The sequence below is a fragment of the Psychromonas sp. B3M02 genome, assembly GCF_003318165.1.
Classification (GTDB): domain Bacteria; phylum Pseudomonadota; class Gammaproteobacteria; order Enterobacterales; family Psychromonadaceae; genus Psychromonas.
Window position 1 is genome coordinate 1 of the sequence record NZ_QOCB01000023.1, and the last position, 57,671, is coordinate 57,671.

48 protein-coding genes (1 of these 48 running past the window's edge) are annotated in these 57,671 nt (G+C 38.8%); 8 read left to right on the forward strand and 40 right to left on the reverse strand.

Features of this window, described 5'->3' with window-relative positions; translation table 11 throughout:
- Positions 1-262 precede the first annotated feature (262 nt).
- Positions 263-1,912, reverse strand: coding sequence for a glycoside hydrolase family 32 protein (locus tag DS885_RS03030; RefSeq protein WP_113817930.1), 1,650 nt, complete (start codon positions 1,910-1,912; stop codon positions 263-265).
- Positions 1,913-2,043: 131 nt separating this feature from the next.
- Entirely contained in the window at positions 2,044-3,033 is a 990-nt protein-coding gene (locus tag DS885_RS03035; protein WP_113817931.1) for a LacI family DNA-binding transcriptional regulator, read from the reverse strand.
- A gap of 204 nt (positions 3,034-3,237) precedes the next feature.
- Between DS885_RS03035 and DS885_RS03040 the strand changes: the two genes are divergently transcribed.
- Both DS885_RS03040 and DS885_RS03045 read left to right on the forward strand, forming a co-directional pair.
- Positions 3,238-4,671, forward strand: a complete 1,434-nt coding sequence (locus DS885_RS03040) for a sucrose-specific PTS transporter subunit IIBC (protein ID WP_113817932.1) — start codon at positions 3,238-3,240, stop codon at positions 4,669-4,671.
- A gap of 52 nt (positions 4,672-4,723) precedes the next feature.
- Positions 4,724-5,644, forward strand: coding sequence for an aminoimidazole riboside kinase (locus DS885_RS03045; protein ID WP_113817933.1), 921 nt, complete (start codon positions 4,724-4,726; stop codon positions 5,642-5,644).
- A gap of 50 nt (positions 5,645-5,694) precedes the next feature.
- On the opposite strand, the gene ampD is transcribed toward DS885_RS03045, so the two are convergent.
- From ampD to guaB, 3 genes are all read right to left on the reverse strand, one after another.
- Positions 5,695-6,228 carry a 1,6-anhydro-N-acetylmuramyl-L-alanine amidase AmpD gene (ampD, locus tag DS885_RS03050; protein ID WP_113817996.1) on the reverse strand — a complete coding sequence of 178 codons (534 nt, stop codon included), beginning with the start codon at positions 6,226-6,228 and terminating at the stop codon, positions 5,695-5,697.
- Between the two features lie 115 nt (positions 6,229-6,343).
- Complete coding sequence (gene guaA, locus DS885_RS03055) at positions 6,344-7,924, reverse strand: glutamine-hydrolyzing GMP synthase (RefSeq protein WP_113817934.1); 1,581 nt, start codon at positions 7,922-7,924, stop codon at positions 6,344-6,346.
- Between the two features lie 164 nt (positions 7,925-8,088).
- Complete coding sequence (gene guaB, locus DS885_RS03060; protein ID WP_113817935.1) at positions 8,089-9,555, reverse strand: IMP dehydrogenase; 1,467 nt, start codon at positions 9,553-9,555, stop codon at positions 8,089-8,091.
- Positions 9,556-9,733: 178 nt separating this feature from the next.
- On the opposite strand from guaB, the gene xseA reads away from it, so the two are divergent.
- Positions 9,734-11,062, forward strand: a complete 1,329-nt coding sequence (xseA, locus tag DS885_RS03065; RefSeq protein WP_113817936.1) for an exodeoxyribonuclease VII large subunit — start codon at positions 9,734-9,736, stop codon at positions 11,060-11,062.
- 96 nt (positions 11,063-11,158) lie between these two features.
- On the opposite strand, the gene DS885_RS03070 is transcribed toward xseA, so the two are convergent.
- The 4 genes from DS885_RS03070 to frsA form a co-directional block, all read right to left on the reverse strand.
- Entirely contained in the window at positions 11,159-12,406 is a 1,248-nt protein-coding gene (locus DS885_RS03070; protein WP_113817937.1) for a glutamate-5-semialdehyde dehydrogenase, read from the reverse strand.
- A 38-nt stretch (positions 12,407-12,444) separates the two neighbouring features.
- Positions 12,445-13,554 carry a glutamate 5-kinase gene (gene proB, locus DS885_RS03075; RefSeq protein ID WP_113817938.1) on the reverse strand — a complete coding sequence of 370 codons (1,110 nt, stop codon included), beginning with the start codon at positions 13,552-13,554 and terminating at the stop codon, positions 12,445-12,447.
- A 318-nt stretch (positions 13,555-13,872) separates the two neighbouring features.
- Entirely contained in the window at positions 13,873-14,244 is a 372-nt protein-coding gene (crl, locus tag DS885_RS03080) for a sigma factor-binding protein Crl (RefSeq protein ID WP_113817939.1), read from the reverse strand.
- A gap of 55 nt (positions 14,245-14,299) precedes the next feature.
- On the reverse strand, positions 14,300-15,559 hold the full coding sequence (gene frsA, locus DS885_RS03085; RefSeq protein WP_113817940.1) for an esterase FrsA: 1,260 nt from the start codon (positions 15,557-15,559) through the stop codon (positions 14,300-14,302).
- A 496-nt stretch (positions 15,560-16,055) separates the two neighbouring features.
- Between frsA and DS885_RS03090 the strand changes: the two genes are divergently transcribed.
- On the forward strand, positions 16,056-16,949 hold the full coding sequence (locus DS885_RS03090; RefSeq protein ID WP_113817941.1) for a GGDEF domain-containing protein: 894 nt from the start codon (positions 16,056-16,058) through the stop codon (positions 16,947-16,949).
- On the opposite strand, the gene tilS is transcribed toward DS885_RS03090, so the two are convergent.
- From tilS to rpsB, 17 genes are all read right to left on the reverse strand, one after another.
- Positions 16,929-18,269, reverse strand: a complete 1,341-nt coding sequence (tilS, locus tag DS885_RS03095) for a tRNA lysidine(34) synthetase TilS (RefSeq protein ID WP_113817942.1) — start codon at positions 18,267-18,269, stop codon at positions 16,929-16,931. The genes DS885_RS03090 and tilS overlap by 21 nt on opposite strands.
- 9 nt (positions 18,270-18,278) lie before the next feature.
- Positions 18,279-21,806 carry a DNA polymerase III subunit alpha gene (dnaE, locus tag DS885_RS03100; protein ID WP_113817943.1) on the reverse strand — a complete coding sequence of 1,176 codons (3,528 nt, stop codon included), beginning with the start codon at positions 21,804-21,806 and terminating at the stop codon, positions 18,279-18,281.
- 6 nt (positions 21,807-21,812) lie between these two features.
- Entirely contained in the window at positions 21,813-22,424 is a 612-nt protein-coding gene (rnhB, locus tag DS885_RS03105) for a ribonuclease HII (RefSeq protein ID WP_113817944.1), read from the reverse strand.
- A gap of 30 nt (positions 22,425-22,454) precedes the next feature.
- On the reverse strand, positions 22,455-23,594 hold the full coding sequence (gene lpxB, locus DS885_RS03110) for a lipid-A-disaccharide synthase (RefSeq protein ID WP_113817945.1): 1,140 nt from the start codon (positions 23,592-23,594) through the stop codon (positions 22,455-22,457).
- Positions 23,595-23,730: 136 nt separating this feature from the next.
- On the reverse strand, positions 23,731-24,519 hold the full coding sequence (gene lpxA, locus DS885_RS03115; RefSeq protein WP_113817946.1) for an acyl-ACP--UDP-N-acetylglucosamine O-acyltransferase: 789 nt from the start codon (positions 24,517-24,519) through the stop codon (positions 23,731-23,733).
- The gene (gene fabZ, locus DS885_RS03120; protein WP_113817947.1) at positions 24,519-24,971 is read right to left on the reverse strand and encodes a 3-hydroxyacyl-ACP dehydratase FabZ; all 453 of its coding nucleotides are present in this window, start codon (positions 24,969-24,971) and stop codon (positions 24,519-24,521) included. The genes lpxA and fabZ overlap by 1 nt, the downstream gene beginning before the upstream one ends.
- Before the next feature lie 10 nt (positions 24,972-24,981).
- Complete coding sequence (gene lpxD, locus DS885_RS03125) at positions 24,982-26,004, reverse strand: UDP-3-O-(3-hydroxymyristoyl)glucosamine N-acyltransferase (RefSeq protein ID WP_113817948.1); 1,023 nt, start codon at positions 26,002-26,004, stop codon at positions 24,982-24,984.
- A gap of 7 nt (positions 26,005-26,011) precedes the next feature.
- Positions 26,012-26,521, reverse strand: a complete 510-nt coding sequence (locus DS885_RS03130; protein ID WP_113817949.1) for an OmpH family outer membrane protein — start codon at positions 26,519-26,521, stop codon at positions 26,012-26,014.
- 91 nt (positions 26,522-26,612) lie between these two features.
- Positions 26,613-29,036 carry an outer membrane protein assembly factor BamA gene (gene bamA, locus DS885_RS03135; protein ID WP_113817950.1) on the reverse strand — a complete coding sequence of 808 codons (2,424 nt, stop codon included), beginning with the start codon at positions 29,034-29,036 and terminating at the stop codon, positions 26,613-26,615.
- A 118-nt stretch (positions 29,037-29,154) separates the two neighbouring features.
- A complete protein-coding gene (rseP, locus tag DS885_RS03140) occupies positions 29,155-30,528 on the reverse strand; it encodes a sigma E protease regulator RseP (protein ID WP_113817951.1) in 1,374 nt (457 codons plus the stop codon).
- Complete coding sequence (gene ispC, locus DS885_RS03145) at positions 30,522-31,718, reverse strand: 1-deoxy-D-xylulose-5-phosphate reductoisomerase (RefSeq protein ID WP_113817997.1); 1,197 nt, start codon at positions 31,716-31,718, stop codon at positions 30,522-30,524. The genes rseP and ispC overlap by 7 nt, the downstream gene beginning before the upstream one ends.
- A 2-nt stretch (positions 31,719-31,720) precedes the next feature.
- Positions 31,721-32,572, reverse strand: a complete 852-nt coding sequence (locus DS885_RS03150; RefSeq protein WP_113817952.1) for a phosphatidate cytidylyltransferase — start codon at positions 32,570-32,572, stop codon at positions 31,721-31,723.
- Between the two features lie 50 nt (positions 32,573-32,622).
- Positions 32,623-33,366 (reverse strand): polyprenyl diphosphate synthase, encoded by a 744-nt coding sequence (gene uppS / locus DS885_RS03155; protein ID WP_113817953.1) that lies wholly within the window; start codon positions 33,364-33,366, stop codon positions 32,623-32,625.
- Between the two features lie 66 nt (positions 33,367-33,432).
- Positions 33,433-33,990 carry a ribosome recycling factor gene (frr, locus tag DS885_RS03160; RefSeq protein ID WP_113817954.1) on the reverse strand — a complete coding sequence of 186 codons (558 nt, stop codon included), beginning with the start codon at positions 33,988-33,990 and terminating at the stop codon, positions 33,433-33,435.
- 49 nt (positions 33,991-34,039) lie between these two features.
- Positions 34,040-34,780, reverse strand: coding sequence for a UMP kinase (gene pyrH, locus DS885_RS03165; RefSeq protein WP_113817955.1), 741 nt, complete (start codon positions 34,778-34,780; stop codon positions 34,040-34,042).
- 194 nt (positions 34,781-34,974) lie between these two features.
- Positions 34,975-35,844, reverse strand: a complete 870-nt coding sequence (gene tsf / locus DS885_RS03170; protein ID WP_113817956.1) for a translation elongation factor Ts — start codon at positions 35,842-35,844, stop codon at positions 34,975-34,977.
- Positions 35,845-35,943: 99 nt separating this feature from the next.
- The gene (gene rpsB, locus DS885_RS03175) at positions 35,944-36,675 is read right to left on the reverse strand and encodes a 30S ribosomal protein S2 (protein ID WP_113817957.1); all 732 of its coding nucleotides are present in this window, start codon (positions 36,673-36,675) and stop codon (positions 35,944-35,946) included.
- Positions 36,676-37,074: 399 nt separating this feature from the next.
- Between rpsB and map the strand changes: the two genes are divergently transcribed.
- Positions 37,075-37,863, forward strand: coding sequence for a type I methionyl aminopeptidase (gene map, locus DS885_RS03180; RefSeq protein ID WP_113817958.1), 789 nt, complete (start codon positions 37,075-37,077; stop codon positions 37,861-37,863).
- Positions 37,864-37,921: 58 nt separating this feature from the next.
- Positions 37,922-40,531: a [protein-PII] uridylyltransferase gene (gene glnD, locus DS885_RS03185; protein WP_113817959.1), complete on the forward strand. Its 2,610-nt coding sequence runs from the start codon at positions 37,922-37,924 to the stop codon at positions 40,529-40,531.
- 93 nt (positions 40,532-40,624) lie between these two features.
- Here the strand turns inward: glnD and DS885_RS03190 are convergent, their stop codons facing one another.
- The 6 genes from DS885_RS03190 to DS885_RS03215 form a co-directional block, all read right to left on the reverse strand.
- A complete protein-coding gene (locus tag DS885_RS03190) occupies positions 40,625-41,677 on the reverse strand; it encodes an ABC transporter ATP-binding protein (protein WP_113817960.1) in 1,053 nt (350 codons plus the stop codon).
- Complete coding sequence (locus tag DS885_RS03195; RefSeq protein WP_113817961.1) at positions 41,677-43,311, reverse strand: ABC transporter permease; 1,635 nt, start codon at positions 43,309-43,311, stop codon at positions 41,677-41,679. Before DS885_RS03195 ends, DS885_RS03190 begins: the two co-directional genes overlap by 1 nt.
- Positions 43,301-44,260, reverse strand: a complete 960-nt coding sequence (locus DS885_RS03200) for a Fe(3+) ABC transporter substrate-binding protein (RefSeq protein WP_258546833.1) — start codon at positions 44,258-44,260, stop codon at positions 43,301-43,303. Before DS885_RS03200 ends, DS885_RS03195 begins: the two co-directional genes overlap by 11 nt.
- Positions 44,261-44,459: 199 nt before the next feature.
- Positions 44,460-45,875 carry a sigma-54-dependent transcriptional regulator gene (locus DS885_RS03205; protein WP_113817962.1) on the reverse strand — a complete coding sequence of 472 codons (1,416 nt, stop codon included), beginning with the start codon at positions 45,873-45,875 and terminating at the stop codon, positions 44,460-44,462.
- Positions 45,876-45,877: 2 nt separating this feature from the next.
- Complete coding sequence (locus DS885_RS03210; protein WP_113817963.1) at positions 45,878-46,960, reverse strand: sensor histidine kinase; 1,083 nt, start codon at positions 46,958-46,960, stop codon at positions 45,878-45,880.
- A gap of 222 nt (positions 46,961-47,182) precedes the next feature.
- Entirely contained in the window at positions 47,183-48,634 is a 1,452-nt protein-coding gene (locus DS885_RS03215; RefSeq protein ID WP_113817964.1) for a sigma-54 dependent transcriptional regulator, read from the reverse strand.
- 358 nt (positions 48,635-48,992) lie between these two features.
- Here DS885_RS03215 and fliS point away from each other — a divergent pair, with 358 nt between their 5' ends.
- Both fliS and DS885_RS03225 read left to right on the forward strand, forming a co-directional pair.
- The gene (fliS, locus tag DS885_RS03220) at positions 48,993-49,388 is read left to right on the forward strand and encodes a flagellar export chaperone FliS (RefSeq protein ID WP_113817965.1); all 396 of its coding nucleotides are present in this window, start codon (positions 48,993-48,995) and stop codon (positions 49,386-49,388) included.
- 20 nt (positions 49,389-49,408) lie between these two features.
- A complete protein-coding gene (locus tag DS885_RS03225) occupies positions 49,409-49,708 on the forward strand; it encodes a hypothetical protein (RefSeq protein WP_113817966.1) in 300 nt (99 codons plus the stop codon).
- Between the two features lie 37 nt (positions 49,709-49,745).
- On the opposite strand, the gene fliD is transcribed toward DS885_RS03225, so the two are convergent.
- From fliD to ihfB, 8 genes are all read right to left on the reverse strand, one after another.
- Complete coding sequence (gene fliD / locus DS885_RS03230; RefSeq protein ID WP_113817967.1) at positions 49,746-51,806, reverse strand: flagellar filament capping protein FliD; 2,061 nt, start codon at positions 51,804-51,806, stop codon at positions 49,746-49,748.
- 179 nt (positions 51,807-51,985) lie between these two features.
- On the reverse strand, positions 51,986-52,366 hold the full coding sequence (locus tag DS885_RS03235) for a flagellar protein FlaG (protein WP_113817968.1): 381 nt from the start codon (positions 52,364-52,366) through the stop codon (positions 51,986-51,988).
- A gap of 92 nt (positions 52,367-52,458) precedes the next feature.
- Complete coding sequence (locus DS885_RS03240; protein ID WP_113817969.1) at positions 52,459-54,126, reverse strand: flagellin N-terminal helical domain-containing protein; 1,668 nt, start codon at positions 54,124-54,126, stop codon at positions 52,459-52,461.
- Positions 54,127-54,424: 298 nt separating this feature from the next.
- Complete coding sequence (locus tag DS885_RS03245; RefSeq protein ID WP_113817970.1) at positions 54,425-55,111, reverse strand: MaoC family dehydratase; 687 nt, start codon at positions 55,109-55,111, stop codon at positions 54,425-54,427.
- Between the two features lie 28 nt (positions 55,112-55,139).
- A complete protein-coding gene (pyrF, locus tag DS885_RS03250) occupies positions 55,140-55,844 on the reverse strand; it encodes an orotidine-5'-phosphate decarboxylase (protein ID WP_113817971.1) in 705 nt (234 codons plus the stop codon).
- Positions 55,845-55,892: 48 nt separating this feature from the next.
- On the reverse strand, positions 55,893-57,065 hold the full coding sequence (gene lapB, locus DS885_RS03255) for a lipopolysaccharide assembly protein LapB (RefSeq protein ID WP_113817972.1): 1,173 nt from the start codon (positions 57,063-57,065) through the stop codon (positions 55,893-55,895).
- Positions 57,066-57,071: 6 nt separating this feature from the next.
- On the reverse strand, positions 57,072-57,359 hold the full coding sequence (locus DS885_RS03260) for a LapA family protein (RefSeq protein WP_113817973.1): 288 nt from the start codon (positions 57,357-57,359) through the stop codon (positions 57,072-57,074).
- A 184-nt stretch (positions 57,360-57,543) separates the two neighbouring features.
- On the reverse strand, positions 57,544-57,671 hold the final stretch of the coding sequence (gene ihfB / locus DS885_RS03265; protein ID WP_113817974.1) for an integration host factor subunit beta. The gene runs 160 nt beyond the window's last position; the window shows 128 of its 288 coding nt (coding positions 161-288); its start codon lies beyond the right edge, outside the window — the gene reads right to left on this strand; the stop codon is at positions 57,544-57,546.

Here is a 57,671-nt window from a genome sequence, read left to right on the forward strand (position 1 = left end):
GTCTAGATTTTTATCTTTTTTAATGCCCCTGAAATTAAGGCGGTTATTGAGTTAAAGCCTTCATGTATGCGTTTAATAGACTCTAAAAACATTTTATATATGTATGATTTAATGACCATTTAATCAAATGCTTATTCATCAAATTATGAGCGATGCGATTAGTGGATAGAGTAGCTAAAGACTTTAAGTAAAGCTGAAATAAGGGGAAAGGAAACAGGGTAGATAAAATATTTATTCACCTGTTTCCACTAAGAGATGATCTTCAGAAGTTTAAGAATGGCTGCGATGCAGCAACCAATAACCAACAACTTTCAATATCGACATTACCTTGAGTTTTAATAACCGTTGCATGTTCTGGCGTAAAAACACGTGCAGACATAACAGCTCGGCCATCATCAATGAATATTTCTAATGATGAGTTATCTGAGAGAATTTGTATTTTTACTTGATCTAAACCCGGTAAAGCGAACTCTCTTAATGTGTCTCCTTCACGAATTAACGTATTTGATCTATCTAACTCTAAAACTTGCTTTTCAGCATTTAAACGTATCTCACAGCAACTAGACTCTGAACAATACAAAGATAAGCAACTTCCCCACTCTAATGTAGCAATTAATTCAAAGGATTTACTCTTTAGATCAATGCTTTTTTGATGCGGCTCAATGCTCACTTTAGTTTCACGTAAAGAACTTAGCTCTGCTAGCGGTAATTGTATTAATCGGTCATTGTGGTATGACAATTCACGTAAAGCAGTTAATTGATGTACCCATCCATTATCACAACTTTCATGATTAACTTCATCTGGTAACCCCATCCAACCACACATAATCCTTCTGCCATCTTTAGACTCTAGAGTTTGTGGAGCATAGAAATCAAAACCATGATCTAAGGTTTGAGGATCACTCATAATCACTCTATTATCATTATCAAAAAATGCTTTTAAGATGCAATTATGATGCTTGACAGTATTGCTTGCATAAGGTGATTTGATACCTTGCGGGCAGATCACTATGAACTCCTGATTATTTAGCTTGAAAAAATCAGGGCACTCCCACATGTAACCAAAATCCCCTAATTCATCACCACACAGACTAACAAAAGACCAATTTTTTAAATCTAATGATTCATAAATTGCTAAACGACCAACCTCGTCTTCCCTTTGCGCACCTAATAACATCAACCATTTGTTATTATAAAAAATAACTTTAGGGTCTCTACAATGAGGAGTGACATTGGGCGGAAGCTCTGTAATAACCGGTCCATGTTTTATAAAATCAGTAGTGTTCGAAGAAGAAGCTATACATTGCATTGTTTGTCTAACTCTATCTTCACCAATACGTACATTTCCAGTATAAAAAAGTAGTAGCTCTTGCTCATAACTTAATGCGTGCCCAGAAAAGACTCCATGGCTATCAAAGTAATCAGAGGGCATCAAAACTAATGATTTCCAATGCCAATTGACTAAATCTAAACTACTTAAATGAACCCAGTGCTTATCTTTATGCTCGCATCCATAAGGGTAAAGTTGATAAAAAAGATGGTATTCGCCTTGGTGATAAATAAAACCGTTAGGATCGTTTAGTAGCCCCTGAGGAGGAGAAATATGCCATTTTGGACGATGAGGGCAATCAACAGGTGTAAGGTAATTACTTGCCATTTTTAATTGTTGTTGAGAAATTAATCTGCCTATCTCTAGCAACTGCTGCTTAATAGAGTCTGAATCGTCTCCACCCGTTGCAGAGGAAGGTATTAAAAACGTGATCTGCTTCAGACAAGGGTTGTAGCTTTCTATTGCAGCGTCTTCTTTTAATAAATCCTGATCTTTAATCTCTAAAATAATACGCGAATCAGGATTCAAAATACGAGATATATTTTCAACACCTCCGCATTGCTCAAGCATCGCTAACAACATAACAACCTCACTTAATTGGGAACGTTTGCAAAATGTAACGAGAAATAAGATACTTTGCAAGTGTTCTCACATAAAAGCGTCTAAGGATTGTTACAGAAAATAATATATTCTCAACGTTTAAGCTTATTTGCTTAACAACTACTTCGAGAAACATCTTCGAAACTCAAGACCAATTTACTTACTTCAGAACTTTTATTTTCTATTAATTCAAGTAGCATTTGAGCCGATTTTTGACCCGATAATTGAAAGCCGTAATTGAAAGTAGATAAACTAGGGGTGCAGACTTTACCAAGCTCATCATTACCAACACCTAACACTTTAATGTTAACACCAGGTTTTAGATTCGCTTCGCTTATTGCCTTCATAGCACCAATGGCAATCCTATCTGTCGCACAAAATAAACCATCAAGTTGAGGCCACTTTATGAGTAGGTCTTTTGTCTGTTGATATCCAGACTCGATTGTAAACTCACCACGACTATGAAATAAAGGTAACTTTTCGTTTGACCTTATTAGCGCCTGTTGTAACCCTTGGAAACGATCATTATCAACCGCTATATCTTGGCTATTCACTCCAATAAACCCAATCTCTTTAGCCCCTGCATTTAATAACCGAATACCCGCATTGAAGCCGACTCGTAAGTCATCATGGATGACACTAGGTATATTATAAAGAGACCCATCTTGACCGATTAAAACAACGGGTACTACAGATGCCTGAATCGCTTCTACTAATGATGAGTCTAAATGAGTGGCAAAATGTAAAATACCTTCTACACGTCTTTGGTTAAACCGCGTTATGTATTCAATTTCCTTATCATTATTCTGTTCGCTATTCGCTAATAATAAATGTTTTCCGGCCTTTTCAAAAACACTTGCCATACCTTCTAACCCTAAGGAAACAGCGTTTGATGAAATTCTTGGAGCAATGACGCCTATCAGGTGTGTTTTTTGTGACTTTAAATCTCGAGCAACTTGATTGGCCATATAACCACATTCATCAATTGCTTTTAACACTTTAGCTTTTGTGCTTTTTTTTACACCGTACTCATTATTAATAACCCGAGATACAGTGGATTTTGATACGCCAGCTAATTTAGCAACAGCATGCAACCCAGACATATTTTCCCTTAAAATATTTATAATTTACAAACGAATCATACCAAACATCCTAAAATCAACCAATATAAGCATAATCATATGCTTATACTCGCAACAATGGTCGAAGTCACACTTCTTCATAAACAAACTTGTAAATAGAGTTAAATTGCAGAAAAATCCAATTACTGCAAACGTTCCCAATAAAACCTATTTCAGGAGTAAATTATGAATTATCCGCAAGTTGCTATCAAATTAGTCAAGATGTTGGGGGGAAAAGAAAACATAAAAGCATTAGCTCACTGTGCAACTCGTTTACGCCTAGCTGTTGAAGATGAATCAAAAATTGATGAAAATGCGATCGACTCACTTGAAGGTGTTAAAGGTCAATTTAAAGTAGCGGGTCAATACCAAGTCATTTTTGGTTCTGGGATAGTTAATCAAGTGTACTCGGAGATGGCTAAGATAACTGGCATGAGTGATATGAGTACCAAAGATGTAGCTGCATCTGGTGCTACAAAACAAAACATAGTACAACAAGCAGTTAAAGGCTTATCAGATATATTTGTTCCTATTATCCCTGCTATTGTAGCAGGTGGTTTATTGATGGGTATATTCAATATACTAGTAGCCCCCGGTTTATTTATCGAAGGGAAGTCTCTCGTTGACGCTTACCCAGGCATCACAGATCTAGCAAACTTAATCAATACCTTTGCAAATGCTCCTTTTGTTTTTTTACCTATTTTGATTGCTTTTTCAGCCAGTAAAAAATTTGGAGGGAACCCCTTCTTAGCTGCTGCATTAGGCATGTTAATGGTACATCCAGATCTATTAAATGGTTGGGGGTTTAGTGGTGCAGCCATTTCAGGGAATATACCTGTGTGGGATATTCTTGGCTATGAAATTGAAAAAGTAGGCTATCAAGGTTCAGTACTGCCTGTTCTAGTGGCTACTTATATCCTTGCTAAAATAGAAATAGGATTAAGAAAGTTTATTCCATCAGTATTAGATAATTTATTAACTCCCCTCTTAGCAATTTTTATCACTGGCATACTAACTTTCACTGTCGTTGGTCCATTCACTCGTGATATCGGCTTTTTATTAGGCGATGGATTAAATTGGTTATATGACTCTGCTGGCTTTATTGGTGGTGCATTATTTGGTTTTATTTATGCTCCTTTTGTAATCACAGGCATGCATCACAGCTTTATTGCCATAGAGATCCAACTACTCGCTGATATTGCGGTGACAGGTGGATCTTTCATTTTCCCAATCGCTGCAATGGCTAATATTGCTCAAGGCGGTGCAGCTTTAGCAGTAGGCTTTACAACTAAGGATATCAAACTAAAAGGTATTGCAATTCCATCAGGCATTACTGCATTACTAGGGATAACAGAGCCAGCAATGTTCGGTGTTAATTTAAAATTACGTTACCCATTCATTGCCGCTATTTGTGGTGCAGCTACAGCAAGTGCATTTATTACACTGTTTAATGTTAAAGCAAGTGCTCTAGGTGCAGCTGGAATACCTGGTATTATTTCTATCAGAACAGGTGATGTAACTCCATATATCATTGGCATGCTTATCGCTTTTATTACTACTTTTGTGCTTACCCTGTTGCTTGGCTCTAGAGCTAAATCTAAACAGTTAAAATCAGCATAACAAATACAAAGCCAATTGATAGATTGGCTTTTGTTAAATATAAGAGGTATTTATGAATAAAGTTTGGGTTAGCGGTGATGCTGTTGTGGATTTAATTCCTGAAGGTTTAGATACATACTTAAAATGTCCTGGAGGCGCACCAGCTAATGTAGCAGTTGCTATTTCACGTCTCGGAGGAGAAAGCGCTTTTTTTGGTCGGATTGGTCATGACCCAATCGGGAGATTCATGCTTGAAACTTTATCCGAAGAATCGGTTGATACTACCAACATCACAATCGATACCAAACAACGAACATCCACAGTGGTTGTTGACTTAGATGAACTAGGTGAACGCACCTTCACTTTTATGGTTAAGCCTAGTGCAGATCAATTTATGCAAGCTTCAGATATTCCTAAGTTTGAAACGAATCAATGGTTACATATTTGCTCTATTGCACTCGCTAATGAGCCGAGTCGAAGTAGTACATTTTTAGCAATAAAAAAGATGAAAGAAGAAGGGGGATATATTAGTTTTGATCCTAATTTAAGAGATGAAGTATGGTCAAAGCCAGAAGAAATAAAAGAAGTGGTGTTAAATGCAGTAAAGCTTGCTGATGTCGTTAAATTTTCCGATGATGAACTATTATTTTTAACTGATAGTCACGATTTAAATGAGGCTTTATTAAAGATTAAAGCCTATAAAAATACACTAGTATTAGTTACTCAAGGGGCTAAAGGAGCGCTAGTAATTAACGGAAATGAACAACAACTAATTAAGGGGAAAGCAGCGGTGCCTGTTGATACAACGGGAGCTGGCGATGCATTTGTAGGTGGTCTACTTCGTTACTTATCTGCCAGTAACAATTGGTTTGCTCAAAACGAAATACTAACAGCGGTAAAATGGGCCAATGCATGTGGAGCTTTGGCAGTCACTAAAAAAGGCGCAATGACTGCATTACCTAATATGCAACAATTAACCCATTACCTGAAATAATAAGCTTCTAAATCAACTCATAAGCGAGTTCTTTGCCTATGAGTTGAAACTTACTTTAATAATTTGAAATAATATTGCCAATCAAATTCACTACCTGGATCAGTTTTTCTCCCTGGTGCAATATCACTATGCGCAACAATTCTCTCTTGGGTAATAAGTGGATATTTTTGCTGTATCTGCTCTGTCACTTGCGCTAATGAACGATATTGAGCCTCAGTATAACTGGTGCAATCAGTCCCTTCTAACTCAATACCAATGGAAAAATCATTACAACCATCCACCCCATCAAAACTAGACACGCCAGCATGCCAAGCACGTTTATCAAATGGCACGTATTGCTCTACTTTGCCATCACGACGAATAACACAATGAGCAGAGACTTCTAGGCCTTCTAAGCAACTAAAACTAGGATGTGCTTTACAATCTAACTCGCCAGTAAAAAGGTTTTTAACATGTTCCGTACCAAACTGTCCTTCAGGCAGACTAATACAATGAATCACTAATAAACTAATATCGGTATTGTCAGGGCGTTCGTTAAAGAAAGGGCTTTCAATAAATTCAGCATCTTGTAATAAGCCAGTCATATCAATCACAGGGTTTCCTTTAATTTTGACAAAATAAACCTACAAAAAAGGTGGCTAATAAGCCACCTTTTCATCAATTAATTACACATCAGTTCATGTAGTTAATCAGGAATGATTATTCCCATTCGATGGTTGCAGGTGGTTTACCTGACACATCGTACACAACTCGTGAGATACCATCAATTTCATTAATGATGCGGTTAGAAACATGACCGATTAACTCATAAGGTAAATGCGACCAACGTGCGGTCATGAAATCGATAGTTTCAACACAACGTAGTGAAACAACCCAATCATATTTACGACAATCGCCCATCACACCGACTGAACGAACCGGTAGGAATACTACAAATGCTTGGCTTACTTTATGGTATAACTCAGCTTTGTGTAATTCTTCAATGAAGATAGCATCTGCACGACGTAATAGATCACAGTACTCTTTCTTCACTTCACCTAAAACACGCACACCTAGACCAGGCCCAGGGAATGGGTGACGATAAAGCATGCCATACGGTAAACCTAGTTCTAAACCAATTTTACGTACTTCATCTTTAAATAATTCACGTAATGGCTCTACCAGACCCATTGCCATATCATCCGGTAATCCACCTACGTTATGGTGAGATTTAATGACGTGTGCTTTACCGTTTTTAGAAGCTGCAGATTCAATAACATCAGGGTAAATAGTGCCTTGAGCTAACCATTTTGCATTTGATAATTTCTTAGACTCTTCATCGAAAATTTCAACAAAGACACGACCAATAATTTTACGCTTCGCTTCTGGATCGCTTTCACCCGCCATTTGCTCTAAGAAACGGTGCTCCGCATTAACATGAACAATGTTTAGACCAAATTTTTCGCCAAACATCTCCATCACTTGCGCGCCTTCGTTTAAACGCAATAAACCGTTATCAACAAATACACAAGTTAGCTTATCGCCAATCGCACGCTGTAAAAGCATTGCTACTACAGATGAATCAACACCACCAGATAAACCTAAGATAACTTCATCATCGCCTACTTGTTCTTTCATACGAACTACTGCATCGTCAATGATTGATGCAGGCGTCCAAAGTGTTTCACAGCCACAAATATCCACAACGAAGTTGCGAAGCATTGCTTCACCTTGAGTTGTGTGAGTTACTTCTGGGTGGAATTGAACACCGTAAAAACGTTTCTCTTCATTCGCAATAGCAGCGTATTTACAAGTAGCAGTATTAGCAACAGTAGTAAAGTCAGCTGGAATAGCTGACACTTTATCACCATGACTCATCCATACGTCTAATAACGTTTTACCTTGTTCAGATATAGCATCTTGGATTGACTTAAAGAAGGCAGATTCCGCTTGTACTTCTACCTGCGCATAACCAAATTCACCTTCACCTTCGCCTTTGATTACAGCGCCGCCTAATTGGTGAGACATAGTCTGCATACCGTAACAGATACCTAATACTGGGACACCAGCAGTAAATACATATTCAGGTGCGCGAGGAGAGCCTTCAGCGATAACGCTTTCAGGGCCACCAGCAAGGATAATACCGTTTGGATTAAACTCTTTGATGTCTTGTTCATCAACATCCCAGCTCCATAGTTCACAGTAAACACCAATTTCACGAATACGGCGTGCAATTAGCTGTGTGTATTGAGAGCCAAAGTCTAATATTAGAATACGTTGGTCATGAATGTTCTTACTCATTATGCTGTCCTAATTTTTTGTTTCTAAAAATGAATAAAAGACGATATAAATCGTCTTTTAAGAAATTATGTGTTGAAGCATAACTAGGCACTTAATAACCCTTTATTATTTATAAACTTAAATAATAAAGGCGTTGAGCCTAGTTCCCTCACTAAACCGTCAGATTAACCACCAGTACGGTAGTTAGGCGCTTCTTTAGAAATAGCAACGTCATGTACGTGGCTCTCACCCATACCTGCACTGGTAATTTTAACGAACATTGCTTTTGTATTCATCTCTTTAATCGTCGCACAGCCTGTTAGACCCATTGATGAACGTACGCCACCCATTTGCTGATGAATAATCTCTTTTACTTTACCTTTATAAGCAACACGGCCTTCAATACCTTCTGGTACTAGCTTGTCTGCTGCGTTATCCGATTGGAAGTAACGATCTGAAGAACCTTGAGACATAGCGCCAAGTGACCCCATACCACGGTATGATTTGTAAGAACGACCTTGGTATAAAATGATTTCACCCGGAGATTCTTCTGTACCAGCAAACATGCTGCCCATCATTACACATGATGCACCCGCTGCTAGCGCTTTAGCAATATCACCAGAGAAACGAATGCCACCATCAGCAATAACTGGGATACCAGTACCTTGTAATGCATCAACCGCATCAGAGATAGCAGTAATTTGCGGTACACCAACGCCTGTTACAATACGTGTTGTACAGATTGAACCTGGGCCGATACCTACTTTAACCGCACTACAACCAGCAGCAACCAATGCTTTTGCACCTTCACCAGTAGCGATGTTACCACCGATAATTTCTAGATTAGGATAAGCAGCACGTGTCGCTTTAATGCGATCCAATACCCCTTGAGAATGACCATGAGATGAATCAATTAATAACACATCAACACCCGCTTCTACTAACGCATCAACACGCTCTTCATTACCAGCACCAGCACCAACAGCAGCACCTACTCGTAAACGACCTAGTTCGTCTTTACATGCATTTGGTTTTTGTTCTGCTTTACGGAAATCTTTAACCGTGATCATGCCTTTAAGTTTAAAGTTATCATCAGTTAATAGCACTTTCTCGATACGGTGCTTATGCATTAATGCTTCAATTTCATCGCGTGGTGTATTTGATTTAGCCGTTACTAGTTCTGGCTTCGGCGTCATGACTTCAGCAGCGGGACGGTTCATATCCGTTTCGAATAGTACGTCACGACCAGTAATAATACCGACTAGTTCACCTGAGTCTTCAACAACAGGGTAACCAGCAAAGCCGTGTTTTGCTGTTAATTCTTTGATTTCACCTAATGTAGTAGAAGGAGAAACAGTAATTGGGGTAGCTACAACGCCACTTTCATGAATTTTAACTAAACGAACTTGTTCAGCCTGTAATTCGATAGACATGTTTTTATGGATAAAACCCATGCCGCCTTCTTGCGCTAAAGCGATCGCAAAACGTGCTTCAGTTACAGTATCCATTGCAGCAGAAACGACAGGAATATTTAACGAGATGTTTTCTGTTAATTGTGTTGTTAGGTCAGCAGTGTTTGGTAGTACAGTCGAATGAGCTGGTACTAATAATACATCGTCAAATGTTAACGCATCTTTTGCTATTCTTAGCATTGCAATATCTCACTTATAGTTGGGAGTATTTTAGGGTTACCCAAGTCTAGCTTGGGTAGGATATTGCGGTGGGATTTTAATCGTAATCAAGAATAAGTACAACACTATTTATGTTTTTATACTGAGTTTTTACTGTGTTAATATTTAGTCCCTGATTTCTTTGGTAAAAACTCCTGCTATGGCGACTCAAAACAAAAATATTTACAGCGTAAGTTCACTAAATCGTGCAGCTAAAGCCTTATTAGAGACTGGTTTGGGCGTTATTTGGCTCTCAGGTGAAATATCTAATCTGACCATAGCGGTATCGGGTCATTGGTATTTCACCTTAAAAGACCATAGTGCACAAATTAAATGTGCCATGTTTCGCGGTAATAATAGCCGAACTGGGTTTACTCCTAAACATGGTCAACAGGTATTAGTGCGCGCCAAATTAAGTCTTTATGAAGCGCGTGGTGATTACCAGTTAATTGTTGAAACTATGGCTCCGGAAGGTGATGGTTTATTAAAACAACAATTTGAAGAGTTAAAATGCCAATTAGCTGCGCAGGGCTTATTTTCAGAATCGCTGAAAAAACCTTTACCAGAGATAATTAAACGAGTCGGTATTGTTACCTCTTCAACGGGCGCTGCACTGCATGACATACTCAGCGTATTAAAGCGTCGTGATCCTCGTTTGCAGGTGATCATCTACCCTAGCCAAGTACAAGGGCAAGGCAGTGCCTTTTCTGTTGCTTCTCAAATAGCCTTAGCCAATGCGCGTAATGAGTGTGATGTATTAATTGTCGGTCGCGGCGGCGGCTCATTAGAAGATCTATGGTGTTTCAATGAACCTGATGTGGCTTACGCCATCTACCATAGTCAATTACCAGTGATCAGTGCTGTTGGTCATGAGATTGATATTACCATCAGTGACTTTGTGGCCGACCTTCGTGCAGCAACACCTTCTGCAGCGGCTGAATTGGTTAGCCAACATAAGACCTTTGTTTCTTCACAGCTGACCACATTAGTGAATCGTTTAAAACAAGCTATGTTGAATACCATGCAACATAAAACCCACCAGCAGTTATTATTAAAGCAGACGCTATTACAGCATGATCCTAAACATAAACTGCAACAGCAAACACAACACCTAGATGAATTAAGCTTGCGTTTACAACATGCGATGCAACAAACGATGCAACAACAAACGACTATCAGCTCGCAGTTAAAAAACAGATTACAACAATCTAGTCCAGTACATTACATCGCAATGGCTCAACATAAGCAGCAACAATTAAAGCGTCAGTTAACTCAAGCGATGGCCGCACAACTTAATCAATCAGAGCAACATTTACATCACCAAATACAACAGTTAAATGCTTACAGTCCTTTAGCTACCTTAGCCCGAGGATATGCCATTGTGAAAGATGATTCAGATAAGGTGTGTACAGACCCAACAAACTTAAAAACCGGTGATAAGGTACAAGTGACATTAGATAAAGGTCAGTTTAACGCCGAGGTGCTTTAATTCTCGCTTTAGAGAAAAATAAATTTAAAAATAAAAGACAAATAAAAAGGGCTTGTTACCAGCGGTAACAAGCCCTTTACTAATGAAGATTAAACCTTACGAACGAATTAAATGGTCACTAATACCAACCCATTTGTAGGTGGTTAATTCAGGTAACCCCATTGGACCACGCGCATGTAGCTTCTGTGTCGATACCGCAACTTCAGCACCCAAACCAAATTGGCTACCATCAGTGAAACGGGTGCTGGTATTAACATACACAGCAGCAGCATCTACTGCACTGATAAACTTATTTGCGATAGTAAAATCGTTAGTCAAAATGCCTTCAGAGTGCGCAGAACTATGCTCACGAATGTGTGCTAATGCTTCGCTTAAATTTTCGACTACTTTTACACCTAAGTTCAGGGATAACCACTCTTTAGAGAAGTCACCTTCTTGTGCTGCAACCGCATCATCACCTAAAATTGCTTTCGCTTTCTCTTCAGCCACTAATGTCACACCTAATGGTGATAAGTGCGCGGCCACTTTTGGTAAGAACGTTTCTGCAATATCAGCTTCCACTAATAATGTATCTAATGCATTACAAACACTTGGACGTTGCACTTTAGCATTTTCAATAATGGCTAAGGCTTTCTCAACATCCGCGGTTTTTTCAGCGAATAGATGACAAATACCAATTCCGCCAATAATAACTGGGATCGTACTGTTCTCTTTACAGAAGTTTTGTAAACCAGAGTTACCACGTGGAATGATCATATCCACGTATTTATCGAGTTTTAATAACTCACCGACTAAAGCACGGTCTGTATTCTCAATGTACTGTACTGCCGTTTTTGGTAAACCTACTTTTTCTAATGCAGACTGGATGCATTTTACTAACACTAGGTTAGAGTTAATGGTTTCTTTACCACCACGTAAGATACTTGCATTACCCGTTTTTAAACTCAGTGCTGCAATATCAATGGTTACATTAGGACGCGCTTCATAAATAACACCTAATACCCCTACTGGAACACGACGTTTAGATAGTGTTAAGCCGTTCTCTAGAATTTTTCCATCAAATTCTTCACCCACCGGATCAGCTAACCCAATCACACTACGTAAATCACTAATTACACCCGCTAAGCGAGGTTCATCTAATAATAAGCGATCTAATAATGCATCTGTAAGACCAGCAGCTTTACCTGCTTCGATATCTTTTTTATTTGCAGCAACTATCTCTGCCACATTCGCTTCTAATTCAATTGCAATCGCTTCTAGCGCTGCGTTTTTTGTCGTCGTATCAGTGATTGCCAACTCGTAACTTGCATCTTTTGCTTGTTGACCTAATTGTTGTAAACTCATTTCTACTCCTTTTGCAGACCCACAGCGAGAGGGTCTAATTATAAAATAACTAGGTCGTCGCGATGAATAACGACGGAACCATGTTCATAACCTAATATTTTTTCAATTTCATCTGAGTGCTGACCTTTGATCTTATCAATATCGACGCTTTTATAGCGTACGATACCACGTGCTATCTCTTTACCTTTTTGATTACAAACGGATACTACGTATCCACGTAAAAATTGAGACTCAACGGACTGTATACCTTTAGCCAGTAAACTACTTCCGCCGTTTAAGATGGCGTGTTCAGCGCCTAGGTCCACCACTATCGTACCCGCAGATCGCGACCCTGCGAATATCCAGTTTTTTCTTGCTTCTAAACGATTGTTTTCAGATACAAAACGCGTCCCAACGGAAATATCATTGGCCGCATCTAAAATAACATTTTTACGTTGCCCTGAAGCGATCACCACTTCAATACCAGCACGATTAGCAACGGTTGCAGATTCAATCTTAGTGGCCATGCCACCGGTTCCTAAACCACCGACACTGCCGCCAGCTAGATTATGAATCGCCTCTGTTATTTCATTTACCTCTGTAATTAATTGTGCCTCGGGATTATTACGTGGGTCAGCGGTAAATAGACCACTCTGATCGGTTAATAAGATCAGTTGATCCGCATCTGCTAATAACGCAACAAGTGCCGATAGGTTATCGTTATCTCCGACTTTAATTTCTCGGGTTGCAACGGCGTCATTCTCATTAATCAATGGAATGATACGGTGCTTTAATAACGTATGTAGGGTATCCCTTGCATTAAGAAAACGCCCTTTATCACCTAAATCAGCACGGGTTAATAGCATTTGGCCGACATGTAAACCGTATATCTTGAATAGGTTTTCCCACTCTCTCACTAATTGCCCTTGTCCTACCGCTGCTAACATCTGTTTATTAGCAATTGTTGGTGCTATATCGGGCATATTGAGATGTTCTTTACCTGCTGCGATTGCGCCTGACGTCACCACTATAATGGGGTGACCCTGTTGATGTAAAATCGCACATTGACGGACAATCTCAAGCATTTGTGCTCGGTCTAACTTACTTGTACCACTGGTTAAAACACTGGTTCCCAATTTAACTACAATTGTTTTTTTATTCGCATTCATCGGTTTATGCTTCATGTAAAAAATAAAAAAGGCTCTAGGTATCTGATACGCATCACTTTAAAAAGTTGCCTAGATGTTGTGCAGCAACATAACTTAATACACAGTCATTAAGTGCATAACAATGTTATTGATCACTATCATAACCGACAAAAAGTAAATTAACTCAAACAAATGGATTGCTTAAAAAGTGTGTTTGCTATCAATTTCGTTTAATCATTATTGAGCTTAAAAAAACAGCAACTCGATGAGTTGCCGTTGCTAGTATACCATTATTGCAGAAATGAAATGCGCAAAAATAAATACAAGATAAAAGGAAGGTTAGCGAGGTGTTAATTGATAGCCTGTTTCAACATCGATTAACTCGCTTAATTTATCAATGAATAGTTGAAAAGCTTGGTCTAACTGCTGCATCTGCTTTTTAGTGATCTTAGTCTCTTCCCATTCACCTTTTAGATTATAAAGGCCATTAAAGCGTTGGTAGGTAAATTCAGTATCTTCTCTATTAACCACTAACCACCAGCCTAAAAAGGTTCTTTCTTCTGGTTCTTTTTTGATATCAATGCATATCTCTAAACAGTCAAAAAAAAATGTTGATTCATCGGATTGTAACTGACGAAAGTAAGGGCCGATTTCATTAAATAACTTAAATAAGCGACCACGTGATGGCCCTTTTGCTAGGGTCTGAGACATATTCTAACGCTCCTTGAATGACATACAGTTAATTTAACTGCGGTTAATATACCACTTACTCTTGTAAATGTTTTGCTAACCATTGTGCAGAATACTGTAAAGTTATCAAATAAGAGTCAAATATGGGAGACTTATCAATAATTTTTGCTTCACTTTCGTAGCTAATTCTCGCCATCAGTTTGAGATCTTGTTCACTACACATCAAATCATCACTATGGCCAATGCTTAGGCATGGGGTTTTCACTTTTTTACGCCCTAGCAGTCCCTGCTTAATTAATGAAAATGGCACACAGTGTTGATACAGATAACTGGCATCTGATTTCTGCAATTGCATACGACTTGCTAAACAATCTAGGGTCATCACAGGTAACTGCTTAAAACGATTAATATCATCAAATACACTGGCCACGGCAGCACCAACACTAACCACAGCTTTGGCGCGGTGTGGTTCCACATAAGCTAAACGATTTAACGCATTTGCGCCCATTCTCATTCCCATTAAGGCTACACGGGATTGATCGACCCAAGGGATATCAGCAACATGCTGTAATACAGCTTGGTGTAATAGTGATGTGTCTTGGGTCAGTTTTAAGTGATTTGAAAAACCTACTCCAGGCATATCCACAGTTAACATGGCAATACCAGCCGGTTTTAAGTAACGTTCAAATAACGGTAGAAAATCACACTGCAGTGTATCAATGCCAGCACTAACAATGACCACAGGATGAATCACATCATCATTTGGAAGGTGTAAAAAAGTTGTTACCTGCTTACCTTGAAAAGGCACCTGTATCTCTTTTAACAGGGCATGCCTGTTATGCATAAAAGATTGTCGGTAATTAGTTACCGCCAACGTTTGTGCTTGGATACTATTTTCATCACCTTTTAAATGCGGGTAACTAGCGACACTATAAAGTTGTGATGCTAGATAGTAATGTTGTTGCGCTTGTTGCGTATCACCATCCTGACTATATTGATTGGCTTGCTTTTGATAAGTCATCGCTTTTTTTGACCACTCATAACTCCAATTACCGGAGCGAAAACCTATCACTGTATCTAACAAATTAGAGTCAGTTCTTGGATTAGTGGATGCACTGATTTTGGCTAAGACTTCATAACAGTCGATGATATCTATTCCTTGCCATGACCACTGCAATAATTTGAGTAGACGATACCAACCTACCGATTGCTGACCATCTAAGGTGGATTGATGTTGTCTTTGGTGTTTTTTAGATCCACTGTTCGCAATTAATGATGAGGTTTCACGAACATTGTTTTTTTCAGAAAAGAGCACTTCAGATAAGTTTTTAGACATAAGCTTCCCATTAAAAACAGGCATTGATTGAGTAAAGAATAACATGTTCTAAGTAAGCAACAATGCTTAATACAAACCACACTAATTAACTGATCTATTTTACTTGTTAAAATAACTTATTGCTTCGTTGTAATTTTCGTAAATAGTGCGGCTATTAAAGAATTAACATCTTTTCGTTAATGCTCCGATAGGCTATTAACGAAGTTGATCGTCGAAAGGCTTAAATTACGCCTTAAACTAAGTCATTTTTCCTGCACAAAATTTAGATCACTTATTTTAATGTCATTGGTATAACTAAAAATTAGCCAGTATTTCCCATAGCAGCATTTCAGCTAGAATAAAAAAATTTACCAATAAATCAATTACTTTTAATCATCTTCACTTTAAAAAACAAAAAATCAATAAATGGCACGGATTTCGCTTTATTAACAACATATCGATTCAATTTAATCAAACGTCAAATTAATGCCGCTAATGCGCAATCAAAGGAAATTATATGGAAAGCATCCCTAATAAAGAATACAGCTATAACGGTACTAAATCACCGATATTCACTGTTTTTTCCAATGAGCCATTATTAAGCACAAAAGATAAATTATTTACCCTTGAGACTTTGCAAAAAAGCTTAGACTTGAAAGAGATAATGGAAAATTTTGCCTCTTTAGTGGCAAGTTTTATCCGCCCTTTTAATATTCGCTTTCAGTCTGCTTTTGGTTTTTTTAGTTTATCAAAATCACTGCCGAGTAATTTTACTCGTAACTTTAACTTAGATTCAGCGGATCACTCACCAAGATTAGGCACTATGACCTATCAAAGTGAAACACCTATTACCGCTACTGAAGATAAGTTATTAGCGGAGTTACATCAGTTACTGCAACCAACGTTAAAACATGCGCTACGATTTTCTGAATTAAGCTCTATGGTGTATAAAGATCACCTCACTAATATCGGTAACCGAGCTTATTATGAAGAGACTATTTTTCATGCCATTGAACAAAGCAACCGTACTAATCTAGGTTTATCTTTAATGGTGCTTGATATTAATAAATTCAAACCGATTAATGATACATACGGACACACTAAAGGTGACCAAGTATTAAATGCCTTCGCACAAGTGCTAACTAAAAGTATTCGTACTTCTGATTTTGTATTTCGTTTAGGTGGTGATGAGTTTGTTGTTATCCTACAACCTTCCGCACCTTGCTCTGTGAGTAAAGTGCAGCAACGTATTTTGCAAGAGATAGACAAGAATAGCTTACTTAAGGAGCTTGATTTCTCAGCAAGCTACGGCTTTAGCCATTGGGAAATTGGAACAACGGCTTCTCAACTATTTGATCAAGCCGACCAGCACTTATACCAGAACAAAGCGTTAGATAGAGCGCAACGATAAGTTTAACTTAGGTAATTGCCTAGTAGGAGATGGCTGACAATGCCATACTCCTAAGGCTTGTACTAATTGGCCATCAATAAAAATAAATACCACTTGTTCTCTTTGCCATGTTGGCACTTTAGATTCCTGTAGCAGCTTTTTAATCGAACGTGATTTAGATCTACCTTCAACTAAACAGGTTAACTTAGGGTCTAGGTGCTGTCGAAAGCAACAACTGATTGTATGCTGCTTAGCCAAGGCAGCATCCACCATAGAAAAGTCTACTGCCAGTTTATCTGGGCTAACCCATAACAAAGGCTCTCCAGACCAAGTCACAGGAGAATCGGGAATGATTAAAGGCTTTACTGGCACAATATAAAGTTCACCTTGATAGCGCTGAATTGTATTGCTCGCTAATTGCAAACAGGGTTGTTTCCCTTGCTCAGCGAGTGCGACTTCTTGCCATAAAACGGTTAACTGTTTGCTACTTGGGTAGTCCAAACCATTGAACTTTAACCAATAGCGCAATAAATTATTGCGACGAGCTTGAGATAAATCAACCAATGCAGCGATCGACAAAGTTTGTGTGCCTAATCGCACACACATCGATTGTTGGAGATCTTGTGCGGCTACTTCATCAACTAAACCTTGTTGCTCCTGACACAAACGAGCAGTGCGTGAAGCAGAGCTTGCAATAGCAGGCCAACGCTCAGTTAATAATGGCGTTATTTGGTGACGGATAAAATTACGATCAAAGTCGGTATCTTGATTACTCTCATCCTCTACCCACTTCAACCCTGCTGTTTCAGCATAATCAATAATTTGCTTGCGAGAAAAGTTTAACAATGGACGCACTAAGTGACCATTGTGGAAAGGTTGAATGGCTCGAATGCCCTGTAACCCAGTACTGCCAGATCCTCTTTTTAATGCCAGTAATAAGGTTTCTAATTGATCATCTTGATGATGTCCGGTTAATAGGATGTCATCGGCTTGCAGGTGTTGAGAAAAACATTGATAACGCGCTTCACGTGCTAAGGCTTCTAAACTATTACGGCTAGTTTTTTGAATATTAACAATCGAACGTAAGAGTTTAACGTTTAAAGAAGCGCAATACACTTCACAAAAATCAGCCCACTGTTCTGCATGTGGACTTAAACCATGGTTCACATTATGTGCTAATACTTGGTAATGGGGATAGTCTCGTTGAAACTGCACTAACAATCTCAATAAAACCACTGAGTCCACTCCCCCACTTAAGGCAACCACCAGTCTTGGTTGAGCAGAACTTTCAACAAGCTCTGCTAACAGATTTAATAACGCTTGATTAAACTCACTTTGCATTGATCTGCCTTAGTCAAAATGTAAGGTAACATTCTCTTCACCTATCAATCGTCCCAGTTCAAATAACAGATCATCATTGGGCGTAATTGACCATTCAATACCTAACTCCACTTCCACCTGTGCCTGATGGTTTTGGTAATTAATAAATACTGGGCACAAGCCACCCGCCGCAGGCGATAATACTTGTTTCAAACGCGCTTTAAATTCAGCTAATGACTGTTTCTGTAATACGTTAGAAGAGATCGATAACTGTAATTTACTGGCAAAGCGTTCACGAGCTTGGTCAATGCTCATTACTTCACGGGCATTCATTTTCAAACCACCATTGAAGTAATCTTCACTGACTTGTCCTTGCAATACCACAATATTATCTGTGACCAACAAAGCTTCGTGTTGCTCTAACAAGTCAGCAAAGATAGTCACATCCATACGTGCACTTTTATCATCTAAGGTCAAAATACCCATGCGTTTACCAGCTTTAGTGACCATCACACGCATTGCCAGTACTAATCCACAAACACGACTATTTTGGCCTCGGCCATTCACCGTTAATGAGCCTAATTTAACACAGTTAATCGCACGTAAATCTGGCTCATATTGATTAATTGGGTGACCCGTCAGATACAAACCTAGCGTATCTTTTTCACCTTTTAACCATTGTTTCTCAGGCCATTTTTCCACTACAGAGAATTTATTCTCAATCTCATCATGGTCAGTGGTTAACACACCAAATAGATCGCTTTGCCCAAATGACTCTGCTTTTTTATGCTGAGCTGCAGCACTTAATGCATCAGCTAAGTTTTCCATTAACGCCGCACGATGTGGCCCTAGATTATCTAATGCACCGGCTAGGATTAACTTTTCAATAATACGTTTACCACAGCGTTTTAAATCAACGCGGTTACAAAAATCAAACAGGTCTTTAAACTTACCACCTTCTGTACGCGCTTCAATAATCGCGTCAATAGGGCCTTCACCCACTCCTTTAATTGCACCAATACCGTAAATAATGCGTAACTCTTTATCTACGTTAAATTTAAACAAACCTTCATTAACGTCTGGTGGGCACAGTGTTAAGCCCATGTTTTGACACTCATCTACCAGGATAACGACTTTGTCAGTGTTATCCATATCTGCCGACATTACCGCTGCCATAAAGTAAGACGGGTAGAAGGTTTTCATCCATAGCGTTTGATAAGAGACTAAGGCATAAGCAGCGGAGTGAGATTTGTTAAAACCGTAACCCGCAAATTTTTCTACCAAGTCAAAGATCTTAATAGCCAATTCGCCATCAATACCGTTTGCTATGGCACCAGATTCAAAGGTTGCACGCTGTTTTTCCATCTCTTCTGGCTTTTTCTTACCCATGGCACGACGTAACATATCAGCGCCACCTAGCGTATAACCAGAGAGTACCTGTGCAATCTGCATTACCTGTTCTTGGTATAAGATAATACCGTAGGTTGGCGAGAGAATATCTTTCAGTGATTCGTGTTGCCACTTTTCATCAGGATAAGACACCACTTCACGACCATGCTTACGCTCAATAAAGTTATCTACCATACCTGATTGTAATGGACCGGGTCTGAATAAGGCTACCAGTGCAATCATGTCTTCAAAACAGTCAGGTTGAAGACGACGGATCAAATCTTTCATACCACGAGATTCCAGCTGAAATACCGCCGTGGTCTCATAGCGCTTTAATAACTCAAAACAAGCAGGTTCAGTGAGGTCTATTTTTTCAATAAAAATAGGCTCCTCTCCGCGCTCATGTTTATGTGCATTAGCCATATCTAATGCCCATTGCACAATGGTCAGGGTTCTTAAGCCTAAGAAATCGAATTTAACTAATCCGGCGGTTTCTACATCATTTTTATCAAACTGCGTAACAGGGTTATGACCTTCATCATCACAGTATAAAGGCGCAAAATCAGTGATCGTGGTCGGAGAGATAACCACACCACCAGCATGTTTACCTGCATTACGGATCGTCCCCTCTAGAATACGACACATATCGATTAAGGCACGAACATCTTCACTGCCATCATAACGCTCTTGTAAACGAGGCTCTTCCTCAAATGCTTTAGTTAGCGTCATACCCGGTGTTGGTGGAACCAACTTTGAAATACTATCAACAAAACCATAGGCATGACCTAGTACACGACCAACGTCACGAATAACCGCTTTCGCCGCCATAGTACCAAAGGTAATGATTTGCGATACTGCATCACGACCATACAATTCTGCTACGTGGTCAATCACTTCATCACGACGATCCATACAAAAGTCGATATCGAAATCGGGCATGGAAACACGCTCAGGATTCAAAAATCGTTCGAAAAGCAGCTCTAACTCTAATGGGTCTAAGTCGGTAATTTTTAATGCGTAAGCCACTAATGAGCCAGCACCTGAACCACGGCCAGGTCCAACAGGAATATTGTTATCTTTACTCCACTGAATGAACTCCATTACGATCAAGAAGTAACCTGGGAATCCCATTTTATTGATAACCCCTAACTCAACTTCAAGTCGTTCGTCGTAGGGTTTTCTAATCTCAGCAAAGTTTTCACTGTTTTTATCAAATAGGAAATCTAGGCGCTCTTCTAAACCTTCTCTAGAAACTTTACAAAAGAACTCATCGATCTCTAAATCGCCGGTTGGAAAATCTGGCAGGAAGTATTCACCTAAGCGTAATGTAACATTACAACGTTTGGCTATTTCTACACTGTTTTTTAAGGCTTCTGGTATATCAGAAAAGAGTTCGCACATCTCCTCTTCACTACGTAAGTATTGCTCAGGGCTATAGTCTTTTGGACGTTTTTCATCACCAAGCGCATAACCTTGGTTGATACACACCCGTATATCATGGGCATCGAATAATGCTTTATCGGCAAATACCACTTCATTGGTTGCCACTACGGGTAACTGCTGTTCAGCAGCTAAATCAAGGGCTAAGTGTAGGTAGTTTTCTTCATCAACGCGATTGGTACGAATTAACTCTAAATAGTAACGATCTGGGAAATGCGTTTTATAGAAAGCAGTGATTTCAGCGACTGCCGCTTTATTGCCTTTGAGCAGCATTTTACCTAAGTCACCATCTTTAGCACCGGACAGTATAATGACGCCTTGCTGGTGCTCTATTAACCACTCTTGTTCAATGACAGCCCGGCCATTGATATGACCGCGTAAATAAGCCTTTGAAATTAGCTCAGTGACATTTTTATAACCTACTGCATCCATTGCTAATGCGGTTAAACGAAATTGTTGGCCACCTAATAATTCGCTTTGCACCCAAAAGTCAGCACCAATGATCGGCTTTACACCTGCACCATGCGCCGCACCATAAAATTTAACGAGACCACAAAAGTTAGTTTGATCAGTAATTGCTAAGGCAGGCATATTCATCGCCGCTGTTTTAGCTACTAATGGTTTAACCTTAGTTAAACCATCCACCATTGAAAAATCACTGTGAACTCGAAGATGGACAAATTTAGGATCCGCGTTAACAACCGCAGTTTGTTGATTACTTTCAGGCATAAAACTCTACTTTGATGTGGCAGTTAAAATAGCTTTAACAGGTTTAAAGCTTTGACGGTACTCAGCAATTACACCATGTGTTTGCAATGCTTCAAAATGAGCTTTGGTTGGATAACCTTTATGTTTAGCAAACCCGTAGGCTGGGTAACGTTTATCCAACTCTACCATTTCACGGTCACGTGTTACCTTTGCAATAATAGAAGCGGCACTTATCTCTGCCACACGTAAATCACCCTTGACGACTGCTTCACTTGGCATTGGCAATTGAGGGCAACGATTACCATCGATAAACACATAACCAGGTTGAATCGATAACCCTTGCACAGCACGTTGCATAGCTAGCATAGTGGCATGTAGTATATTGAGCTCATCTATTTCTATTGGTGAAGCGCGTCCAATACTGACTGATAATGCATTTTCATTAATTTGATCAAACAATAAAGCTAATTTCTTTTCACTCAATTTTTTAGAATCAGTCAATCCAACAATAGGTTTATTAGGATCTAAAATAACCGCAGCTGTGACCACATCACCAACCAGAGGACCACGCCCAACTTCATCTACCCCGGCAATATTCGGCAAATCAGGATAGGTAATTTCAGGAAACTCTGTTTTCATTTTTAATCTTCTCTATTGGTAAACTATCAATTAACGATTTAATAAATTAATCACAGCATTAGCTGCTTGTGTATCTGCATCACAACGGATTTGTTGATGTAATTCCGTGAAAGTATCTATCATTTGTTGCCCATCATGTTCAATTAAACGGGTTAATTCAGCAACAATCTTATCCACGGTACAATCATCTTGGCTTAACTCTTTGACCACCTCTTTATCGGCAATCAAATTTGGTAGTGAAGTATACTTCACTTTGACTAAGGCTTTTGCAATCATATAGGTCAATGGCGATACTTTATAGGCAACAACCATAGGTGCTTTGGCTAACATAGCTTCTAATGCAGCCGTACCTGAAGCTAATAAAACGAGATCGGCAGATTGTAAAATAGCACTAGATTGACCATCGAATAAGGTAATCGGTAAGGATGACGCCAGCTCTGTGATTTGCGCTTCAAATTGTTGCTTACGACGCTCATTAACCACAGGCACAACGAAGCGATAATCGGGGTATTTTTGATGGATAACTTGCGCAGCTTGCAAAAAGATAGGGCCTAACATCTCCACTTCCGCTTTACGGCTACCCGGTAATAAAGCTATTACTTTCTCATCCGCTGAAATATCAAGCTTTGCTCTAGCACCTAGTTGATCACGTTTAACAGGAAGCTGATCAGCCAAAGTATGACCAATAAATTGACAAGGGACATCAAACTTATCGTAAAAGGCTTTTTCAAAGGGTAAAAAGGCCAACACTAGATCCGTTGCTTTAGCTATTTTATGAATACGCCATTGCTTCCACGCCCACACTGAAGGACTAACGTAATGGATAGTTTTAATTCCTTGTTGTTTTAATTTAAGCTCAACAGTTAAATTAAAATCAGGCGCATCGATACCAATAAAAATATCCGGTGGGTTATCGATAAAGTGCTGAGTAATGGATTTACGAATACGCAAAATACTACGCAACTTTCCTAACACTTCCACAAAGCCCATTACTGATAAAGCTTCTAAAGGGTGCAATGCAGTACAACCCTGAGCAATCATACGAGGACCCGCAATACCTTCAAAAATGGCATCAGGATATTGCAACTTAAGCGCCTTAATTAAACCTTCCCCTAAAATATCACCCGAGGTTTCTCCGGCGATTAATCCAATCCGTAATGGTTTAGTCATGGTTATCTTCTTATCATTTCTAGGTTATACAGCTTACATTAAATAATGTGCTCTCATTGATAGCGCATCTATTTATAGCAGGTAAAAAAAAAGGCTCAAAAAGAGCCTATTTTTTAAATATTTTAAACAAATCGGCTTAGCGAACAATACCGCGATTCTCATCAGAAATAAAATCTAACAAGGTTTTTAACTCAGGGCAATCTTCAACATTAGCTGCAATCTCAGCTTTCGCTTCCGCTAAAGTTTTACCTTGGCGACATATTATTTTATAAGCTCGTTTAATTTGCATAATGGTTGCACTACTAAAACCATGACGCTTTAAACCTACAGAGTTAATACTCTGCGCCTCAGCATAATTTCCTGACGCAATAAAGTAAGGCGGAATATCTTTATTAACAGCCGAACAACCACCAATCATAGCGTATTCACCTACTCGGGAGAACTGATGTAATGCTGATAAACCACCAATAATCACGTTATTAGCTATTTTACAATGACCCGCTAAAGTTGCATTATTTGACATAATAATATTATCTGCCAGAACACAATCATGCCCAACATGCACATAAGCCATTAATAAATTATTGTTGCCAATTTTAGTGGTACTTTCATCTTGTGTTGTACCGCGATGAATCGTACAACTTTCACGAAATACATTATTATCGCCAATATCTAAATAGGTCACTTCGCCTTTATATTTAAGATCTTGGCAGTCTTCACCGATTGAGGCAAACTGGTAAACTTTATTGCCCTTACCCATTTTAGTGAAGCCTTTAATAACAACATGTGGACCAATCCAGCAATCATCACCAATTTCAACATTATCGCCGATGATGCTATAAGGGCCGACCTCTACATTTTTCCCAATAACCGCATTTTCATGGATTATTGCAGTTGGATGAATACTTGCTGTTAAATCAATCATTAGATCTCTCTTCTTGCACACATGATTTCGGCTTGACAAACCACTTGCCCATCTACTTTAGCTTTACACTCAAATTTACCCATGCCACGTTTTTCACCAATACATGTCACGTCTAGATCAAGTCTATCACCAGGAACAACTGGCTTACGGAATTTAACTTTATCAATTGAAGCAAAGAAGTATAGTTCATTTTCAGCAGGTTTTCCGTGTTTAGTAAATGCTAATACACCTGTTGCTTGTGCTAATGCTTCTAAAATTAGCACACCAGGGAAAACCGGCGTACCTGGAAAGTGCCCTGTAAATTGTGGCTCATTAAAAGAAACATTTTTGTAACCTTGTAAGGTTTCACCAGGTACATGATCAACAACACGATCAAGTAATAAAAATGGGTAACGATGCGGTAGAAGATCCATGATCTCCTTGATATCCAGACTATTTAATTCGTTTGACACGATAACTTCCTTAGTTTTTTTCTTCTATTTGTTTTTCAAGTTGTTTTACACGCTTGAACAACTCTTCAATTTTTAATGTGTACGCCGTTGTTTTACGCCATACTTTACTCTCTTGTGCAGGTACGCCAGAAGAATAAACCCCCGGTGATTTAATACTACGCATTACCATAGAGTCACCAGTAATGACTACATTATCTGTGATAGTAATATGACCGTTCATTGCCACACTACCACCAATAATACAATTTTTACCTACCACGGTACTACCAGCAATGTTCGTACCGCCAGCTATAGCTGTATGGTCACCGATTTGAATGTTATGGGCAATTTGACATTGATTATCAATTTTAACACCTTTACCAATCACAGTATCAGACAGTGCACCTCGGTCAATTGTGGTACTTGCACCAATTTCTACATCATCGCCGATAATAACAGAACCAATCTGTGGGATTTTCACCCAAGTACCTTGATAAGGCGCATTACCAAATCCATCGGAGCCTATAATGCTATTAGCGTGAATAATCACGTTATTAGCAATTTCACAGGTGTGGTAAATAGTAACATTAGGGTAGATTTTACAACCTTCCCCTACTGTCGCACCTTCACCAATCACAGTATTAGCAAATATCTGCGTATTATCACCAATCTTAGCATGTTTACCAATCACAACATTTTCAGCAATCGCTACATTTTTGCCTATTGTCGCGGTTTCATCGATCACAGCGGAATCTGCAATAGCTGCACTTAGATTCGGTGTCGTATCAAATATTCGCGCTAATAAAGCATAACCCACATAAGGGTTATCCATAAATAATGCATTGCCTGGGTAAGAGTCTTTTAGTGCGTTAGGCAATACAATAGCACTCGCACTACATTCAGATAATCGTGTCAGTAATTTTTTATCTGAAACAAAGGTAATATCACCTTTTTTTGCACCGTCAAAAGTTGCTAAGCGTTCAATGATTAAATCACCATCACCGCCTAATTGTGCTGAAAGCTGGGTTGCTAAACTTGCTAATGAATGCGCCATAATAAACCTACTTAGTGCTAATTTCTTGAATAACTTGATCTGAGATATCTAAGCCAGGTTTAGAAAATACAATTTGCTCACCATTTAAGATAATGTCGTATTGACCTTCTTTCGCAATACTACTGATCACATCACGTACTACCGCTAATGTTTTTTGTTGCTCTTCACTTTGACGACGACGCTGATCTTCTTCAAAGGCTTTACGACTTAATTTGTACTCAGATACTTTAACTTCTAGCTCACGTTGTAATTTAGTCACTTCGCTCTTACCTAACAACTCACCATCTTTCTGAATTTTAGTTTGTAAGCTTTTGATATCTTTTTCTAGAGACTGTAATTTCTCATAACGGCCTTTAAACTCTGATTCTAGTTTTTTAATTATTTGCGCTCGTTGTGGAGATTCTTGCATTACTTTTGATGGAAATACTACACCAATTTTTTGTGCTTCTGCTGCGTTTGCTGCTGAAATGGCACCCATTGCAGTTGCTAATGTAATAACTTTTAAAAAGGTCTTCATGTTGTAACTCCGTCTTAATAAAATTAGTTTTAAAATAAAAAAATAAGTGCGCTAATGCGCACTTTCATTGGCTTAATCAATCAAAAAACAACTAGAAAACATCACCAATATTAAATGAGAAGATTTCAGTTGTATCACCAGCATAATCTTTCAATGGTACAGCTAACGTAAAGACTAATGGCCCTAACGGCGATACCCATGTTAATTGAGTCCCCATTGAAACACGCGTTCGTCCCGGTTTAGAGTAGTCGCCTGCGTAATCACAATTACGAGAACAACTGTAAGAAGAATATGTATCGTAATCAAACTCCGTATCCCATACTTCACCGGCATCAACGAACACACTACTACGTAATTGTCTTGAGTAAGCTTCATCTAAGAACGGTGTTGGGAAGATAAGTTCCGCACTTAATGTATATTTTGCGTTACCACCTACGGCACTACTCGTATAAGTATTAGTGGTATTACCACTATTATTCACACCAGTATAGAAAGCACGCGGGCCAACTGAATTACTAGAGAAACCACGTATCGTACGGTAACCGCCCACATAGTAGTTTTCAAAGAAAGGTAAAATTTGGTCACTGCCTTCGAAAGTTCCGTAACCATTACCGTAACCTAGGCTACCACGTAACAATGTCGTCCATGATCCATCTAACGTCAAACGTTGATAATTACGAATATCAAAATTGAGTTTAAAATATTGTAAATCTGAACCAGGAATTGTCATTTCTCCTTTCAGAGTATGTGACATACCTTGTGTAGCTAGTTGACCTCTATCCAAGTTATTACGAGTCCAGGTAGCACTAGCATCAAAGTTTTTAAAGTTTGCACTGCCATCCGACTTTTGGAATGAACCATAAATATCCCAGAAATCACTTAATTGCTCATAACCATTTAATTGTGAAATACCGTTATTTTCCCAACCGATACTAAAGCCTAGACGGTTAATTTCATTAACAGGGAAACCAGCACTCAATTTAAGTCCATAAGTGGTATTGGTATAATCCACGATGTTGGCATCACCCGCTTCAAATTTATTGTAATAAATTTGAGCACCGCCACTCACACCATCTTTTGTTAAGTAAGGTGTGCTGTAACTCAGGTCTGCACTTAAACTATAATCATTGACTTTAGTTTGTAATGAGATTTTATCACCACTACCAAGGAAGTTACTTTCAGAGATACCACCGCTTAAACTAACACCTGAATCGGTACCAAAACCAATACCAGCATTAAAGCTACCAGAAGATTGCTCTTCCACTTTGACATTGATATCGACTAAGTCATCACTAACACGTTCAGTATCTATATCCACTTTCGAGAAATAACCTAATCGATTTAAACGCGCGCGTGAAAGCTCGATATTTTCGCTAGATAACCAGCCACCTTCCATTTGACGCATTTCTCGACGTAGTACCACATCTTTAGTTGCAGTATTACCTGAAATATTAATATATCTTACATAACCACGTTGACCAGGGTCGACAGAAAAATTAACCACAACGGTATTAGTTTCATCATCAATCTCAGGGTAAGTGTTAATTTGAGGGAAGGCATACCCTAAACGGCCAAAGTATTTACTGATGCTTTGCTCTACAGCAGCTACTTCTGACGCGGCATACACATCACCTTTCTTAAACGAGACTAAGCTCTTAATATCGTCATCATGGCCTAATAAATCACCAATAAAGGTAACATCAGAGACGTTATAAACATCACCTTCTTGTACGTTAACAGTAACGTAAACGCCTTTTTTATTGGGTCTCAAAGCGACTTGTGTTTCATCAATTTTAAAACGGATATAACCACGGTCTAGGTAGTAACTTTTAATCACTTCTAGGTCACCCGACAGTTTTTGCTTCTGATAGTTATCATCGGCAAACAGATCCCACCAACCAGCAGATTCACTTAGGGTTAAACGTTTTAATAGTTGTTCATCAGAGTAAACGCTATTACCTACAATATTGATTTGTTCAATTTTAGCGGTTAAGCCTTCACGGAAAACAAATTGCAGCGAGACACGGTTTCTTGGTAAAGGTGTCACAATAGTTTCTACTTGTGCACTGTATTTACCTACACTGTGATAAAAATCTTCTAAGCTTTTTTCAATACTGGTTAATACCGTTCTATCTAAAGTATCACCCACTTGAATTGATGAAGACTTTAATGAATCTAAGATTTGCTCTTCACTTAACTTATCATTACCTGTTAATTCAATGGCACTGATCGTTGGACGCTCTTTCACTTTAAAAACAAGAACAGAATCATCTCTAAATAATTGAATCGATTCAAAGTAACTGGTGCTATATAACTTTTTAATCGCTTGAGACAAATCATAATCGTCAACTTGGTCACCTTCACGGATCGGTAAGCTCAATAATGCCGCACCTAAAGTGACACGTTGTAAGCCTTCAAATTGTAAATCGGAAATAGTGAACTCTTCAGCAGCAACAAAGTTAGAAAAGCACCCTGTGACAGTCAAGGCCATGGCCAACAAATATTTCTTAAACATTCTCTACGAAATCCTTTACTGCACTGGAGTGCAAAACAGTTTAAACATATAGATTAATAGCGCAGTGTATCATCATCATTTAATGATAATTACTCTCACTGATGATTTATTTGTACTTTTATAATAAATTAAGGTCATTCAATACGGCGATTGACATAAAAGTAACCAATACCGCCGCACCGATTTTAAAACCAATCTCTTGAACTCGTTCAGAGACTTCTTTGCCTGTTACGGCCTCGATGAAGTAATACACTAGGTGTCCTCCATCTAATACAGGTAATGGGATCAAGTTCATAATACCCAAGTTAACACTGATCAGCGCGATAAACCCTAAAAAGTAAACAAATCCGTAATCAGCACTCATACCAGCGCCTTTAGCGATACCAATTGGCCCACTTAAGTTTTTAACCGATAAATCACCAGTGACTAGCTTAACTAAGGTACTAAAAGTCAGCTCCGATAGTTGCCAAGTTTTATCAATACCTTTCAACGCCGCATCCACAACACCATATTGTAAATTAACACGAAACTGTTCCGGGTATGGATCAACTTGTGGTGCTAAGCCAATAAAGCCTTGGATCGATCCATCACTTAGCTCACGTGCATCGGGCGTTAATGTTAGAGTTTCAATTTGTGCTTGTCTTTCAACCTTTAACTGTAATGTATTATTGGCATTAGCTTGAATCAATTTAACAAAGCTGCTCCAATCATTAAGTGGCTGCTGATTAATGGAAATTAATTTATCTCCCACTAATAAACCACTGCGTTGCGCAGCACTATCATCGCTGATGTTATCCGCCACTAAATGTACCTGTGGAGAGTAAGGAATAAAACCTAGGCTACTAACCACTGATTGTTGCTTAGGATCAAAAGTCCAATGTTGTAATGAGACTGTATAAGTTTGGCTTGGTTCATTAACTATTTGTGAGTTCGAGCGCAAAATAGGGGCAATGGTCAAATCAACACTTTGTTCGCCAATTTGCCCAACTAAGGCTAAATTCAATGCTTCCCAATCTTGCACCGCTTCACCGTTCACCGCTTCCACTTCAAACCATTGCTGTTGGATAACACTAACAGGAGAGCCTTGCTGTACTCCATTCATGATTGGTTTAGCACTATTAACGCCAATACTGTACATAATGAAGAAAGCAACAATAGCTAATAGGAAGTTCGCCAGAGGACCAGCAGCAACAATCGCAATGCGTTGCCACACGGTTTTATTATTAAAAGCAAAGTCAGCCAACTCTTCAGGAACGTCTTCAACACGCCCATCTAACATTTTAACGTAACCGCCTAGAGGGATAGCAGCCACTGCAAACTCGGTTCCGTGCTTATCTACTTTTTTGAATAATACTTTACCAAAGCCCAGTGAAAAACGATGTACCTTTACGCCGCAACGACGAGCAACCCAAAAATGCCCATATTCATGAATCGCCACCAAAATACTTAAAGCGATAATGAATGAGGCAGTATTCCAGAGAAAGTCTAACAAGTGATACCTCGATTAATAACGTCATCAGCTGACTGTCTGGCTATTTTATCGATCAACAGTAACTCGTCAATTGTTGATATTGTTTGTGGGGTTAACTGATTTAAGACACTTTCAACGACCACAGCTATCGCAGGAAAAGAGATACGCTCGTCTAAGAAAGCTTGTACTGCCACTTCATTAGCGGCATTTAGCGTAGTGGTAGCATGTTGTCCTTCATAACAAGCATCTATTGCCAACTTTAAACAAGGGTAACGATTAAAGTCAGGGGCAACAAAACTAAAATCATTGCTACTAAAGAAATCAAAATTATCCACACCACTTTTAATACGTTTTTCACCGCCCATAACATGCGCAATAGGAACACGCATATCAGGGTTACCCATTTGCGAAATCACACTACCGTCTTGGTATTGCACCATAGAGTGGATCACTGACTGAGGATGAATAATCACTTGTAGTTGTTCTTTATTAGCATTGAACAACCATTTCGCTTCTATGTACTCTAAGCCTTTATTCATCATAGTCGCTGAATCAATGGATATTTTCGGTCCCATTGACCAATTTGGATGTTGCACAGCGATTGCAGGAGTGATCTCAGAGAATTCAGATAAGGCCTTATTAAGGAATGGACCACCTGAGCCAGTTAGTAATATTTTAGACACACCTGCTTCTTGTAAATCACAGTGACCAATTGTTGCTTGTAATGCTGGTGACATAGACTGGAAAATCGCATTATGTTCACTATCAACGGGCCAAAGCTTGGCACCTGATGCTTTAACCGCTTCAATGAAGAGTGCCCCAGACATCACTAAAGATTCTTTATTGGCTAAAAAAATCTCTTTACCAGCATATACTGCTTCTAATGTGGTTTTTAAGCCAACGGCTCCCACAATTGCAGCCATCACCGAATCAATTTGTTCGCTGCCTAATAATGCCAGCACATCTTGTTCATTAAGCACTTCACAAGGTAAGTTATGCGCTTGTAACTGCTGCTTTAGTTGTTCCGACGCCTGTTGATTTGCTAACCCCACATAACGCGGTTTAAACTCAACACACAGCGCCAACATTTTTTGTACATTGCTAGCAGCATAAAGAAACTGTACTTTATATAAATTGGGGTTATGGCGACAAACACTTAATGTACTATCACCAATAGATCCAGTTGCGCCTAAAACAGCTAATTTTTTGATCATTACGCTAACCAGTAAATATAGATAAGTGCAAACACAGGAATAGCCGCTGTTAAGCTATCAATACGGTCTAAAATACCACCATGACCAGGCAACAAATTACCACTGTCTTTTAAGCCCGCTTCACGTTTGAAAATACTTTCTGTTAAGTCACCTAGGGCAGACACTAAAGTAGTGACAATAGAAGCAATGAAAAAGACCAATAACTTGCTTTCTGCTATTGCAAAATATTGACTAGCAAAATAAGCCACAATCACTGCACAGAATAAACCACCTAATAAGCCTTCAATCGTCTTACCCGGGCTAACGTTAGGCGCTAACTTGTGTTTACCAAACTGTCGTCCAGCAAAATAAGCACCAGAATCTGCCGCCCACACCAACAGGAACACATACATCACTAATTGTGAACCAAAGTAGAAGTCAGCATTCATATTAACTGAACGTAATACCACTAACCCCCAGAAGAAAGGTAATAAGGTTAATAAGCCAAATCCCCCTTTAATCATCGGACTTTCTTTCCAGCTTGATGCAGAGCCTGGGTAACCAATCACCATTAGTAATGCGAGGCACCACCAAACAGCTGCAACGACTAAACCAGAAGAGATAAATGAATTTAAGGTTTGCCCTAACCAGATATGTTCAACAGGCATTAAAAACAGCGTAACTCCGAGGATCAAAGCAAAAAGATATAACAGTTTAGAAGAAGGGGTTTTACTGACAAATCCCGCCCACTCTTTAGTCGCTAATAAAAACACCACGGATGCGAATAAAATAAAAAATTGAAGCGGTAAAAAGAAAATAGCAGCAATCGCTAATGGCGCTAAAATAAGCGCAGTTAAAATTCGTTGTTTCACAGAAAAGTCCCGTTATTATCTGTAGACCAAAAATACCTAGTTGGCATCAATTAGCAGTTTACTTGCGCACTAGTTTGTCCAAAACGTCGCTCTTTACCTGAGAATACATCGAGTGCTAACTGAAACGCTTCCGCATCAAAATCTGGCCATAATGTATCAGTAAAATAAAGCTCAGCGTATGCCAGTTGCCATAATAAAAAGTTACTAATACGGTAATCACCGCCAGTACGAATCATTAGGTCTACGCTAGGTAGGTCACCTAAACTTAGGGTTTTACATAATACGTTTTCATCGATCTGATCGACGCTTAACTCACCACTTTCTACTTGGCTAGCAATCTGCTTAGTGGCATTCGTAATATCCCAACGTCCACCATAATTAGCCGCAACATTTAACGCTAAGCCAGTATTATCTTTAGTTAACTCCTGCCCCTCTTTCACTTTCTTTTGCAGTCGCTCACTAAAGCCAGAAATATCACCAATGATGGTCAGTTTAATATTACTCTTATGTAACTTTTTGATTTCACGACCTAAAACCATGAAGAAGAGTTCCATTAACATGCTCACTTCTTGCTCTGGACGTTTCCAATTTTCGCTACTAAAAGCAAAAATAGTTAATGCTTCAAGTTTAGTGTCTCTTGCAAAGGTGATTGTTTTGCGTAACGCAGTGACGCCATGTTTATGGCCAAAAACGCGATGTTTACCTTGTTTTTCAGACCAACGACCATTTCCGTCCATGATAATAGCAACGTGTCTTGGTAGTTTGTTATTAAGCGATTCTGAAGTCACAGTAATCCTTTACAAAAAGTAAAATGCACCTGATACATAGTAGAAGGTGCATATATTTAATAATAGCCAGAATTAAACTTCTAACAATTCAGCTTCTTTCACCGCTAATACTTCATCTACTTTTTTGATGCTTTCGTTAGTCGCTTTTTGAACTAATTCTTCACCTTGACGTTGCTGGTCTTCACTGATCTCTTTCTCTTTCTCAAGATCTTTAAAGTCACCGTTTGCATCACGACGAATATTACGGATAGCAATACGCGTGTTTTCAGCTTCGCCACGTACCACTTTAATTAGGTCTTTACGACGCTCTTCAGTTAAGGGAGGTAACGGGATACGGATAACTGTGCCAGCTGACATAGGGTTTAAACCTAAGTTAGAGCCCATGATCGCTTTTTCTACAGCAGCAATTAATGTTGCATCAAATACCGTAATCGTTAATGTACGAGCATCTTCAGTTGATACGTTACCTACTTGACGTAATGGTGTGTTTGAACCGTAATAAGGCACCATGATACCGTCTAGTAAGCTAGGGTGTGCACGACCAGTACGCACTTTTGCTAATTGGCTTTTAAATGATTCGATACTCTTGTTCATGCGTGTTTGAGCATCATCTTTGATTTCGTTAATCATATCTTTTTCCTAACTTATTGAGTCTATATCAACACTATTTGATTGATAGTTAAATATTTTCTTCTGCGTGAGTAATAGTTGTACCTTCATCACCACCTAAAACAACACGACTTAATGCTCCAGGTTTATTCATGTTAAATACACGAATTGGTAAACTATGGTCACGTGCTAAGGTAAAGGCAGCTAAATCCATCACTTGCAGCTCTTTTTCTAATACTGTTTGGTAATCTAATACACTGTACAGTTTAGCATCAGGGTTTTTAACAGGGTCTGCGTCGTAAACACCATCTACTTTTGTGCCTTTTAATACTGCATCTGCTTCGATTTCGATACCACGTAAACAGGCTGCAGAATCAGTAGTAAAGAATGGGTTACCAGTACCTGCAGAGAAGATAACTACTGTACCTAGTTTTAAATACTTAATCGCTTCAGCCCAGTTATAATCATCACATACACCGTTTAATGGGATAGCTGACATTAAGCGAGAGTTCACGTGTGAACGATGTAATGCATCACGCATTGCTAAACCGTTCATTACCGTTGCTAACATGCCCATGTGATCACCTACAACACGATTCATACCAGCTTGTGCTAAGCCAGCACCACGGAAGATATTACCGCCACCAATAACCAAACCAACTTGAACACCAGATTCAATTAAAGATTTGATCTCTAAGGCCATGCGATCTAGCACTTTTGGGTCAATACCGAACCCTTCTTCACCAACGAGAGCCTCGCCACTTAATTTTAATAAAATACGACGATAAGCAGATTTTGGGTTAGTGCTCATAATTCCATTCCTTAAGTTGAAATAATACCGATTTTTTAAAAAAATTATCAAAAGAGTTTTAAAAAATAGGACTAAAGTAGGTGATTATTCGGAAAATTTCTATTACTTTTTAATATAAAAGAACCGCAGTCATGCCGCGGTTCTTTTTTACAACGGCCTATGTGTTAAACATTACCTATTATTTTTGAAGCAGATTACTTAGCAGCAGCCATTGTTGCAGCAACTTCAGCAGCAAAATCTTCTTCTTTTTTCTCAATACCTTCACCAACTTCTAGGCGAACAAACGAAACAACGTCTGCACTTGCACCTTTAAGAAGTTTAGCAACAGAGATTGATGGGTCTTTAATGAAAGATTGACCAGTTAAACTTACTTCACCAGTAAATTTAGCCATACGACCATTAACCATCTTCTCTGCGATTTCAGCAGGCTTGCCACTTTCAATCGCGATTTGTAATTGAATTTCTTTTTCTTTAGCAACTACGTCTGCAGGTACATCTTCAGGCTTAACAAACTGAGGAGCAGCTGCTGCAACGTGCATTGCGATATCTTTAGCTAGTTCAGCGTCACCGCCAGTTAGCACAGAGATAACACCGATTTTACGGCTGTGTACGTAAGCGCCTAGGTTTTCACCTTCAACGATTTGTAAACGACGTACAGAAATGTTTTCACCGATTTTAGCAACTAAAAGTTCACGTGCTTCGTCAACTGTAATGTCATCGTATGCAAGTGCGTTTAGTGCTTCAACTGAGTCAACTTTGTTTGCAAGTGCAATATCAGCTACTTTTTCAGCGAATGCTAAGAAGCTTTTATCCATTGCAACGAAGTCTGTTTCACAGTTAACTTCAATGATTAATGCTGTAGTACCGTCTGTTTTAGCAAAGATAGCGCCTTCAGCAGCGATACGGCCTGCTTTTTTAGCTGCTTTAATTGCACCTGATTTACGCATATTTTCAATTGCAAGCTCGATGTCGCCATCTGCCTCAACTAATGCTTTTTTACAATCCATCATACCCGCAGCTGTGCGGTCACGAAGTTCTTTAACTTGCTTAGCTGTAATAGCCATCGTTTGAATTCCTATATTATTTCTATAAAAAAGGGGTCATATAGACCCCTGATAACCAACCAAATATTGGTTAATAAGAGCTTCTATTTAAAGAAGAGCTTATTTCTCAGCTGATTCTTCTTCAACAAAACCTTCAGCGACTACTACTTCTGCAGTACGGCCTTCTTTAACAGCTTCAGCAGCTGCACTTAAGTAAAGCTTAACTGCACGGATAGCATCATCATTACCAGGAACGATGTAATCGATGTTATCTGGGCAAGAGTTAGTATCTACAACAGCGATAACTGGAATACCTAGGTTATTCGCTTCTTTAATTGCAATGTGCTCGTGATCTGCATCGATTACGAAGATTGCATCTGGGATACCACCCATGTTTTTGATACCACCAAGTGTTTTTTCAAGCTTTTCTAATTCACGAGTACGCATTAGCGCTTCTTTCTTAGTTAGCTTGTCAAAAGTACCGTCTTGGCTTTGAGTTTCAAGATCTTTCAAACGTTTGATCGATTGACGAACTGTTTTCCAGTTAGTCAACATACCACCTAACCAGCGGTGATCTACGTAAAACTGATCACATGAAATAGCAGCTTCTTTAACAGCTTCTGAAGCTGCACGTTTAGTACCAACAAAAAGGATTTTACCTTTTTTAGCTGCTTTAGCTTCTAAGAAGTTAAGCGCTTGGTTAAACATTGGAACTGTTTTTTCAAGGTTGATGATATGAACTTTGTTACGAGCACCAAAAATGAATGGTTTCATTTTTGGGTTCCAGTAACGAGTTTGGTGACCGAAGTGAACGCCTGCTTGTAGCATATCGCGCATTGATACTGTTGCCATTTGAATTTCCTCTTAAGGGGTTAGGCCTCCACACATCCCATACACTCGACCATTTATTTCTTAAACAGAAAAAGGCACCCCGAGTGACGTGTCGATGCGTGTGTGTTATTTAAATAATAATCTTTAATATTCAATATGTTATAGATATCAAACAGATTATTTGGATTATTTGAGAAAGCGATCAAAAAATTAATCTATCAATCTCGGTGCGCTTTATACCATAGTTACTAAATTAGCTCAATAAATAGTGTATCGAATAACTTTTTTTTAAGTCTATTATTTAATCAGAGTAAGCCCCCTCCTTTAAACCGACTTGTTATTATTTTGTCTAGCACCAGCGCCCAAAATTCTTTATAGTTACGCTATAAATTTTTATTCAAAAAAGTGTAGAGAACTCTCATGGCAGGACTAATCAAAACCCCAGAAGAAATAGAGAAAATGCGCGTTGCTGGTCAACAAGCAGCTGATGTATTAACTATGATTGAACCGCATATCAAAAAAGGTGTTACAACCAATGAGTTGAATCAACTTTGTCACGACTACATAGTCAATGTGCAAGGCGGTATTCCAGCACCTTTAAATTACCACGGTTTTCCTAAATCAATCTGTACTTCATTAAACTACGTTGTATGTCACGGTATTCCAAATGACAAACCACTAAAAGACGGCGATGCGCTGAATATTGATATCACAGTAATCAAAGACGGTTATCACGGCGACACATCAAAAATGTTCATGGTTGGTAAAGGTACTATCCTTGCGGAACGTCTATCTCGTGTAGCACAAGAATGTCTATATATTGGTATCAACATGGTTAAACCAGGCGCTCGCCTAGGTGATATCGGTGCGGCAATTCAAAAACATGCAGAAAACCATAACTACTCAATCGTACGTGAATATTGCGGCCATGGTATTGGTGCAGGTTTCCATGAAGAACCACAAGTATTACATTACGGTAAAAAAGGCACAGGCGAAGTCTTAAAAGCAGGACAATGTTTTACTATTGAACCTATGCTTAATGCCGGTAAAGCAGCCTGTAAAGTATTGCGTGACGAATGGACTGTTGTCACTAAAGATAAAAAATTATCTGCACAATGGGAACATACTTTATTAGTAACAGAAACGGGTGTTGAAATTTTAACAATACGTCCTGAAGAGACAATAGAGCGTATTATTAACCCAGCATAAATGTAAAAATAGCCTGTACACACCCTCTTCTGTGCAGGCTTCAATATCGAGGCTATAGATGGACTTTGAACAGTATTCTCCGCTAAATATTCAACCAAAAGATCTCACGATTCCTTTTCTCAAAAATCACCTCCAAGCATTTTCTGACTGGCAACTTGAGCAGTTTAAAGCTAAACAACACATTAACGATATTGTTGCCATGCGAGCTTTATATGTAGATGAACTGCTAGGTCGGTTATGGGATTTTGTAGGGCTGGATGAAAGTTACGATCTCAGTCTATTAGCAGTAGGTGGGTACGGCCGTGGAGAGTTACATCCAAAGTCTGATATTGATCTATTAATACTATCTGACCATGGGTTTAGTAAAACCTCTGAAGGAAAAATAGGCCAGTTAATTACGCTGCTTTGGGATTTAAAGTTAGATGTGGGTAATAGTGTCCGCACCATCCAAGATTGTATTGAGCAAGGTAAAGCAGATATTACTATTGCCACCAGCATGATTGAGTCTCGTTTATTAAAAGGTAATCAACAAACCTTTGATAAGCTACAAGAAGTGATTGCAGAAGATGATTTTTGGCCATCGGATAAGTTTTTCACTATCAAAAAAGAGGAACAATTTGGCCGTCATAAAAATTGTAGAGGTGATGGTTATACACTAGAACCCGATATTAAAAATGGCTGTGGTGGTTTACGAGATATTCAAACGATTGCTTGGGTATCTAAACGTCATTTTGATGCGCAAAGCTTATTAGAGTTGACTTCATACGGTTATATTACTCAAGCCGAATACCATGAGATTAGTGACTGCCAATCGCAGTTATGGATGATTCGTTTTGCTGTTCATACCGTCACTAATCGCCCTGACAACCGCTTATTATTTGATTTTCAAAGTGATGTAGCCAAGTTATTAGGTTACACAGGGCAACGCAACGAAGCCGTAGAGCAGATGATGAAAATGTTCTACCAAACGATTCGTCGCGTTAAAGAACTGAATGAGATGCTATTACAGTACTTTGATGAAGCTATCTTAGGGAATGTTGCCACAGAGTTTCATGATATCGATGATAACTTTAGAATACGTGGTAATAAAATTGAATTAACCACCTCTGGTTATTTCCAAGAAAATCCTGAAGCTATTATTCAATTGTTTGTCCATATCGCCGATGACAAACGTATCAAAGGGATCTATTCAGCAACCTTAAGAGAACTCCGTGAAGCACGCCGATGCTTAACCCATTGGTTACAAAACATCCCAGAGTGTCGTTCGGTCTTTATGGAGATTATCAGGCATCCTAGAGGCATGGGTTTACCTTTCACTCTAATGTATGAACATGGTGTATTAGCCGCTTATATCCCACAATGGAGTCGTATTGTCGGGCAGATGCAATTTGATCTATTCCATGCTTATACGGTAGATGCACATACACATAAACTGGCTAAATTAATTAATAATTACCCTAATAGTAAAGCAGAGCACCCTTTAGCCCATGAGATATTCAAAGGCTTAGAAAAACCTGAACTACTATTTTTAGCCACTATTTTCCATGATATTGCCAAAGGTCAGCAAGGCGATCACTCGACCCTAGGTGCTGTAGATGCCTTAGCATTTTGTGGCCTGCACGGTTTAACTCGTCACGAAAGTAAAGTTGTGGCTTGGTTAGTAGAGCATCACTTAACCATGTCTGTAACAGCACAACGTCGTGATATTAGTGATCCTAACGTAATCATTGAGTTTGCTAAAACAGTCAGGGACGAGAAACATCTGAATCTACTTTATTGTCTGACAGTGGCAGATATTTGTGCCACCAATGAAGAAACATGGAATAGCTGGAAAGCTTCACTATTGCGTGATTTATACTATAAAACCTTAACAGCGTTACGTCGTGGTTTGGAAAACCCACCTGATGTACGTGACCGTATTCGCGATCGTCAGCAAAAAGCATTAACCGTTTTAGCTAACCAAGGCATTAGTGAAGAGTATGTGCGACCGCTATGGAAACGCTTCAGACTCAACTATTTTTTCCGCTATACCTCAGCGCAAATCTGTTGGCATACAAAGCATCTATTAACACATCAAGATCACGATCGTCCTTTAGTGTTAATCAGCACTGAAAATGCCCGTGGTAGTGAGATATTCGTATACAGTAAAGATATTCGTACCCTGTTTTCTTCAGTGGTAACTGAGATTGATAATAAGAAACTCAGTGTACAAGATGCAAAAATACTATCTAGCCGTGATAATTACTCACTAAGTACCTTTACCGTCTTAGAAGAAGATGGTGAGCATATTGACGTGGATAAAATTCAGCGTGTTAAAGAAGCGATCATTGATACTTTATTAAAACCGCACATAGTGAACTCCAACATTATTCGATTAGAGCGAGTAAAAAGACCTTTTAAGTTTGAACCACAAATTACCTTTTTACCAACCCGCCGTAAACGCACTCAAATTGAAGTAGTTGCCTTTGATGCACCAGGTATTTTAGCCAATATAGGCACAGTATTTGTCGACCATGGTTTAATGCTAGATACCGCAAAAATCACCACCATAGGTGAAAGAGCAGAGGATCTATTCATTGTTTCTACAGTTGAAGGTGATGCATTAACCAAGGAACAAGAGGACGCGTTAAAAGCTAGCCTAATGTATGAGTTAAGCCCAAGTACATAATGCTGCGTGAGTAGTAACTATAAAAAAGCCAGTGACTTAATTAAGCACTGGCTTTTTACTAGGTGAGGAAATGTAAACGATAGGATGATTGAACTAATCCTCAAAAACCACAAAGTCATGATTCAGCAAGCTTAGAGATACCTTGTCTCCCACCTTAAAGAATACGCTATCACAAGTATGATTACTGTATTTAATCAGGAACTCTTGACCAGCAAACTGCGCGGTTATCTGTTGAGAAGGTCCTTGAAAATCGACCTGTTTAACAACAGCCTCACCTTGCATGTCTGGGGTGATATCAATATGTTCAGGTCTCAATAATAAGCGTAATTTTACAGTTTTAGACTGCTCAATCTTATTGTGTGTATTCAGCACACCAAAGCAACTTTGATAGCTGTAGTCATCAATAATACTCAAATCAATATAGTTAGTTTGGCCCATAAAGTCAGCTACATAGATTGAATTAGGCGCTCGATATAATTGTTGTGCGGTATCGATTTGCACTATTTTTCCAGCCTTCATCAAAGCAATACGATCTGCAAAGGCAAATCCTTCTTCTTTAGAATGGGTTACAAACAAGGCACTCATTTGACGTTGTTTAAACAAATGACGAATTTCATGAATCAATTGAAAACGTACATGCTGATCCAAGTTGGAAAAAGGTTCATCCAATAACATCAAGTCTGGTTGATAAGCTAATGCACGAGCAATGGCAATACGCTGCTGTTGACCACCAGACAATTGATGTGGGAAACGCTTCCCCATCTCACTGAGTTGAACTAAAGACAGCACTTCTGCAACACGTTGCTGCTTTTCACTTTTAGGCATCTTACTCGCTAATGAGAAAGCTACGTTATCAAACACATTCAAGTGAGGAAATAGTGCGTAATCTTGGAAAATAAGCCCAATTTTTCTAAGCTCAGGAGGCATATTAGTATGTGGATCGTTCAGTACTTTTTGTTGAATACTAATATGACCAGAAAGTTCAGCTTGTAGACCAGCAACAGCCCTCAATAAAGTGGTTTTACCACAACCACTTTCACCAAGTAGGCAAACAATCTCGTTGTCCTTTAACGTTAAATTTAAGCCAGTTAATACCGCTGTTTTTTGATATGAACAACTTAGGTTTTGAATATTTAATGCACTCATTAATGCTTTTGCTCCAATAAACGATTCACCACAATAAAGGGAATTAAGCCTAATGCAATGATCATTAAAGCAGGTAAGGCCGCATACTCAATCATCTCATCGGATACATATTGATACACGTAAGTAGCCAGAGTTTCAAAGTTGAATGGACGTAACAATAACGCCGCGGGTAACTCTTTCATTGATTCTATAAAAACTAAAATAAAGGCGGTTAATAAACCTTTTTTAATCAGTGGTATATTCACTCGCCACAGTGTTTTAGCAGGCCCGTTACCTAAGCTTCTTGATGCTAAATCTAAAGATGGTGAAACCTGCACTAAACTGCTATCCACACTACCAACAGCGATGGCACTAAAACGCACTAAATAGCCTAACACTAACACCACTAATGACCCAGAAAATAACAGGCCTACAGGCGATAACTCCCATCTATGCAGAAACTCATGAAGTAACAGATCTAAACTAGTTAATGGAATCAACACCCCTATCGCTACCACAGTACCAGGTACAGCATAACCTAAAGAAGATAAGCGGATACTCGACTTAGCAAATACACCTGGACTTAAACGTTGATAAAAATTCACCACGAGTGCAACCAATAGCGCCAGTATAGCCACTAAAAAGGCTAACCAGAGACTATTCACAGTATAATTAAACAGCTGCTCGTTTAATGACTCACTAAAATAGTGGAAGGCGTAATATAACAAGGTACCAATCGGGATAAATAAAGATAAACCTATTAACGACCAAGTAAAAATCAACACGCCCCACTTTTTCCAACCAGTAAGATGGAAGCGTAAATCGTTACTGCCACTACTATTACGTTGATGGAGTTGTTGTTTACGACGACTATAGTTTTCTAAGGAAATTAAAATCACTAGCGCTAATAACATCAAAGACGAAATTTTTGCAGCGGTTGTTAAACTCCCTAACTCTAACCAAGTATCATAGATAGCCGTGGTCAGTGTATGTACTGCAAAGTAGTTAACGGTGGCGAAGTCACCTAAGGTTTCCATCGCGATCAAAGAGATACCAACAGCCATTGCCGACCGTGACAGTGGAATACTCACTCGCCAAAATGCCTGATAAGGTGATAACCCTAAGGTTCTTGCTGCCTGAAACAATCCAGCAGACTGTGTTAAAAAAGCACCACGGAGTAATAGATATAAATAAGGAAAAAGTGATAAGGCTAAAACAAATGAAGCGCCAAACAGTGTGCGAATATCTGGGAAGTAATAATCATGAATAGATTCCCAACCAAACCAATCTCGCAGAGTAAGCTGAACAGGGCCTGCAAAGTCTAAGAGATCCGTATACACAATAGCTACAATGTAGGGAGGCATCGCCAAGGGTAACATTAAAATCCACTGTAACTTTTGTCGCGTTGGGAATTCACAACAAGCAACAAACCATGCACAGGGTAAGGCAAAGACCAGACTAATTAATACAACTAACACAATCACCAACACAGAGTTGCTGATATAAGTCGGTAAAACGGTATTTAAAAGGTGTTGAAAACTGCCACTTTGATCAAAACTAAAAGCGTTTAAAAAGATAGCAAGAACAGGGGATAACAAAATACAAGTTACTACCCAAGGTAGTAACTTGTATGGGTTGAACGATTTAGAGATCAAATTTCACTTCATCCAGTAACTTAATAGCTGCTTCATGCTGTGCAGCTACCTCTGATAATTTAAGCTCATCTTCTTTAAATTGTCCCCAAGATGCAACTAATTTCGAAGGTTTAACCCCTTCTTTTACTGGGTATTCGTAATTGATTTCCGCATACATCTCTTGAGCAACATCACCCGATAAGAATTCCATCAGTTTAATTGCATTAGTTTTGTTAGGCGCATGCTTCACTAAAGCAATACCACTAACATTCATATGCGTACCCGTTGTTGCTTGATTAGGGAAGTTGATATGTACTGATTCCGCCCAAGAAACCTGTTTTGGATCATTGAGCATTTTGCCAAGATAGTAACTGTTAGTTAATGCGTAATCACATAAACCTTCTTTTACTGCTTTCACTTGTGCACGGTCGTTACCCTGTGGTTTACGCGCTAAGTTAGCTTTTAAACCTTCTAACCAAGTTTTTGCTTTTGCTTCACCTTCATGGGCAATAATAGAAGCTAATAATGAAACATTGTATGGATGTTTACCAGAGCGCATACATACCTTGCCTTTAAAAGCAGGGGTCGCAAGGTCTTGATAAGTAATAGTTGGTACAGGACCAACACGCTCAACAGAAGAATAGATATTACGAGTACGGCTAGTTAGCGCAAACCATTGTTTCTTTTCACCTTGAAACTTACTTGGAATATTACGATCTAACACTTCACTATTTACTGGTTGCGCTAAGCCATCTTCAGTAAATAAAGCTAAACGACTAAAATCAGAAGTTAACATAAGGTCAGCTGTTGATAACTGCCCTTCTCGTTTAATACGCTCAATCAAGCCTTTTTTAGCAAATAAAATATTCACTTTGATACCTGTTTCGGCAGTGAATTCTTTCATCATAGGCTCAACCAAAAAAGGTTGGCGATAAGAATAAACATTAACCTCTTCAGCCGCTAATGACATTGAGCTAGCCAGCACAGAAGCACCAGCAAACAAGACAGTTAAACCTTTTTTAATAGACATATCTCTTCCTTTAAATAAGTGTATAAGTTAATTTCAAACTCATTCTATTGATAATAGTTCTTATTTTCAAGACATAAACTGTCGTTAGATCTCTTTTCAGTAATTATTGATAATTAACATAGTTAAACGCTATCTATTATTAAGCAGGTAAAGCGATACCCTGTTCTTTCATACGGGCAATTTTGTAACGTAAGGTGCGTGGACTAATCCCTAATAATTCAGCAACATCTTTACGTTTACCACGGCAAGTATGTAACGCATCTAGGATCATTTTCTGCTCTTGTTGCTTCAAACCTTGACCTAAACCATCATCATTCGCTATTGCATCACTATTGGTATTTTTTGGTTGCTCTATTGGGCTAGTATTTATAATTGTATCTGTACTGATCACTGCAGGTTGTAGAATATGTTCAAATTGTTGGTCTTCTAAAATCAAAGCTTCACAACCAATCACTTCACCCACAGATAAAATCAATGCACGTTGCATGACGTTATCCAACTCACGTACGTTACCTGGCCAAGTATAATTAACCAATAACTGTTCAGCTTGTGCGGATAAACTAGGAATCGCTAACGCTTGATCTGTTGCGTGATAAGCTAATAAGTGTGTTGCTAGAGGTAAAATATCCCCTTTGCGCTGCGCTAATGGTAACCATTGCAGTGGAAAAACATTCAAGCGGTAATACAGATCCTCACGAAAGATACCGGCTTCAACTGCTTTTTTCAGATCTCGGTTACTGGTCGCTAATACTCGAATGTTTAATTTAATGGTTTTACGAGAGCCTAAACGTTCCACTTCTCGCTCTTGTAAAACACGTAATAACTTAACCTGTAACTCCAATGGCATTTCGGTAATTTCATCTAATAAAATCGTACCATTTTGTGCTTGCTCGAATTTACCAGGACAGGCTTGAATAGCCCCTGTGAAAGCGCCTTTTTCATAACCAAATAAGGTTGCTTCCAACATGTTTTCAGGAATAGCCCCACAATTAATAGCAATAAAAGGATTATCTTTACGTGCTGATTTGTCATGTAGATAACGCGATAAGACCTCTTTACCTGAACCACTTGGCCCGGTGATCATAACTGATGCATCGGTGGCAGCGACTTTTTCAGCCACACTTAATAAAGCAGCCGTTGAAGGATCACCAAACACAGGCGTACACGAAGGCACTTTATGCACAGGCGCATAACGACTCACTTGATTTAATAAAACTTCCGGAGAAAACGGCTTAGCTAAATAGTCTATAGCACCATCACGAATTGCTTTTACTGCGTCGTCAATAGTGGCGTAAGCAGTCATTAATAGTACTGGTGTTTCAGGGTATTTACTTTTGATATTTTGTAATAGCGTTAAACCGCTCATTCCCCCCATTTGGATATCACTGACCACTAAATCAAAGGTTGATTTCGTTAAAGCGATTAACGCTGACTCTGCACTGTCGACTTCTTGACAGTCATAACCTGCTAGCATAAGAGTGTCTATTAGAGCTTCACGTAAACCAGCATCGTCTTCAACAACTAATAATTTACCTTGAGATTGATTATGACTCATAGTTAAGCTCCTACTACTTTACTTAATTGCACACGGTGAAGTGGTAATACTAGGGTGAAGCAACTGCCCTTACCCACTTCTGATTTTACTTCTACTGTGCCTTTATGAGATTGCACTACACCTTGAACTACGGCTAACCCTAACCCGGTACCTTGCGACTTGGTGGTATAAAAGGCCTCCATCACTTTTGCTAAACGTTGTTTTTCAATACCTGGTCCATTGTCCATCACTGAAATTTCAATTTTGTCTTCACCACGCTGAATCGCACTAATATACAGTTGAGCACCTTGCCCTGTTGCTTCAACGGCATTAGAAATAAGGTTGGTCATGGCACTAGTTAGGGCATTTTTATTCGCAAGGATAAACAGGTCTGGATCAGGTAATTTACACTGCAGCTTCCCTGACACACTTAACATCATGGCATCACTGGCATTCTTAACCTCTTCTAACAGTGCAGCAACAGAGACCTCTTCAACTATTTTTTGCTCACCGCTACGTGCAAACAACAACATATCGTTGACCTGTGTTTCTAGGTCTTGCAAACGATTCATTAGCTTACCTTGAAAGCGTGAACGGGCTGTTTCATTAAGGGTTTTATTGGCTAAATTAGCACCGTATAACATAGCGGCAGATAAAGGTGTGCGTATTTGATGCGCTAATGAAGCCACCATTTTTCCTAATGAAGACAAACGCTTTAAGGTAGCAACATGCTCTTGCAATTGACGAGTATGTGTTAAGTCAGTGAGGAGAATAAGCTGACCAGGCTGACCTTCCAATGATGAGATAGAGAGCTGAATACGGCGACCATTTTTTAATGAAATTTCATGACCATCATCATTTTTAGGGCTAAATGAGCGTTTAATGATATCGCTCCAACGCATATTCTCTAATGGTTCACCCAATAGTTGTATCGCCACACGATTTGCTTGCTCAACAATCCCATTACCATCAATAACAATCAAACCAGAAGGCAATTCATTGTACAATTGATCCATATAGTTAGCTTGAGCACGAAGTTGCTCTAACTCTCCTACATAGCTTTCTGTTTGTAATGATGATGCTTGAGTCGATTCTGTTTTGGTCATGGCGACACCTAATAAATAAGTATAGATATCACTACTAAGCAGTTATTATGCCAAACAATAAATAACCATAATTAACAACAAGATAAACTGTAATCGCCATAAAAATGACAGTTTAATTTTGATAAAAGAAAGGATTTTAAAAACACAAAACCGTGCTGATAGCACGGTTTTATAGGGTAGAGAATATGGCTAAGAGTCATCAACCTTCTTAGCTAAAAGTGGTTAACCTTCTTTATTTAAACCATACTTTTTCATTTTTTCTACTAAGGTTGTACGACGCATTGATAGCAACTCTGCGGCATGCGATACCACGCCATCTTGAGAGTCGATTGCTTGGCGGATCATCTCAATTTCAAACTCCACCAACTTATCTTTTAAATTCATTCCTTCTGCAGGCAGGTGACCTAAGAAACCTAAAGACTCATCTTCTATTTCACTTTCATCGGATAATATCGGTGTACCACCAAACATACCTGATAACGCATCACGCTCCATTAACTCTTCTTGCTCAATGCTATATTGTACCTGATCAACCGCTTCACCTTGATTGTCTAAGTAGCGGTATTTTACTGGTAGCTCAGTAATATCAATAATCTTATTACTGTGTAAAATTAATAATCGCTCAAGTAAGTTAGACAATTCACGCACATTACCCGGCCAACTATGTTGCATCAACGAATCCAATGCACGTTGAGTAAAACGTAACGTCGCTTTATGCTCCCCCTCTAGACGAGATAATAACTCTTGCAGCAGTAATGGAATATCTTCTTGGCGGTCACGCAAGGCTGGTTTTTCAATTGGGAATACATTTAGACGATAGAATAAGTCTTCTCGGAAAGTCCCTTCAACAATCATCTCTTCTAAATTACGATGGGTGGCCGCTACCACACGAACATCTGCTTGAATTGACTTAGTACCACCTACTCGTTCAAAGGTACGCTCTTGAAGTACACGTAACAGCTTCACTTGCATCGGCATTGGCATATCACCAATTTCATCTAAGAATAGTGTGCCACCTTCAGCTAATTCAAAGCGACCTTTACGTGAAGAAAAAGCACCAGTAAAGGCTCCTTTCTCATGACCAAACAACTCACTTTCTAATAACTCAGCAGGAATTGCTCCACAGTTTACCGGTACAAAAGGACCTTTTTTACGATTAGATACTTGATGAATTGCACGAGCAACCACTTCCTTACCAGTACCCGATTCACCCAATACTAAAACATTAGCATTACTTTCAGCTACCTGTTCAACCAAATAGCGGATTTCTTGAATACGTTGCCCTTTACCCACCAAGGACGTAATTAAATACTTATTAGCCTTACTCAATTGGTGGTTTGGGTTTAAGAAGTTTTGACAATAATGCAGTAATTGGGTTAATTCTGAATAAATGATAGGTACACTAAGTACACCAATATGATTGCCATCAAGATCAGTGACATCACCAGAAAAACTAATAAAAGGTACCTTTGGAAATGCAGCTAATGCAGCACTTAGATGACTTGCTTGGTCACCATAAATAACAGCTAACGCGGGAGATTGCGTCAATTGCTGCTCAAGGTCTTCAAAATTTATTATTTGATAAGTTTCGCCGACAAATTGTAAAACAGTTTCTAATATCGCTGTTTGTTCCGCTGTGGTATCCACTAAATAAATTGAAGCGCGTTGCTGCATAATTAATATCCATAAAAATTAAACTACCTAATAGTGTAGAGTAATTTATTATTTTTGCATGTAAAATCGTCAAAAAGATGACAATGCCCGTAAAATGACACCTGAATATATTTTAATACTCTGTTATCAATAAAAAGTTATTATTTTAAGCCTAGTTACTACATAACAGGCATATATTTTGCTTGTTCTATTCAATAAGTCGTAAATAGTCATAAAGCTGGCTACCCTAGTAGGTAAAAACTACAATAGTAAAAGACAGTAGATCAATAATAAATCTATCACAGATAGACACTGGCTTTTAAATATTAGACATACATAAAACATCATAGATTAACTGTTTTTTAGCAAGGAAAGTAATATGCGTCGTTCGCTTCAACAATATAAAAACTCCAGTATGAATAACATTGAGCAGGCTGATCCTCATACCTTAGTCTCTTTGATTATGCAGCACATACAAGGGAACCTAGCTGGTGCTAAAGGGGCAATAGAGCGTAAAGAGATTGAAAATAGGAATACCATGTTAACCCGTGTAATTGGCTTAATCGGCGAATTACAAAATAGTTTGGATATGGAAAAAGGCGGAGAGATCTCAACCAACCTGTACGATTTATACGCGTATATGATCCGTCGAGTTAATCAGGCAACACGTCACAATGATGCTGAACCCTTGACTGAAGTATTAAAATTAATCACTGAAATTAAATCGGGCTGGGATGGAATCCCATTAGATATACGCCAACAGTATAACCGTTAACCAATCGTTAAAAGGCTACCATGACAGATCTAGCAACAGGTATTCAAACCTTACTTGACTCTGAACAACAGCTTCATAAGTTATTGGATGAACAACAATACGAACAGTTTCTTCAACAACAGGAGATGTTTGGAAAGCAATTAAAGGCTTGCATCAGCAGCCTAACGGAGGCGCAATTAATCTCTGCTATTGCGCCACTTAATCAACTACAGGAGAGGCTTGATACTTTACAAAGTAGAGCGGAAAAAGTCGGCCAAGATTTAAAAGAAAAAGCACTTATTTTGCAACGTAATAAGAAAAAAATTAACGCCTATAAGTAAACAAGCGCTTTTTAAAGACATGACTTTAGAAGGCTCATTACTTCTCTTTGGTATACCCAGGTAACGCATCAAGTGCCGATTTTAAATAGTCTTTCATCGAGTTGAGGTTAGAAACGGCGGTATCCATCGCATTAAACTGCGAATATAAACGCTCTTCTAGGTTTTCCATTCTAAAGGTTAAACTCTCTTTCTCTTCCTCTAGAGAGCCTATCTGTTTATACAAAGAATCGAATTTCGTATCTATGGTAGAACCACTGACATCAATATCACCATCCGATGAACTAACATTACTATCGATAATCCCATCAAGCATACCGTTCAACATAGAGCTAATCCCTTGCGAATAGGATATTTTCCCTCTATCGCCTAACTCACCGCCTGTGATCACCGCTTTTAAACCTTTTGAATTGCCTTCAGTAGACTCTAAAAATTGACCACGACCTGTTGCCGCTATGCCATCAATTAAACCTGCTACGTTTTGCCCTGCAGTGCCACCTGCAACTGTTAACCCTAACTGTGAAGAGAAAAAGCCAGGGTCTTCTATTTCAGTGATCGCCACGGTCGACCTTGAGCCATAAGCGTTGGAGACGATAGAAATGACGCCAGCATTTTCCAAAATACTCACGTTTAAGTCATTTTCAACAAAGTTAGGATCTGAGTTTATTTTTGATTGTAATTCTGTAGTAAACTCTTCAATACTTTCATAGGTTTTTGAAGTCAGTTCAATATCACCGGATAGATAACCATCTAAACGCATTTTAAAACTATCATTATCTTGATCGATACTAAATGGCACGGAAATAGCTGAGGTCCCACTTAACTCACCTTTGCTTGCCAGCTGCATCACAGTAATATCATAAGATCCAGGCACAGTGGATCTACCTTTGCTTTCATAATCAATCTCTGCGTCAGTAGCTCCACCTGAAGCGGTAAAGAAATCGGCAATACTTTGCATATCTGTAGCCATTATCTTATTCAGCTTTTCAGCATCAAGCGCTAAGGTACCATCACGATTAGTTAACATACCTAAATCAGCAAAACTGCGCACACTACCTTCAAGGTGTGAAATGTTAGTATTTAATATATTACGCATCTGCCCTTTAATATTACGGACTGTTGAATCACCACTTAAAATGCCATTACTTCGAACATCTGCACCGTAGGTACTTAAGGCATTCATCTGTTTAACGGTGCCATTATAATTTTCAACAAAGGCATAAATTTGCTCTTCAACTGTGCTCATATCAGGCACAATCGTTAATGATACTTTACTATTTGGCTCCGTCTCACCAGCTATATTAAGGGTCACACCTTCAATCACATTTTTAATATTATTACTTGGACGACTGATTTCGATACCATCCATGACCATTATCGCATTTTGTGCAACGGAAGTTTGCTCCATGCTCTTGTTGTCACTGGTAAAAGTAAAGGCAGATAAACCTACCGCATCATTATTAATACCATCATCATCTTCCACAGTGAGCTGCATGGCATTTTCTTCACCCGTTTCTTTATTAATCAACACTAAGCGGTAATTATTGCCGTCATTAATTAATGATGCAGAGACACTATAATCCCCTTCATTAATAGCATCTCGCATTTTATCTAGTGAGTTATTTTCAGAATCAATGGTAAGACTTTCAACGGGTTTATTAGGATTAATGGAGAATGTCCCGTCATCATTATACGTACCATAGCTAAAACTAATGGTACCTGTACCCACCTGTGAAGTCGCTTCCGAATAAGATTTATCAGGTGCTGAAGCGATGGTTTGTGCTTTGGCTTGCTGTTTAACTTCAAAACTCCAACTACCTGTTTCAGCACCTATCCCAAGGGTTGTCGTTAGGATCGATTCATCACTGCTACTAGCACTCGTTGCAGAAAAAGTTGAGGAGCGGGATAGGTCTGCAAAAGAGTCTTGAAAATCGGATAGCGCACTGTTGATGGTGCCAAAAGCGGAGATTTTTTCAGTGGCTTCTGTGGTGTCAGCTAATATGGAGGCAGCTGCAGGATCTTTCTCTGCTGCAACAATGGCAGTCACGATATTATTAATATCAAGTCCTGACCCTAAGCCAGTTGATGTAATCGATGTCATTGCTGTTCCTTATTGCTCTGTATGTTACTTTATATTAACCTGCTAACCTAAGTTGTAAGCAAAATATAAGCCATAATAGTCTTTAAATGCCCATAAAATACCGTGTTACATTAAACTTTATTATCATTTTTATTAAGCAATAGTCAGTAACACATTATTTGATTTACACAAAACAGATATTAAACCTTAGTATCAAATAAAATACCGGCTACATCATCCATTTTTTTACGTAACACAACTAACTCCTCAGAGGGAATTTGTCGAATCACTTCATCACTATCTGAATCTTTTACAATAATGACACTTTTGCCTAATTCATCATCTACTGAAAATGATAAGTTACGTTTCATATCATGCAAAAATTCATTCATCTCTTGTACTGTTTGCGCTATCTCTTCTGCACTTAATGCAACAGAAGTATCTGGTTCAGGAGTAAATGCTTTTTCTCCTCTAATATTTTGAGTTAAGCTGTCCATTACCTGATTAACAGACGAGATTGGTTTATCTATATTGGATGTTTGATATCCCATTGTTGGGTTCACGCTATTGAGCTCTGACATAATCAACCTCTTTTATCGTATCAAATAAGCAATAAAGCCCCCTAATATATAGGAGGCTATTAAATCAATTACTTAGTAGCCATCCTAATGGATTAACCAAGTAGTGATAATACACTTTGAGCAGATGAGTTAGCTTGTGAAAGCATTGAAGTACCTGCTTGTTGTAGAATCTGCGCTTTACTCATATTAGATGTTTCTGAAGCAAAGTCAGCATCTTGGATACGAGAGTTAGATGCAGACAAGTTTTGAGAAACATTTTCTAAGTTAGAGATAGTTGAATCTAAACGGTTTTGAATCGCACCTAATCCAGCTCGTGAAGAACTGATTTTAGATAATGCATCATCCACTTTAGTGATCGTATTTGAAGCACTATTCATTGTCGATACATTAGTACCTAGGCTATCAATTACTTTACCACCCATTTCACTCTGCATACCTAAAGTTGTTAGTGCAGCAGTACGTCCAGCTTGTGTAGAAGCACTTGATGTTACTTCAATACCAACACCGTCGTCGGCAGAGAATTGGTAACCTGCAGCTGCTGTACCTGAAATAGTGACACCGGTTTGATCAGAGTAAGAGTTAATATGTGCAATTACATCCGCATCTGTAGCAAGTGTTGCAGGACCAATATCAACTCCATTGATTTGTAATTTATCTGCTTCAGTGATGTTAGCTGTTGTTGCTACTCCACCAGTAATTGAATCAGCACCATTAGCGACAGTAAAACCAGCGTTAGCCGTTGCTGTACCAGTAACAGAGATAGCTCTATCATCAGCACTATCTAAAGCAATGTAACCCGTGTAAGTACCGTCAGTTACACCCGTTGAAGCTGCTTGACCACCACCCACGATGATATCTTCACCTGTGTCGTTAGTCATGATTAACTCACCTTTATCACCCAGTGAAGCGGTTACGCCAGCTACATCACGGTTGATTGTTTCAACTAAGCTATCCATTGAAGATGTCGCTCCAAGTGTCACTGCACTACCAGTACCTACTTGGATAGTCATACCATTAGTCACACCCGTTACTGTGGTACTTTCATCACTACCTTGAATAACGTTATAAGCACTTGCACTAACACCCGTTTCTGCTGTTTTAAGGTTAATTGCTTTAGCAATATCAGTTGCTGAACCACTTTCAGATGCTGGAATATCAACACCATTTACTAACATTTCACCAGCAGTACCAGTTGTAGCACCACTTACACGGCCACCGTTTAATTCACCTTTGTTTAAACCACCATTTAGACCAAGGTCATTGGTTGATACGGAATCGATAGAGAAACTTAATGTTTGACCTTCGTTAGCACCAATCTGTAATGTTGCAGAACCGCCAGAACCATCTAAAATTTTTCTACCATTGAACTCAGTCGTGGTAGCAATACGGTCAAGCTCATCATGTAGTTGATCAACTTCTTCTTGGATTGCCTGACGGTTAGATGATGAATTTGTATCATTGGCAGATTGCACTGATAGTTCACGCATACGTTGTAAGATGTTAGTCATCTCATCCATCGCACCCTCTGCAGTTTGCGCCATTGAGATACCGTCATTCGAGTTACGAACCGCTTGAGTTAAACCTTTAATTTGAGAATTCATTCCCGTTGAAATTGCTAAGCCAGCAGCGTCATCTTTTGCGCTGTTAATACGCAAACCAGAAGATAAACGTTCCATTGCTTGGTTTGATGCTGCTTGCGTTTTGCCTAATTGACGTTGTGCATTAAGCGACATTACATTTGTGTTTACTACTGATGCCATGATGAGCTCCTTGGTTTATATCTTTTTAAATTCATAATAATGAAGTTAGTTGTAATTGTTTGTCATAGTGTTTTATCGACCGCTTAAAAAATAACTTTAATGTTTTTCCTTGATTATCATTAATTACTTTCTGTTAACGGTTCCTTGTTAAAGCAGTCAATGTTCAGACTTAATTACTATATCGACCGAAGAAAAAAGATCTTTAGCACTTTTATCTAATTAATTTTCCCATAAAAAAAGGCGTTGAATCATTAGATCCAACGCCTTATATATAAATTTAAAACTCTAACTAATTGAATTAAAAGTAAACTCGAACCACAGAAACAGCAACACAGCCAGGACGACGTGTTCCTTGGATCTCTACGGAGATCTCTTTTTCGATCTCAAGGCCACGTTTAATAGGAGAAACTTTAATTAAACGGCTATGCGCTCGAATCACTGAACCGGTTTTAACCGGATAGGGAAAGCGCACTTGATTCAATCCATAGTTAACCGTCATTTTTGCATTCGCATAAGCTGGACGCTCAGGGTCAACACTATCGGTTAAATAAGGTAATAGCGACAAGGTTAAAAAACCATGGGCAATAGTAGTTTTAAAAGGAGAATCTACTTTTGCTCGCTCAACATCATTATGTAACCACTGGTGATCGCCAGTCACATTAGCAAATTGATCGACTTTATCCTGAGTAATAGTCAACCACTCACCAACATGTACCTCTTCCCCTATTTTTGCTTGTAAGCATAAAAATAGTTCACGCGCTTCTGCTGAAACTTGTATTGGTTGTTGTGCAACTTGCACAGAACGTCCATTTTCTAAAACCGAATACTCTTTGATCCAAGCTAATAGGTGCGCTCTTTTATAATGAGTTGTTTTAAGAAATAACGCATAATAGTCACGAATTGCTGGTGACATCCATTGCTTAAAATCAAAAGCAAATTTTTGCATAAAATCTGCTTTGTACTTATTCATATCGATTTTTTTCATAAAGCTTAAGCTTCCTTAACGATCTTTATTATTTTAATGAATCGTTAATATCATGTAATACAGCTACTGGGTTATCAGCTTGTGTAATAGGACGACCAATTACTAAGTAGTCAGAACCACTCTCGATCGCTTGTTTAGGTGTTTTAATACGACGCTGGTCACCTGCATCACTTCCTGCAGGACGAATGCCTGGTGTAACTAGTTTAAACTCTTTACCCAGTAGCGCTTTTAACTCTTCTGCTTCGTGCGATGAACATACCACACCATCTAAACCAGAAGACTTAGTCAATAGGGCTAAGCGTTTAACTTGCTCTGCCGGTGTTAGCTCAATACCTAATTCTATTAGGTCACTTTGATCCATACTAGTTAATACTGTCACAGCAATTAATAGCGGCGCTTTATCGCCATATGGTTCTAAGATCGCTTTTGCAGCTTCCATCATTCGGCGACCGCCACTGGCATGAACATTAACCATCCACACCCCTAAGTCCGCAGCTGCTTTTACTGCTTTAGCCACGGTATTTGGAATATCATGGAATTTTAGATCAAGAAATATATCAAACCCTTTAGCGACTAATAACTGCACAAATTCAGGACCAAAATGTGTGAACATCTCTTTGCCGATTTTTAAACGACAAGTGGTAGGATCTAACTGCTCTATAAAAGCAAGTGCTTGCGCTTTGTTATCATAATCTAAAGCAATAACAACTTTTGGGTCGACTAGTTGACTCATCTCTCTTCCTATCTGCGGGGTTAATTAACCTGATCATTCTTAAAAAATTTATTCGCCATCCAATCCTCTAATGGGTTTAATACGCCCCCAACTTTTACAGGATGGACACTGCCAAAATAACTTTTTAGTGGAGTAACCACATTTTTGACAGCGATATTGAGGCCTAAAAGTGATCTGCTCACTCACTAGTTTATGTAAAAATAGTAGGCTCTCTTTTTCATTATCCGATTGCGCTAAACTCAAATGATAGGTCATCAAGTGATTAAAACCTTTCATAGTTGGGTTGCGACGTAATTCTTGTAACATAAAGCTTTGTGCTTGCTCAATACTTTCAAATTCAGCGATCAATTTAGCCAACATAATAACCGCGCTAGCGCCTGCACCTAATTGAATAATACGTTTCAAATAGTGCATTAGATCTTGTTCAGTATTAGCTTGTTTGTGTAAGGTATATAACCTTTCTAAAATCACTTCAGTAAAGTCGATATCTAACTCAGGTACCTGCTCTAACATCTGTAGTGCTTTATCTAGCTGCTGATTTTTCTCATAGTAATCAGCCATCGCTAAACAAGCACGAATACACTTAGGAAAAGTCGTTAAAGCTTTTTGATATAACTTAATTGCTTGCTTTTGCTGCTCTGGTTTTTGCATCTGATCAGCCAGACTACAATATAAGTAAGATAATGTTCTTGGTTTAGCTTGCGACTTACCTACTTTATCCATTTGCTCAGTACAGTTAATCGCTTCTTGCCAATCTTTTAACTGTTGATAAATAAGTAATAAATTTTCTAATGCGACTTGTCTGTATTCTGGTGACTCTTTAAGTTGAATAAAGGTTTCTTCACTTCGATCAAATAAACCAGATTGATAAAAATCTTTACCCAGTTGCAACATGGCTAAATCACGTTGCTCAAGGGTTAAAGAGGGTCTTGCAATTAAGTTTTGGTGGATACGAATTGCGCGATCTACTTCGCCGTTTTGGCGAAATAAATTACCCAAGGCAAGGTGGGTTTCAATGGTTTCATCATCAACATCAAGCAAAGCAATAAAGTGATCAACCGCTTTATCCGGTTGTTCATTGAGTAGGAAGTTTAAGCCTTGCACATACTCCCTGCTTAGCTGATTACCCTTTTTTTGTTTCTTTTGATAAACGCTGCGCACACCCATATACCAACCATAAAAGGCTGCTACCGGGAGTAGGAGGAAGAATATTTCTTGCACTAAGAATTAATCTTTTTCGATACGGTCGCGTAAATCATTTAACTCTCTACGCTGTTTTATATTCAATTTATTTAATTGACGGCATTTCATTTTTAACGCCAAGTGGAAATAGCTACCTAAACCCAGAGCAATAACAAAACCAAAGGAGAATATAATCGCTGCTAAGGTTGATAAGCGTAATTCATTTTGCGCAATAAGATAATTAAATGTAACAAGTTGTTGGTTTTGTAAACCCAACACAATCACAACAATAAAAAATATCACTGTGATTAATATAGTTAGAAATCTTTTCATACTGATACCCACACAAGAACAAGATGTACTGAGTGTATTATAAATCATTCAGGGAATAAATCATTGATATGCATCGTTTATGATTATCGACGCAGATAGTGATCAATTTAATACAGTTGGGCAATTAAAGCAGGTAATAATAGACAGGTAAAAAAAATGGTGCCTTTCGGCACCATTTGTATATCTAGGTATTTAACGCATTAACACGTTCTCTCAACGCTTTACCCGGTTTAAAATGGGGAACATATTTACCACCCAGTTCAACCTTATCACCTGTTTTAGGATTACGGCCGATACGTGGGGCACGGTAAT

Bases quoted from the DNA above. Each gene is read 5' to 3' on its own strand.
- DS885_RS03030 (WP_113817930.1), bottom strand. From the start codon at position 1,912: ATGTTGTTAGCGATGCTTGAGCAATGCGGAGGTGTTGAAAATATATCT.
- DS885_RS03035 (WP_113817931.1), bottom strand. From the start codon at position 3,033: ATGTCTGGGTTGCATGCTGTTGCTAAATTAGCTGGCGTATCAAAATCC.
- DS885_RS03040 (WP_113817932.1), top strand. From the start codon at position 3,238: ATGAATTATCCGCAAGTTGCTATCAAATTAGTCAAGATGTTGGGGGGA.
- DS885_RS03045 (WP_113817933.1), top strand. From the start codon at position 4,724: ATGAATAAAGTTTGGGTTAGCGGTGATGCTGTTGTGGATTTAATTCCT.
- ampD (WP_113817996.1), bottom strand. From the start codon at position 6,228: ATGACTGGCTTATTACAAGATGCTGAATTTATTGAAAGCCCTTTCTTT.
- guaA (WP_113817934.1), bottom strand. From the start codon at position 7,924: ATGAGTAAGAACATTCATGACCAACGTATTCTAATATTAGACTTTGGC.
- guaB (WP_113817935.1), bottom strand. From the start codon at position 9,555: ATGCTAAGAATAGCAAAAGATGCGTTAACATTTGACGATGTATTATTA.
- xseA (WP_113817936.1), top strand. From the start codon at position 9,734: ATGGCGACTCAAAACAAAAATATTTACAGCGTAAGTTCACTAAATCGT.
- DS885_RS03070 (WP_113817937.1), bottom strand. From the start codon at position 12,406: ATGAGTTTACAACAATTAGGTCAACAAGCAAAAGATGCAAGTTACGAG.
- proB (WP_113817938.1), bottom strand. From the start codon at position 13,554: ATGAATGCGAATAAAAAAACAATTGTAGTTAAATTGGGAACCAGTGTT.
- crl (WP_113817939.1), bottom strand. From the start codon at position 14,244: ATGTCTCAGACCCTAGCAAAAGGGCCATCACGTGGTCGCTTATTTAAG.
- frsA (WP_113817940.1), bottom strand. From the start codon at position 15,559: ATGTCTAAAAACTTATCTGAAGTGCTCTTTTCTGAAAAAAACAATGTT.
- DS885_RS03090 (WP_113817941.1), top strand. From the start codon at position 16,056: ATGGAAAGCATCCCTAATAAAGAATACAGCTATAACGGTACTAAATCA.
- tilS (WP_113817942.1), bottom strand. From the start codon at position 18,269: ATGCAAAGTGAGTTTAATCAAGCGTTATTAAATCTGTTAGCAGAGCTT.
- dnaE (WP_113817943.1), bottom strand. From the start codon at position 21,806: ATGCCTGAAAGTAATCAACAAACTGCGGTTGTTAACGCGGATCCTAAA.
- rnhB (WP_113817944.1), bottom strand. From the start codon at position 22,424: ATGAAAACAGAGTTTCCTGAAATTACCTATCCTGATTTGCCGAATATT.
- lpxB (WP_113817945.1), bottom strand. From the start codon at position 23,594: ATGACTAAACCATTACGGATTGGATTAATCGCCGGAGAAACCTCGGGT.
- lpxA (WP_113817946.1), bottom strand. From the start codon at position 24,519: ATGATTGATTTAACAGCAAGTATTCATCCAACTGCAATAATCCATGAA.
- lpxD (WP_113817948.1), bottom strand. From the start codon at position 26,004: ATGGCGCATTCATTAGCAAGTTTAGCAACCCAGCTTTCAGCACAATTA.
- DS885_RS03130 (WP_113817949.1), bottom strand. From the start codon at position 26,521: ATGAAGACCTTTTTAAAAGTTATTACATTAGCAACTGCAATGGGTGCC.
- bamA (WP_113817950.1), bottom strand. From the start codon at position 29,036: ATGTTTAAGAAATATTTGTTGGCCATGGCCTTGACTGTCACAGGGTGC.
- frr (WP_113817954.1), bottom strand. From the start codon at position 33,990: ATGATTAACGAAATCAAAGATGATGCTCAAACACGCATGAACAAGAGT.
- pyrH (WP_113817955.1), bottom strand. From the start codon at position 34,780: ATGAGCACTAACCCAAAATCTGCTTATCGTCGTATTTTATTAAAATTA.
- tsf (WP_113817956.1), bottom strand. From the start codon at position 35,844: ATGGCTATTACAGCTAAGCAAGTTAAAGAACTTCGTGACCGCACAGCT.
- rpsB (WP_113817957.1), bottom strand. From the start codon at position 36,675: ATGGCAACAGTATCAATGCGCGATATGCTACAAGCAGGCGTTCACTTC.
- map (WP_113817958.1), top strand. From the start codon at position 37,075: ATGGCAGGACTAATCAAAACCCCAGAAGAAATAGAGAAAATGCGCGTT.
- glnD (WP_113817959.1), top strand. From the start codon at position 37,922: ATGGACTTTGAACAGTATTCTCCGCTAAATATTCAACCAAAAGATCTC.
- DS885_RS03190 (WP_113817960.1), bottom strand. From the start codon at position 41,677: ATGAGTGCATTAAATATTCAAAACCTAAGTTGTTCATATCAAAAAACA.
- DS885_RS03200 (WP_258546833.1), bottom strand. From the start codon at position 44,260: ATGTCATTAGCGGCTGAAGAGGTTAATGTTTATTCTTATCGCCAACCT.
- DS885_RS03205 (WP_113817962.1), bottom strand. From the start codon at position 45,875: ATGAGTCATAATCAATCTCAAGGTAAATTATTAGTTGTTGAAGACGAT.
- DS885_RS03210 (WP_113817963.1), bottom strand. From the start codon at position 46,960: ATGACCAAAACAGAATCGACTCAAGCATCATCATTACAAACAGAAAGC.
- DS885_RS03215 (WP_113817964.1), bottom strand. From the start codon at position 48,634: ATGCAGCAACGCGCTTCAATTTATTTAGTGGATACCACAGCGGAACAA.
- fliS (WP_113817965.1), top strand. From the start codon at position 48,993: ATGCGTCGTTCGCTTCAACAATATAAAAACTCCAGTATGAATAACATT.
- DS885_RS03225 (WP_113817966.1), top strand. From the start codon at position 49,409: ATGACAGATCTAGCAACAGGTATTCAAACCTTACTTGACTCTGAACAA.
- fliD (WP_113817967.1), bottom strand. From the start codon at position 51,806: ATGACATCGATTACATCAACTGGCTTAGGGTCAGGACTTGATATTAAT.
- DS885_RS03235 (WP_113817968.1), bottom strand. From the start codon at position 52,366: ATGTCAGAGCTCAATAGCGTGAACCCAACAATGGGATATCAAACATCC.
- DS885_RS03240 (WP_113817969.1), bottom strand. From the start codon at position 54,126: ATGGCATCAGTAGTAAACACAAATGTAATGTCGCTTAATGCACAACGT.
- DS885_RS03245 (WP_113817970.1), bottom strand. From the start codon at position 55,111: ATGAAAAAAATCGATATGAATAAGTACAAAGCAGATTTTATGCAAAAA.
- pyrF (WP_113817971.1), bottom strand. From the start codon at position 55,844: ATGAGTCAACTAGTCGACCCAAAAGTTGTTATTGCTTTAGATTATGAT.
- DS885_RS03260 (WP_113817973.1), bottom strand. From the start codon at position 57,359: ATGAAAAGATTTCTAACTATATTAATCACAGTGATATTTTTTATTGTT.